Below are 57,246 nucleotides of genomic sequence, written 5' to 3' on the forward strand. Positions count from 1 at the left end.
TCGCGCCGTTAGCACCCGTAGCACCAGTGTCGCCTTTCGCGCCGTTAGCACCAGTAGCACCGGTATCGCCTTTCGCGCCGTTAGCACCCGTAGCACCAGTGTCGCCTTTCGCGCCGTTAGCACCGTAGCACCGGTATCGCCTTTCGCGCCGTTAGCACCCGTAGCGCCAGTGTCGCCTTTCGCGCCGTTAGCACCCGTAGCACCGGTATCGCCTTTCGCGCCGTTAGCACCCGTAGCGCCAGTGTCGCCTTTCGCGCCGTTCGCACCCGTAGCGCCAGTGTCGCCTTTCGCGCCGTTAGCACCCGTAGCGCCAGTGTCGCCTTTCGCGCCGTTAGCACCCGTAGCGCCAGTGTCGCCTTTCGCGCCGTTCGCGCCCGTTGCACCGGTATCGCCTTTCGCGCCGTTCGCGCCCGTTGCACCGGTATCGCCTTTCGCGCCGTTAGCACCAGTAGCGCCAGTGTCGCCTTTCGCGCCGTTCGCGCCCGTTGCACCGGTATCGCCTTTCGCGCCGTTCGCGCCCGTTGCACCGGTATCGCCTTTCGCGCCGTTAGCGCCCGTTGCACCGGTATCGCCTTTCGCGCCGTTAGCACCCGTAGCGCCAGTGTCGCCTTTCGCACCCGTTGCACCGGTATCGCCTTTCGCGCCGTTAGCACCCGTAGCGCCAGTGTCGCCTTTCGCGCCCGTTGCACCGGTATCGCCTTTCGCGCCGTTAGCACCCGTCGCACCGGTATCGCCTTTCGCGCCGTTAGCGCCCGTTGCACCGGTATCGCCTTTCGCGCCGTTAGCGCCCGTTGCACCGGTATCGCCTTTCGCGCCGTTAGCACCCGTAGCGCCAGTGTCGCCTTTCGCGCCGTTAGCACCCGTAGCGCCAGTGTCGCCTTTCGCGCCGTTAGCACCCGTAGCGCCAGTGTCGCCTTTCGCGCCGTTAGCACCCGTCGCACCGGTATCGCCTTTCGCGCCGTTAGCACCCGTAGCGCCAGTGTCGCCTTTCGCGCCCGTTGCACCGGTATCGCCTTTCGCGCCGTTAGCACCCGTAGCGCCAGTGTCGCCTTTCGCACCAGTAGCACCGGTATCGCCTTTCGCGCCCGTTGCACCGGTATCGCCTTTCGCGCCAGTTGCACCGGTATCGCCTTTCGCGCCAGTTGCACCGGTTGCACCAGCAGGTACACATACAGTCACAGTTGTGCTGCCTGGAGCGCAAGAACCAGTGTTGCCAGTGCCAGTGTTGCCAGTGCCAGTGTTGCCAGTGCCAGTGTTGCCAGTGCCAGTGTTGCCAGTGCCAGTGTTACCTTGTTGACCACCCTGTTGCATTTGTTGCAATAGTGCCATGATCATTTGCAGAAGGCTCATCAGCAGTTGCGTGCTGTCGCCACCCATGCCCGGCAAGCCGCTAGACATACTGCCCAAACTAGAGCTGGAAGAACCTAACGTTGAACTTGTGTTGCTGCTGCCATAGTTGCCGCTGATAACCGAGTTATTGCCGCTCAGAGGGGAGAGATTATTAAGCATTTCATGCTCCTTTAGCTTTTTGACTAGTCGTGGCTGAAGTCATTTCAGCCGCTCTTTATTATTCCTGAGTGAACAGCCTGTGTTCGTGGGACGTGCAGAACTACCGAAAAATCCATATCAGAAGTGTCTGCATCCTGTTGCACTAGGAATAAATTCGTTCACGCTTTTTTGGGGTTTGTCGTGCCTTGCGTGATGTTCCGAAGTATGTGTCAAGACTTTTAAAAGGGTCTGCTGGTAGAGGATGAAAGTTGCAAACTCACTTACAAGCGGTTAGGCGTGAGGCGATTGTTGGGCGTTTACAACGTGGAACGATTCGTCGATGATGTGGTCTTGCTCATTAATCAATAAGACTAGAAGGGTTTGTGCATGGCTGGTTTACGTTTGTTTGCGGTGCTATTTCTGGGGTTTGCATCGGGTTTGCCGTTGGCGTTATCGGGGCAGGCAATGCAGGCTTGGCTGACGGTTGATGGTTTGGATATTGCGACCATTGGTTTTTTGGGGTTGGTGGGAATTCCTTATTCCTTCAAGTTCTTATGGGCGCCGTTGATGGATCGGTTTGATCCGCCTTTTTTAGGTAGACGACGTGGCTGGTTGGTGATTACTCAATTGTCGCTGGCGGTGATGTTGTATTGGATGGCGCAGTTAAGTCCTAAGGATAATTTGGAATTATTCGCGGTGGTTGCTTTGTTGGTAGCGTTTATGTCGGCATCGCAAGATATTGTGGTGGATGCGTATCGAACCGATGTGTTGCTAGCCCATGAACGTGGGTTGGGTGGGTCTTTTGCGGTATTTGGTTATCGTGTTGGCATGATTGTGTCGGGTGGTATTGCGTTGATTTGGGCGCAGGAACAGGGGTGGGGGCAGGTATATCAAGTGATGGCTGGCATTATGGTGGTGGCAGCAGGCTTGTCATTGGTGTTATTGCCTAAGGTTTCCAGTGAATTGAAGCCGTTAGCCTCTGAGCCGAAGCAGGAATTGCTGGGTTTTACGGCGATGCTCTTGGGGTTTGCTGGTGGGTGGTTCGCCGCACAGTTTGTGTTGATTGGTTTGGGATTTGACCCCGCTACGCCCAATAAATGGTGGAAACTGGTGTTTTTGCTGACGCAGGTATTGGTTGCCTTGCCAGCAGGGTATTGGATGGCGCGTAAGGTGGGGTTTGAAACCTTGAACCGTTCCTTGGATAGTTATTTCTCGCAGACAGGCGCAGTCGCATTTATGTTATTGATTATATTGTATAAATTGGGAGATGCGTTTGCGGGTAGTTTGACGACACCTTTTCTTATTAAGGGGATGGGATTTCTGTCAGGAGAGGTGGGTATTGTTATCAAAATTTTTGGCATGTGGCCGACGATTTTAGGGGCATTACTGGCTGGCGTGTTGATGCTGCGCTGGTCATTGTTTAAGTCACTGCTGGTTTTTGGTGTGTTGCAGTTGTTCTCTAATCTGGGGTTTTGGGTCTTGGCGATGCAGGGACGCGGTGCGTGGGGGAGTTTTATGTTGCCTGCGTTTGATTGGGTTTTGGTGTCTTCGTCTACGGCGAGTGAGATTGATTTTTTGTTGATGACGGTTATCTCGGTGGAAAATATCACCAGCGGTATGGGTACGGCAGCGTTCACGGTATTGCTAATGAGTTTGTGCAACCAGCGTTTTACGGCAACCCATTATGCGTTGTTGTCGGCGTTTGCCTCGCTGGGGCGCATCTACGTTAGTCCACTGTCAGGGGTGTTATCGGAAAGTATTGGCTGGCCTAACTTTTTCTTGTTTTCGATGCTGATGGCCGTGCCGGGGTTGGTTGCGGTGTGGTGGATGCGCTCGGCGATTCATGGAGTGGCGGGACGCTGATGGGTAGATAAATTGATGCAGAGTATAGCCCCAAAGAGATAGACGGCATGATACAATAATGCGCCGATATTTTTACATCAAACCCGCCGCTAGCATGATAACGGGCGGGCTGATTACCATCAAACGCAGGGAAAAAGAATGACTGTTCAACATCCAACGATTATTTATACGCTGACCGATGAAGCCCCTTTGTTGGCAACGTATTCATTATTACCGATTGTGAAGACGTTTACAGCGGCAGCCGATATTCAAGTGACGCAAAGTGATATTTCAGTGGCAGCGCGTATTCTGGCGGAATTTCCCGATTACCTGACTGAGGCGCAACGTGTGCCGGATAATCTGGCGGAATTGGGTCGTCTGACACAGGTATCTGACACTAATATCATTAAGTTACCGAATATCAGTGCCTCGATGCCGCAATTGAAAGCCGCGATCACTGAGCTGCGAGCCAAGGGTTTTACTGTACCGGAATACCCCGAAAATCCGCAAACCGATGCCGAAAAACAGCTACTGAACCGTTACGCTAAAGTGTTGGGCAGTGCGGTGAATCCGGTATTGCGTGAGGGCAATTCCGACCGCCGTGCGCCGCCAGCGGTGAAACGTTACGCACAGAAAAACCCGCATTCGATGGGCAAGTGGAGTCCGGCATCGCGTACTCACGTATCGTTTATGCGCCGTGGTGATTTTTATTCCAGTGAAAAATCCATGACAGTTACGCGTGATTGTGATGTACGCATGGAACTGGTGATGGCGAATGGTCAAGTCATGCGCTTGAAAGAAAAAACCTCGCTGCTGAAAGATGAAATCATCGACAGCATGTTCATGAGCAAGAAAGCCTTGTGCGCTTTCTACGAAGAACAATTAGCCGATGCTAAAGAAACCGGCATTATGTTTTCCCTGCATGTGAAAGCAACCATGATGAAGGTGTCGCATCCCATCGTGTTTGGTCATGCGGTTAAGGTGTTTTTCAAGGATTTATTTGCCAAGCACGGCGAGCTGTTTGCGCAGTTGGGGGTTAATCCGAACAATGGCATGAGCAGTGTTTACGAGAAAATTCAGTCATTGCCAGCGGAACAACGTGCGGAAATTGAGGCGGATATTCAGGCGTGTTATGCCAGCCAGCCGGAAATTGCGATGGTCGATTCCGACAAGGGCATTACCAATTTGCACGCGCCGAATGATGTGATTGTGGATGCGTCGATGCCTGCGATGATCCGTAACGGCGGCAAAATGTGGGGTGTGGATGGCAAGCTCAAGGATACCAAAGCGGTGATTCCTGAAAGCACGTTTGCGCGTATTTATCAGGAAATGATCAATTTCTGCAAAACCAATGGTGCATTTGATCCGGCAACGATGGGTTCTGTGCCTAACGTGGGCTTGATGGCGCAACAGGCGGAAGAATACGGTTCGCACGATAAGACCTTTGAGGTGCCAACGGATGGTGTGGCGCGGATTGTGGATGATCAAGGCAAGGTGTTGATGGAGCAACACGTCGAAGCGGGTGATATTTGGCGTATGTGCCAAGTGAAAGATGCGCCCGTGCGTGATTGGGTGAAATTGGCGGTGAATCGGGCACGTCAGTCGAATACACCAGCCGTTTTCTGGCTTGACCCATACCGTCCGCATGAGGCGGAATTGATCAAAAAAGTGAATTTGTACCTGCAAGACCATGATCTGACGGGCGTGGAAATTCATATCATGTCGCAAATGCGGGCGATGCGTTTCACCTTGGAGCGGATTGTGCGCGGCATGGATACGATTTCCGTGACAGGCAATATTTTGCGCGATTACCTGACGGATTTGTTCCCGATCATGGAGTTGGGGACAAGTGCCAAAATGCTGTCGATTGTGCCATTGATGGCAGGTGGCAGCTTGTTTGAAACGGGTGCGGGCGGTTCTGCACCCAAGCATGTACAGCAGTTGGTGGGGGAAAATCACTTGCGTTGGGATTCGTTGGGTGAGTTTTTGGCGTTGGCAGTGTCGTTGGAAGAAGTCGCTATCCAGACGGGGAGTCCGCGTGCCAAGATTTTGGCAACGACCTTGGATTTAGCAACGGGTAAGTTACTGGATAACCGCAAGTCGCCGTCTGCAAGGACGGGGCAATTGGACACACGCGGTAGCCATTTCTATCTGGCAATGTACTGGGCGGAAGCGTTAGCAGCGCAAACGGATGACGCAGCATTAGCGGCACAGTTCGCACCGTTGGCAAAAGCCTTGGCAGAGAATGAGCAAGTGATTGTGGCGGAATTGAATGCCGTGCAAGGTCAAGCGGTGGATTTGGGCGGGTATTATTACGCTGATTCGGCGAAGACGGAGGCGGTAATGCGCCCTAGTGCGACGTTGAATGCGGTGTTGGCAGCGGTTTAAGAAAATCCTCCCCCAACCCCTCCTTTTGCAAAGGAGGGGAGCAAGGGAGGCAAAGTGACTCTGCCGTCGCAAGGCTTTCATAAAATGTCTGCAATAGCTGCACAAAGCGCCGATGCAGGCCGATGTCACCGCATGGCGTTTTGACCGTGGGAATATTCGCACCCTCGTAGGCAATAATGACAACTTTATCTTGTAAGGCTGAGGTTGGATGCGTGCCGTCAATAAGTTGATTAAATTCCAGTGATGCGAAGGTAGGCAGCGTTGGTGAGGTGAGCGTCACCCGATTTAAGGCATCCAGTGGGGCAGTATACTGACCGATGGCAAGGCTTTTGCTGGGGGTAATTATGGCTTTTTGCCCAATAGCCAATTCTGCCGCGCAGAGTAATAGGGATTTAACCGTTTTGCCTTGATAGGTTTCGACAACTGGAACAGGTGAGTCATCAAAATCAACGAAGCATACGTCATGGGCATGTTCTGCGAAGGCGGGGAGGGGAATCCAGCCGCTATCGCCCGATATAGCTGTTGAATAATCAGTTTCTGGGAGTGTAAACCGTTTGGGGAGTTCATTGGGATTATGTTCTGATGGGTCGATTCTCGCCTGAAGCAGCACGGGGGTGGTGGCTATACTTGTAGCAAGCTGTTGGTCGCTTGTAGCAGTACGTGCTTGATCCAGAAAAAATTTGATCATGATAGCTTTTGCCCCTGCCTTGCTGGCATTGTCCACAGCTTGTGCAAGCAGTGACCGCTCAAGAGGGATGCGCCCATAACGGGCTTCTGTTGCTTCATTGATAAACACTACAGCAAAATCTTGTGAAAAATCTTTTGCCATGACGGTGGCGGCAAGACAAAAGAGCAAGAGTGCAAGCAGGGGTTTCATCAGTGTTACTCCAACGTTTTAAACAATACCTGTGAATTACGCTGGTAGTTGTATAGCGATTTTTTGTTGGCAGGCAGTTCTTCCACGCTGCCTTTTTCAAAGCCACGTTCCCGAAACCAATCCGTGGTCTGCGTGGTCAGCACCAGCAGACGGTTTTTACCTTGCGTTTTGGCGAGTTGTGCAACGTGTTTGAGGAGTTTATCGCCGCGATTGCCACCGCGATCTTGCTGGCTAACGGCGAGGCAGGCGAGTTCGGCGACTTGCGGATCATCGGTATCATACAAAGCAACGCACGCAATCACTTCGCGGTCGCGGAGGATGATGTGGAAGTTGTCGATTTCCAGTTCGAGTTGTTCGTGGGAACGTTTGATCAAAATGCCGCGTTCTTCCAGCGGGCGGATCAGTTCCATAATCCCGCTAATGTCTTCAATCGTTGCCACTCGCAAGCGCTCAAATTGTTCGGCAGCAATCATGCTGCCCACGCCGTCGCGGGTATACAGTTCCAGCAGCAATGCGCCATCAATCTCGGCATCGAGTAGGTGGATGCGTTCCACTTGGTTTTCCGAGGCTTCAAGCACGGCGGGTAGCAGCGGGTTGTAGGGCAAGCTCGCTTTGGCTTCCTCAAGGGTGAGTTCGTGCGGCAAATTTAGTGGTTGGTGGCTGAGGAAAATCAGTTTGTCGGCTTTAATCGCTTTGGTGGCGGCAACCGCGACTTGTTCGTAACGCAAATTGTAGGCTTCGCCCGTTGGTGAATAGCCCATCGGCGAGAGCAGCACGATATTGCCGGAATCAAGTTGTTGCTGCATCAGCGTGTGGTTGATTTTGCGCACTTGCCCGCTGTAGCCGTAGTCGATGCCGTCGCAAATACCCAGTGGACGCGCCGTAATGTAATTGCCAGAGACAATCCCCAGCCCTTCGTTATTCAGGGACGGTTGATTGAGGGCATGAGTCAGCAAGTTTTCGATGCGGATGCGTAAAAAACCGATGGCTTCCTGCGCGGCTAGCAACGATACGCTATCGGTAATGCGGATGCCTTTGTGCAAGCGAATCGAGGTATTGGTACGGTGCAGCCGTGCGTCAATTTGTGGGCGTGTGCCGTGCACTAGCACCAGCCGTGCACCGAGGCTGGAAATAATGGCAAGGTCTTGCACAATTTGCCGAAAGCGTGGCGTGTCAATGACTTCACCCGCAAACGCGATCACGAAGGTTTTGCCGCGATGGTTGTGGATGTAGGGTGCGGCTTCGCGAAAAAAAGTGACGCTGTGCGGGCTAGGGGCTTGCCTCATGCGAGCTATCCTTCGGTTAGCAACATTTGGTCAACCAAGTCGCAGATGCAGTGGATTAATAGCAAATGCGTTTCCTGAATCCGTGCCGTGCTCTCGGCGGGAACGCGCAATTCCACGTCACCCGCTTGTAATAGGTCTTTCATGCTGCCGCCTGCTTTACCGCTGAGGGCAATCACTTGCATCCCGCATTCATGCGCGGCGTCGATGGCGCGATTCACATTGGTGGAATTGCCGCTGGTGGAAATTGCTAGCAGCACGTCACCCTTGCGCCCTAGGGCTTCGATCTGGCGGGAAAAGACCCGCTCGTAGCTGTAATCGTTGGCGATGGAAGTGAGTGTGGATGTATCGGTGGTCAGCGCAATCGCGGGTAAGCCGCGTCGTTCTTGCTCGAAACGGTTGAGCATTTCGGAGGAAAAATGCTGAGCATCCCCCGCCGAGCCGCCATTGCCGCAACTGAGGATTTTTCCACCTTGTTGTACGGTGTCGAATACCAGCGTAGCGGCGGCGAGAATGGGGTCTTGCAACAGCGTGAGCGCCTTTTGTTTGGTGGCGATACTGTCCGCGAAGTGTTGTTGGATGCGTGTGTGTAATGTCATGGTTAGCCCTTTAACCTGCCTCGAAAGCGTTTTTGATCCAGTTAATCTGGTTATCACCTTCCACCGCTACCACATCGAAACGCGCTTGGGCGTTGGGGGCGCGGTATTGCAGGTAGTGTTGTGCGGTGCGGATGATACGCGCTTGCTTACGTGGGTCAATACTGAGCAAAGCGCCGCCGTAACGGGCGGTTTTGCGGTAGCGTACTTCGACAAACACGATAATGTTGCCGTCGCGCATGATGAGGTCGATTTCGCCCATTTTTAGGCGGTAATTCTGGTGCAGCAGTTGCAAACCGCTGGCTTGTAAGTGTTCACAAGCCAGTTGTTCGGTGCTGATGCCGCGTATTAGGTGCGGCGCTTGCGGCTTATTGTCCAACAGCGTGCGGCACACCGTTGGCGAAGGTCGCAAACAGCAAGGTACGTTGGATTTGACGGTTGCCCGCCAAGCGGATATTGCCGGTTTTGCCGTTGACTTGTGTGTTCGGGTTCGTGCCGATACTGGGCAGGTTTTTGGCAATCAGCATGGCATCCATGCCTAACGCGAACATGCGTGGGAAGGTGGAATTGTTCAGGCTGCCGTTTTGCAAGCCCTCGATAACCCACGGGATTTCGGTGTACAGAATCCCATCCAGATCCGCGTCTTTGCCTGCATCGGTACGCCCAGAGAAGACGTGTGAGGTGGCGTATACCGGCACGTTAGGGGCTTGCGATGCCAATAAGGGCTGCATTAAACGTGCCTGACTGGGGGAGGCAGCAAGAAATACCATGCTGGCACGTCCTTGTGTGGCAGCAATAGCATTTTGCACATTTTGCAGGTATGCGTTGGAAGCGGCGTCGGGATATTGCTGAATATTAACGACTTGTCCACCCTTGGCTTGGTAGGCGCTGCGGAATGCCCCCGCAACGCGATCGCCCCAACTGGATGCAGGGGCGAGCACAATGGCAGTGCGTAAACCGCGTGCCGTGGTCGCTTCAGCCACTTGCCGCGCTTCGTCTTCCGGCAACAGGCCGAATTGGTAGAGTGCGCCCGGAATATTGCGGCTATTGGTGAGGTAATTCAGGCTGACCAATGGTTTGGAAAGCAGTTGCGGTTGTGCCAGCAATTGCGCGAGGGATTCTTTGTCGAGTGGGCCGACGATGACATCTGCGCCATCCGCAACGGCGCGTTGGTATTGCGCAACGGCACCGCCAGCGCTGACATCATACAGTTGCACGGTGGTATCGCTGGCAATGCTGGTGCGAGCCGTTTCCATGCCACGGTAGATTTCTTGCCCAACACTGCTGAGTGCGCCGGATTGAGGCAGCAAGGCAGCCACGCGGTTCACGCTGGTGGGCACTAAGGCTTGCTGGACATTTTGTCCTACTGCTGCACTTTTGCCACCGCCTGCGGCAGCGCGTTGCTGGATGTGTTTCACTTTTTCGCGCAACGCGGGGGACAAATTATCCAGATTGGTGGGTAAGGTGCGTAACGCGAGTGAGGGATTATTTTGTTGCAGCGCTAACAGGGCGCGGACATAGGCTTGCCGTGCACGATTTTCACCATCTAATGCGGCGGCGGGGACGCGGGCTAAATAAGTATTGGTGAGCTGTGCATCACCGATGGAGGCAGCGATTTCAGCCGCTTGCAAAATGACCCGTTCGCGTTGTGGTGTGGGATAGCGGGCGGCAGCGGCAAAGTATGTTTGCGCGGCTTCGCGTTTTTTTCCCTGGTTAAACAAAGCATTGGCTTGTTCGACGCTGGCGCTGCCTTGGGTGGCACTGCTGCCCTCTGTACCGGAAACGCCCGTGGTTGGTGAGCACCCTTGCAGGAAAAGGGGAACGACTAATAAGGAAAGGGAGCAATATTTCAGGAGGTTTTGGTGAAATCTTGGTTGCATGATGTGAATCCTAGTACCTGTTCGTGAGGGGCTGCTTGCCGAAATATAGCATTTTTTTTTCGGGATACTGAATGTTTGATGCGGTCAGCGGTATTTTATCGCAGCGCAGCGCAGAAATAATGCCTGATAAACATCAAAAAAGTGAATGAAACAGTGCAGTTAGATTGAGAAAACAGGGCTATGCTTGTTGGGGATGTCCTAATGATAACGAATAGCTGATGGAGGTGTTTTAATGTCCACAGGTTTAGCCGTAGCCATGTTGTGTGCGCTTGCTGCACTCGTTTATGGTGGTATTACTATCCGCTGGGTGCTTGCTCGCCCAGAGGGTGATGCGAACATGCGTCGCATTGCTCAAGCCATTCAGGAAGGGGCGCAAGCCTACTTGAACCGTCAATACACCACGATTGCGGTCGTGGGGATTCTGTTATTTGCTGCCATTTTTATCGCCTTGGGTTGGCAAACGGCTATTGGGTTTGCGTTGGGCGCGGTTTTATCGGGTGCGACAGGCTATATCGGCATGAATGTGTCGGTACGTTCTAATGTGCGCACGGCGGAAGCGGCGAAACAGGGCTTGAATGCGGCGCTGGATGTGGCGTTTAAAGGTGGGGCAATCACTGGCATGTTGGTGGTTGGCTTGGCGTTGCTGGGGGTGGCGGGTTATTACGCTGCGTTGACCCTGACGGGAACTTCATCCAGTGAGGCAACTCACGCGCTGGTGGGGTTGGCATTTGGTGGTTCATTAATCTCTATTTTTGCTCGCTTAGGCGGTGGCATTTTCACGAAAGGTGCGGATGTCGGCGCGGATTTGGTGGGTAAAGTCGAAGCGGGAATTCCCGAAGATGACCCCCGTAATCCGGCGGTAATTGCCGATAACGTTGGGGATAACGTCGGCGATTGCGCGGGGATGGCAGCGGATTTGTTTGAAACCTATGCCGTAACCATTATTGCCACCATGTTGCTGGGTGGCTTGCTGATGGATGGTTCGGAAAATGCGATTATTTACCCGCTGGTATTGGGTGGTTTTTCCATTTTAGCATCAATTCTGGGCGTGCTGTTTGTGAAAGCGCGCGCAGGCGGCAAAATCATGAATGCGTTGTACCGTGGCTTGGCGGTGGCGGGTGTTGCTTCGTTAATCCTGTTCTACCCCGCGACGTGGATCATGATGGGGGATAACGGGGTGTATTCGGTGGATGCGCTCTATGGCTCGGCGGTGATCGGCTTAGTATTGACGGCGGCAATGGTGTGGATTACCGAATATTACACCGCGACCGAATACGCGCCAGTGCGCCATATTGCTGAGGCATCGACCACAGGGCATGGCACGAATGTTATTGCGGGCTTGGGGGTGTCGATGAAATCCACCGCCGCGCCTGTTCTGGCGGTGTGTTTGGCGATTTGGGGCGCGTATGAATTGGCAGGGTTGTATGGAATTGCGATTGCCGCAACGTCAATGCTGTCGATGGCGGGGATTATTGTGGCATTGGATGCTTACGGCCCGATTACTGACAACGCGGGCGGGATTGCAGAAATGGCGGGTTTGCCAGAGTCGGTGCGTAATATTACTGACCCGTTGGATGCCGTGGGGAATACGACTAAAGCGGTGACGAAAGGTTATGCGATTGGTTCAGCGGGTTTGGCGGCGTTGGTGTTGTTTGCGGATTACACCCACGCGCTGTCCACGAGCCATCCCGGTTTGACCTTTGACCTTTCCAATCACATGGTGATTATTGGCTTGTTCATTGGTGGTATGGTGCCGTATTTGTTTGCTGCGATGGGCATGGAAGCAGTAGGGCGTGCCGCAGGTTCAGTGGTGGTGGAAGTACGCCGTCAATTCCGCGACATTCCGGGTATTATGGAGGGCACTGGTAAGCCAGAATACGGAACATGCGTGGATATGTTAACCAAAGCGGCGATTAAGGAAATGATCTTGCCGTCGTTGCTGCCTGTCGCCATTCCTGTCATTGTGGGCTTAACGCTGGGGGCTCAAGCCTTGGGTGGCGTGTTGGTGGGTACGATTATCACGGGTATTTTCGTGGCGATTTCCATGACCACGGGTGGCGGCGCGTGGGATAATGCCAAGAAATACATTGAGGAAGGTAATTGCGGTGGCAAAGGTTCTGAGGCGCACAAGGCGGCGGTGACGGGTGATACCGTTGGCGACCCGTACAAAGATACCGCAGGCCCTGCGATTAATCCGTTGATTAAAATCATCAACATTGTGGCGTTGTTGATTGTGCCATTGTTAGCCTAAACGCTGGCAAGGTCAGTTGAAACCAGAAGCCCACCCGTCAAGGTGGGCTTCGTCTTTTTAGGAATGAGCATGAAACAAGGCATTTTGTATTGCGTGGCAACACCCATTGGCAATCTGGCGGATATGACTGAGCGTGGTAAGCGGATTCTGGCGGAAGTGGATAAGATTTACGCGGAAGACACGCGGGTGACTCGCGGCTTGCTGACCCATTTCGGTATTCAAAATACGCTGGCGAGTTTGCACGATCATAATGAAGCAGATCGGGTTGCTAGCATTCAAGCAGAGCTAGAGCAGGGGATGCAATTGGCGCTGGTGAGCGATGCGGGTACGCCGCTGATCAGTGACCCCGGTTACAAGCTGGTTCATGCGCTGGGGGAGGCGGGGCATAAGGTTGTGCCGATTCCGGGGGCAAGCGCGTTGATTGCGGCCTTGTCGGTGGCGGGTTTGCCGACGGATCGGTTTGTGTTTGAAGGCTTTTTACCGGCAAAATCGGTATCACGTCGCAAATGCTTGGAAAGCGTGAAGGATGAGCCGCGCACCGTGGTGTATTACGAATCCAGCCACCGTATTGCGGATATGTTAGACGATGTGGTGGCAACCTTGGGTACAGACCGGCGTATGGTGATTTTGCGCGAGTTGACCAAGTTGTTTGAAAGTATTTATCGCGGTACGGCGGGGGAGTTGGTGGCGCAACTGGCGGCTGATACCAATATGTCGCGTGGTGAATTCGTGGTGGTGATCGCGGGCAAGGTGCTGACGGAAGACCAAGAGCAACTGAGTGCCTTGCGTGCCGATAGCATTCTGGCGGTGTTGTTGGAGGAATTACCCGTCAGACAGGCAGCAGCGCTTGCTGCCCGTTTGACGGGGTTGCCTAAGAATCAGTTGTACAAGCAGGCGCTGGCGCTGGAGTGAGCAGCTCATCGTCGGCTGTGTTAATAACAATGAGTTTGTCGGGGTCGAGCGCTAAAATTTGTTGGGCAATTTCGGCGGGAATCAGGCAACGCTTGCCGCCAAGAAAGGTAATTGCGAGTTTTCCATCCGCTAATGCCTGCTGTTGTGCCTCGGTAACGTACAGGTATTTGATGTTGTCACCGACGACAAAATTATAGCGAATGTCAGCATCGTCGACATTGTGTAAGTTGTCATTGATGAGTGTAGCCACTTGAGCGCGGGTTTGTTTGCGGCGTTCGGCGATTTCACGCTGGCGCTGTTCGGCTTGTTGACGTTCTTCGCGTTCGGTTTTGGCGCGTGCTTCATAGAATTGCGCAAGGTCACTTTTTTCTTTCTTTTCTTTTGCAATCGGGCGAGGCGCTTGATTTTGAGGGATTTCCCGCTGCGGTGGGGCAGCCGCTGGTCGGTTGTCACGGCGCGGTGGTTTGGGTTTTGCCTGCTGCGGTCGTGGGTTGGTCGGTTTGGGCTGGTTAGCTTTTTCAACCTGTGCTTCTGTGACTAACCCGGCTTTAAGGAGTTGGTCGCGTAATGAGTGTGCCATGCGATTCTCTTGAAATTGTCGACAAGTAGTGGTGGTTAGTTGCTGTGAGAATTCAGCAACTGGCGTTATAATACCGTGATTCTTACACAACGGTAGAGTAAACAATGAATATTGATAAAGTTCCTGTGGGGCGTGACGTTCCAAACAGCGTGAATGTCATCATCGAAATCCCGGCACTGTCCACCCCTGTCAAGTATGAACTGGATAAGGAAAGTGGGGCGCTGTACGTTGACCGTTTCCTGTCTACGCCGATGTTTTATCCGGCAAACTATGGGTTTATTCCGCATACTTTGGCTGACGATGGTGACCCAACGGACGTATTGGTGGTGACACCAACACCATTGATGCACGGTTGCGTTATTCCTGTGCGCCCGATTGGTATGCTGAAAATGTCAGATGAGTCTGGGATTGATGCGAAAATTGTTGCTGTGCCAGATTATAAACTGTCTTCTGGGTATCGCGATATTACCTCTTACACACAACTGCCCCAGTTGTTGTTGAGCCAAATCCAACATTTCTTTGAGCGTTACAAAGAACTGGATGCGGGTAAGTGGGTCAAGGTTGAAGGCTGGGCGGATGTTGATGAAGCCAAGGCAGAAATTCTGTCTAGTCTTGAGCGTTATAACACTGAGCAGCCGAAAGAGATTCCGTTCTCTTAATCTGTGTTATAGTCGCCCGATTTTAGGCAGGGCAACAGGATGCTCGTTAGTAAGTTATGAGCGATAGACCCATTAAATTGGAACGCGATGAGCAGCACATGTTCAATGTGCGCGTTGTTGTCGCGGGTATTATTATCCTGTTTGCCTTATTAGCGATCCTGGGGCGGGTTTACCAGCTCCAGGTGTCGCAACATGAGAAGTATGCTGAGCTTTCGCGCCAGCATTACCAAAAACGCATTCCCATTCCTCCCAACCGTGGTCAGATTTATGACCGTAACGGTGTCCTCTTGGCGGATAGCCACACGCAATACGTACTGGAAGTGGTACGTGACAATATTGGCGATGAAAACGGTGATGGTAAATCCAGCTTGGCGGATGTGGACGGTCTGTTAGATCGGCTGGGCAAAATTATCCCGTTAATCGATAAAGATGTACGCTTGTTCAAAACGCAAGTACGCCGTTTCAAGTATCAACCGATCCCGATCCGTGGTGATTTGACCGAAGAAGAAGTCGCTACGTTTGCGGTGAATCGTCCGCGCTTTCCCGGTGTTACGATGGAAGTGCGGATGGAGCGGTATTATCCGCTGATGGAAACGGCTAGCCATGTTATCGGCTACGTCGGGCGTATTGATGCCCGTGATTTAGAACGCGTTAATAAAGATGAATACATCGGCACAACCCACATCGGTAAGTCGGGCATTGAGGCTTTTCATGAAGCCCGTTTGCACGGCAAGGCGGGTTATCACGAGATTGAAGTTGATGCGCACGGTAAAAAGCAATCCGTGCTGAGTGAGCAAGAGCCTATTGGTGGTGAGGAATTGTTCTTAGGGTTGGATATTAATCTGCAAATTACTGCTGAGCAGTCACTCAAAGGTGAGCGTGGGGCGATTGTGGCGATGGATCCTACCAATGGCGAGGTGTTAGCACTGGCAAGTGTGCCGACCTTTGACCCGAATTTGTTTATCAATGGGATTACACAAAAAGATTACACCACGTTGCGGGAAGACCCCAGTCGCCCGTTATTCAACCGTGCTTTGCAGGGAACGTATCCCCCCGGCTCAACCATTAAACCAATGGTGGGGGTGGCTGGTTTGGCGGAAGGGGTGGTGACTCCGGGTTCGCGGGTGTATGACCCCGGCTTTTTCCGTTTGTCGGGGCAGAAACATGTGTTCCGGTGTTGGAATAAGCGGGGGCATGGTTCGGTGGATTTGAAATATTCCATCCAGCAATCGTGCGATACGTATTTCTATGATTTGGCTTATCGGATGGGCGTTGATCGCTTTTCGGGATTCATGCGGCGGTTTGGCTTTGGCGATAAAACCGGTATTGATTTACCGGGTGAAGCGTCAGGTTTAATGCCGAGCAAAGAATGGAAAGAAAAACGCCACAAACGTAGCTGGTTTCCGGGGGATACGGTCAATATTGGTATCGGGCAAGGTTACTGGTTAGCAACGCCGTTACAGTTGGCTCATGCGGTGTCGATTATGGCGAATCGTGGGGTACGGTTGAAGCCGCATGTTTTGCGCGGGGTGCGTACTGCGCGGAATGAGGAGGAAAGTGTCCTCAAACCTGAGCCATTCCCCTCCATTGATACGCAAGACCGTTTCTGGAATCTAACGATTCAAGGAATGGAAAATGTGATGCGTCCCGGTGGTACAGCAAAAGCGGCGGGAGCAGGGGCCGCTTATCGGATTGCGGGTAAAACGGGTACAGCGCAAGTCTTCGGTTTAGCGGGTGGTAAATACAATGCGGGGCGTATTGCTAAACGCTTGCGTGACCATGCGTTATTTGTGGGTTTTGCGCCTGCCGATGATCCCAAAATTGCGGTGGCGGTGATTGTGGAGAACTCTTCGGGGAGTGGTGGGCATACGGCTGCACCCATTGGGCGTAAGGTGATGGATGCGTATTTGTTAAAACAATACGGGGATCATGCGTTAAAGCCTGAAGGCGCTGTTGCTCAGCAAGAAGCTGAACAGGCAGCAGCGGCAGCCGTAGCCGCTGATAAGAAACCAGAAGCCGCTGCCGAAAAAACCAAGCAAACCAAGGGTAAGAAAGCGAGAAAGGGTCATGATTAATAGTCTATTGCCGCGTGGTTTGGTGTTGGCATTGCAGCGGGTGGATGCTGTGTTGTTAGCGGTGCTGTCCTTGTTGGTGTTTCTGGGCTTGGCAACGTTATACAGTGCTAGCGATGCGAATTTGGAGCAGGTGCAACGTCAAATTGTCCATTTTTCGATTGGCTTGGTGCTGATTATTATTTTTTCACAAATATCCAGTAAAACGCTGCGTCAATGGTCGGTGTGGTTGTATGGCATTGGAGTGGTGCTACTGATTTTGGTTTTGCTGGTGGGTGTTACCAAAAAAGGGGCAACGCGGTGGTTGTATATTGGAATGGATATTCAGCCTTCTGAAATCATGAAGTTAGCTGTGCCGATGATGGTGGCGTATTATTTTTCCGAGAAGCCCTTGCCGCCCCGTTTTATCGACATCGTGATTGCGTTGGTCTTGGTGTTAGTGCCGATGCTGCTGGTAATGAAGCAGCCTGACTTGGGAACATCGTTGCTGATTGCGACTTCGGGCTTTTTTGTGATTTATTTGGCGGGTATGTCGTGGTGGTTGATTGGCGGCGCAGTGCTGTTTGTCGGTGTGGCTTCCCCGTTGATGTACTTTTTTGGGATGCACGAGTATCAGCGTAAGCGGATCGAAACACTTTTAGACCCTGAATCCGATTTATTGGGAACTGGATACCATATTTATCAGTCAAAAATTGCGATTGGTTCGGGTGGGATTGATGGCAAAGGTTGGATGCGCGGTGATCAAGCGCATTTGGACTTCCTACCGGAGCGCCATACGGATTTTATCTTTGCCGTCTTTGGCGAAGAATTTGGTTTTGTGGGCAACATCGTGTTAATGGGCTTGTACTTGTTCATTATTTGGCGGGGGTTATACCTTGCCAGTAAGGGTGAGGATACGTATGCCCGTCATCTCGGTGGTAGTCTGAGTGTATCGTTCTTTTTTTACTTGTTTGTGAATACCGGCATGGTTAGCGGGCTGCTCCCTGTGGTCGGTGTGCCGCTGCCTTTGGTGAGTTACGGGGGGACATCCGTGGTCACGCTAATGATGACGTTTGGCATCATTATGGGCATGAGGAAACGCAAACGCATTTATCAACGGGATAGCTGAAGACGGATTTTCATGCTCTCCTCTAGGGTTTAGGAGATAGAGTCTATGAAAATTCAGTTAGCCGGATTGATGGTAGTGGGGAGTTTGTTAGCAGGTTGTACAACCGTGGGATCGCAATGGCCGTGGGTATTTGCGCCACCTGCCCCCGATGCGGATGTACAGCCGCAGCCGAATTATCCGGCAGGGCAATCGACCGTGGTTAGACCGCCTGTGGTGATGAATCCACCGCGTACCACGTTTCCCCAGCAACAACAGCCACCTGTGGCAACCACTACGCCGCGTCAACCCGTGAATTATCCCGCCGGTTTGGGCGGGGATTACGCCAGTTACCCCGCTATGCGTCAATTTATTGGCAAAATGAATAATAAGCACGGTTTCGAGATTGCGTTTCTGGAGCAAACCTTTTCTGGAGTACGCCGAGATAAGGAAGCACTAACCAAGGCTGGTGCACCAACGGAAGGGCAGGGCTGGCGTGCGTACCGTCCGATTTTCCTGACAGAAGAGCGGATCAATGGTGGGGTGGATTTCTGGAATCGCCATGCCACGCTGTTGGATAGTGCGACGCGTCAATACGGGGTGGATACCGAATATTTGGTGGCAATTATTGGGGTGGAAACGCAGTACGGTAAAAATACCGGCAAACACAATGTATTACAGGCATTGACCAGTTTGGGCTTTGATTTCCCGCGCCGCGCGGATTTTTATCAGAAAGAATTAGAGCAGTTTTTGCTGCTGTCACGTGAGGAAAAAATGCCGCCACAAGTATTTGGTGGTTCTTATGCGGGGGCGATGGGCTTGGGGCAATTCATTTCCAGCAGTTACCGCAGTTACGCGATTGATGGCAACCGCGACGGTAAGCGTGACCTGTGGAATCCGCAAGATGCGATTCCGAGTGTGGCGAATTACTTTGCGAAAAATGGCTGGAAGCGTGGGGGCGGGGTGGCTGTTCCGGCTTATATTTCCGGTGGTAGCTATGCTAGTATCGCTGAAACATCTGCAAAAAAACCGTCACGTTCCCTGAGTGAGCTGGCTGCTAATGGTGTCAGACCACAAGGCGCTATCAATTCAGCCAAGGTCAGTCTAATCAAGCTGGATGGGGCAACGGATGAATATTGGGTCGGTGGTGAGAATTTCTATGCGATTACCCGCTACAATCCCAGTGTGAAATACGCGATGGCGGTGCATCAGCTTGCGCAAGAAATTCGTAAGCGTAAGTTTGGTTTTTAGGGATTATAATAACCTAGCCCCTTGCTGCTTGAGGCGTGGGGCAATAATAATACGTTGGGCAATGCAAAGCTGGAAAATACGATGACAATAAACTGGCAGTTTTCGGGGGTCTTGTTGGCTTCCTTGACGATGGGGTTAGTGGCTTGTAGTGGGAATAGCGCCAAGGAAACGGCAGTGCCGGTGACGCTGCTCAATAAGGCATCCACTGCTGAACCGCAGGGTGGTTGCGGTAATGATGCTGCATATACGATTGAAGGTAAGCGCTACCAAGTATTGCCGTCTGCGGCAGGTTACGCCGAAACCGGTACGGCAGCGTGGTACGGTGCTGAATACCAAGGCACAGAAACGGCGGGTTGTGAAGTATTTGATATGTATGGTTATTCTGCGGCACACCGCACGTTACCGTTGCCCAGTTTTGCACGCGTCAAAAATCAGCAAAATGGCAAGCAAATTATTGTACGCATCAATGACCGAGGTCCATTTGATAGCGGTGATTTAATTCAATTGTCGTTTGCAGCCGCGAATGCACTGGGAATTAAAGCGCGAACAGGTGCGCCGGTTGAAGTGGCAGCGATTACACCCGACCAGCTTCCTGCCGAAGCGCGTAGTGCGATGCAACCTAGCAATAAAGCGGTGGCAAAAGCGGCTGAACCTGAGGATAAATCCAAGCCCTATTATGTTATTGCGGGGACGTGGCCAGACCGAAATACCTCGCTGGATATGTTTGTACGCTTGACCTCGGTGGGTCTTGCCAAAACTGAGATGGCAACCGCTCAACAAAATGGGCAGGAAATGTATCAGGTTAGGGTTGGCCCGCTGTATAGTCAGGATCAAATTGATAATGTGAAGGACATTCTCGAAAGTAACGGCTTAGCTAACTTCAAGGTAGTTGCGCGATAGCGCAGGCTTCGTTACCGTAGTGTTCATGAAAATAATCCGTAGAAAAGGACTGTTCATGCTGATAAGGATTCTTACCCCGTTGCTGCTAGCAGGCTTGTTAGTGGGCAATATGGCTGTGGCTGCGAAGCAAGCCGCCGCACCCGTCGCCGCTGTGACCGCTGAGGCGGGCGAACCTGCCCCTAGCGATATGTCGACTGCACCCTATAATGATCCGTCTATTCCGCCTGAAATTATTGCGCTAGCCCCCGGTGTCCCCGAACTAGAAGCCAAAAGTTACCTGCTGTTTGATTTTCAGAGTGGTGAAGAGCTGGCGGGCTTTAATCCGGGAATGCGCGTTGAACCGGCCAGCATCACCAAACTGATGACCGCTTACCTCATTTACCAAGATTTGGGTAACGCCAAAGTGAAATTGGAGGATGAAGTACTAATCAGCGAAAAAGCGTGGAAAATGGAAGGCTCACGTATGTTCGTGGAGCTGGGTAAAAAAATTCCGTTTGAAAAGCTGTTGAAGGGCATGATTATCCAGTCGGGCAACGATGCGGCGATGGCGTTAGTGGAACACGTTGGCGGTAGTGAAGAGGCATTCGTGCAACGCATGAATCAAACGGCTGCCGAGCTGGGCATGAGTGATACTCGCTACATGAATGCGACGGGTTGGCCTGCCAAAGACCATTACACCACGGCGCGGGATATTGTGAAGTTGGTTAAAGCCTTGATTAATGAATTTCCAGAGCGCTACAAACTCTATTCTGAGAAAGAATTCAGCTATAACAATATCAAGCAGCAAAACCGCAACCGCTTGTTATTCCGCGACCCGACCGTGGATGGCCTGAAAACAGGTCATACCGAGTCAGCTGGTTATTGTTTAGTGGCATCGGCGAAGCGTGACACGATGCGCTTGGTGTCGGTGGTGTTGGGTACGAAAAGTGAAGAAGCACGGGCAAATGTGAGCCAGCAATTGTTGGAATACGGTTTCCGCACCTTTGAAACGCACCAGTTGTACAAAGCAGGTGCAGTGCTTGCCAATGTGCGCGTCTGGAAAGGCGATAAAACGGACGTTCCTGCCGGTACGATTGATGATTTATTTGTGAGTATCGCAAAAGGGCGCTATGAGCAATTGAAAGGTGGAATGCAGCTTGATAAAGGCATTGACGCCCCCATTAAACGCGGTGACGTACTGGGCAAAGTGATTATTACCGATCAGGAACTGGGCAAAGTCGTCAAGGAAACCCCGTTATTGGCGTTAGAAGATGTCAACGAAGGCGGTTGGTGGCGGCGCATGATGGATGGTATCCAGAAGTTGTTCGCCGATTAATGGCGACCACAAGCGAGGACAGGACGTGGAACGTTTTGGCGAACAGGAAGAGTTAATATTGGAATTTCCGTGTGATTTTCCGATCAAAATTGTTGGGCGGGCGGACGTGGCGTTCCATGTACGCATTTGCGAAATCGTGTGCCGTCATGACGAGGGTTTCAACCCTGATGAGCATGTGCAACGGCGCGACAGTTCTGCCGGTAAATACCATAGCTTAACGGTGAATTTGCGTGCGACCAGTAAGGCACAAATTAATGCAGTGTACCAAGACCTGAAAGCCTGTGAACTGGTGCTGTGGGCGTTATAAGTACTGATACGCTGCAAGTGCGTGTACTGGGTGTGCAAGATTACTTGCCCGTCTGGCAGCAAATGCAGGCGTTTACCCAGCAACGCGATGCTGATACGCCCGACCAATTGTGGCTGGTGCAGCATCACCCCGTGTTTACCTTGGGGCGCAACGGCAAAATGGAGCACGTACTTGCCCCCGGTGATATTCCTGTGATTCTGATTGATCGGGGTGGGCAGGTGACGTATCACGGTCTTGGGCAATTGGTGGTGTATTTGCTGTTGGATATTCGTCGTAAAGCCTTGGGTATCCGTGACTTGGTGATGCAGATTGAAAATGCGGTCATTGAGGTATTGTCGCACTACGGTATTGCTGCGGCAGGGGATAGGGACGCACCGGGCGTGTACGTGCAGGGGCATAAAATCGCGGCATTAGGCTTACGCGTGGCGAAAGGCTGCACCTATCATGGTTTGAGTTTGAATGTGGCGATGGATTTAGAGCCGTTCCAGCGCATTAATCCGTGTGGCTACGCAGGGCTGCAAGTGACGCAATGCCAAGATTTAGGTATTGCGCAAGCCCCGTTTGAGCTTGCCGGAGAGCTGTGTGAGTGTTTAGCCGCACGTTTACAGTATGCCACCGTGGATTGGCGGCACGATTAGACGTAATACGTGCTTTTGGTCATGACCTTGGACATGAGCGGCATGAGCAGCTTACGCGCTAAGAATGGCAATTTTGCGCCGCCTGCCTGCATGGCTACATCGCCATGGTGCATTTCATCCGCTTTCATCTTTTGCAAGATAGCCATATCGGCTAAGGCGTGGGCAGGTAATTGGTTGATGTGTTCTTCAAGATGCTTGATGACTTGATCTTCGGTTTCTTTGACGAAACCTAGACTCCACTTGTCACCGATTTTGCCTGCGACTGCGCCAATGGTGAATGAACCCCAGTAAAACAGCGGATTGAGCAGGCTTTTTCTGCCACCTAATTCACGCAGGCGTTTGTCTGTCCAATTCAAATGGTCGTTCTCTTCCATCGCAGAACGTTCCATTTGCTCGCGAATGTCTTCACGTTGCGCGGTTAATGCCTGCCCACGGTATAAGCCTTGGGCAGACACTTCGCCAGTGTGGTTGATGCGCATCAGTCTGCTGATCAGCTCCCGCTCGGTATCGCTTAAGGGGGCAGTTGCCTGCACACCTTCAGACGGGTTCGGGCGTTCAGTCGTCGGTGCGGTAGCGTGTACTACCCGTAAGGACTGATCAATTTCCGTTAGGATTTTATCCAGCAGGCTGAGTTTGCGCATCGCACTCTCCACACATTATTTGCTTTCGCGTTTTACCAAGTAATCAACGACTTGCAATAGCTTTTCTTCGCTACCTACCATGCTAGGGCTGGTGCGGTATTTGCCATTGACAATAATGACCGGTACGGAATCGGCTTTGGATTTAACGCCAATGTCCGTTGCCCGTGCCATCATGGTTTTCATTTCCATCGAGTTCAAGGCATTTTTCACTTGGTCAGCGGTAAAGCCGAGTTCGGTGAAAAAGCGCGTCATGGCTTCGTCGTTATCGATTTTACGGCGTTGTTTTTGCAGGGCTTCAAAGATTTTGGTATGAACTTTTTTCGCCCCATCCGGGTCAAGCATTTGCCCAACATAGAACAATTTGGCGTGGTATTCCCAGCGTGGGCTTAAGGTGGCAGGCACGCGTTGGAACACAACATTCGCAGGCTTTTGGCTGAGAAATTTTTCAATCGTTGGTTCTAAAGCATAACAGTGTGGGCAGCCGTACCAGAACAAGTCAACGACTTCCACTTTGCCTGTTGGGGCTTGGGTGGTAATGGCGGGTGACAAAGTGACGTAATGTGTGCCATCTTTGAATTCTTCTGCTTGGCTGGATTCAGGAATACAGCCAGTCAGGGCAAACAGGGCAGCCATCATGAAGCCGAGGGTGTGGCTTAATGCGCGTTTCATTGATTCAGTATCTCCCTTTTATGTTTATTGAAGCGTAAGCGTGTTGGTTGGTTCGTATTGTCCAGTGCGTTTGTTTTAGACGCAAGCCTGTGTTTAAAGTTCACCGTAAGAATGCAGTCCTGAGAGGAACATATTGACCCCAAGGAATGCAAACAATGTCACAAATAAGCCCACAATAGCCCACCATGCCATTGGCGTACCACGCCAGCCTTTTGAGAAGCGCAAGTGTAACCACGCAGCATAATTCAACCACACAATTAATGCCCACGTTTCTTTGGGGTCCCACGACCAGTAGCCGCCCCACGCTTCGGCTGCCCACATCGCACCCAGAATGGTGGCGACAGTGAAGAACGCAAAACCGAGTGCGATAGCTTTATACGTCACGTCATCTAACATATCCAGCGAGGGGAGGCGTGTTGCCATCATGCCGTTCGGGTTTACACGTTGCCCTCTTTCTTTGAGCAAATAGGCGACGCTGACCATTGCGGCTAAGGCGAATGAACCGTAGCCGACAAAGTTAGCAGGAACGTGAATTTTCATCCAATAGCTTTTTAAGGCAGGTACTAACGGCAGAATTTTATCGGCATCGCGTGAAACGCTGTACCACAGCAAAAAACCAACCGCTGCACTAATCACCAATAACACGAAACCACCGAGTGAACGGTTTTTGTAACGCCCCTCATAAAACAGATACAGCAAACCCGTGATCAGACTGAACAAAATGAACACTTCATACAAATTGCTCACCGGAATGTGCCCAAATTCAGGGTCAACCAGGTAGGTTTCATACCAACGCACCATCAAACCGGTCATGCCCATGATCAGTGCTGCCCACGTCAAGGCACTACCTGTTTTCAAGGTGAATTCGTTGTTGGCGACCAGACCACCGAGGTATGTGACAGTTGCCATGACAAACAGGGCACTCATCCACATCACGGCTGACTGGCTAGAGACCAAGAATTTCAAACCGAATACCACTTCAGCATTCGCATAACTGCCGTCGTAGAGCCAAATACCCAGCAAGCTGAAGGCGGCAACCGCCAAGGCGTAAGGCTGAAAGGCTTTCCAATACCAACCTAAACCAATCAAGCTGGGTGCGCTCATGGCGAGGATGCCAATTTCATAGCCATCCATGCCGTTGCCGTATTGCGCAAACAAGAAAGCGGTTGCGGCAAGCACTACGGCTGCCCAGAGCCAATCACGCAGCCCTAATTGTTTGAACAGGCTAGGTTCTTCGATCAGCGATTCAAGGGTTTGTTGTGGAACTGACATCTTTTACCTCGTATGCCATAGCTTGCTGGAAAATACCCTGCAAGCGATTGAAATAGCGTTCAAATTCGGGCTGATTGCGGTTACTGCTACCGGCCACGACGATTTCCGATTGGTTTTCACCCAGCGGTTTGATCCAGACCCATATTCTACGATGCGCCACGTAAAAGAGCAGAAAGACCCCAATGACTAACATGGCACTGCCGAAATACACCACATCTTTGCCCGGTGAGCGCGTAATTTGCAGGCCAGACGCTTCAATCTGCTTGAAGGTGCTGAGTTGCACAAACCACGGCGAACCGTAGGCGGCAATTTTATCAATGGCTAAGATGCTGTCATCAAAGAATAACCAATCAGCTTCTTTCAGTTCACCACTGATTCCTTCCTGCTTCAGCGTTTCGGCATAGACGCTGCGTAATGACGCATTCAAGACTTTCATGAAGGCTTCAGAAGCACTGGCACGTTTGTCTTCTGGGAAGCGCCCTGCAATTTCTTGCATGATGCCCTCAGAACCTTTGCTCGCGAATTGCTCGGTCAAGCGTACCATCGATTCGATAACCTGATTCTCGACCTCAGTATTTTGCACATTGGTTTGCTGCATTGAGCTGCGGGTTGTCTCAATCGCCGATTTTTTCACAAGTTCTGTATTTTGCATATTGGACAAAAATCTCATAAAGCGCTCCATACCGCCTTTGGGATCAACCGGAATGTGCAAATAGCGGAATGGTTCAGCAGGCGAGGCACGCACTCCGCTGAGGTAATAGATTTGCCCCTTAATGCTGACGGGGTTCATGTAGTTCTGGTATTCCATCGCTTGCCCGGTGGCATCGCGCAGCTTGAAGGTGATACTAGGGCCGATGTTTTTCTTTTTCACCTTGCCCGTTTCGTCTTCCATATCGTTGATATTGAACAGACGGAAATCCTTCAATTCCAGTTTATATTGTTGATCGGAACTGGTGAGGTTGTAATCACCAAAGATCTTGCCATCTAAGTCTTGCGCCGCGTAACGGCTGCTGAAGGGGTGCAGGCGCAGTTTGACTTCCGAACCACCATCACCAAAGTTGGCTTGATAAATAGCTACCCCTTTATAAAATAGCGGGTGATTGACCGATATGGTGGTTTCCAGCGGTTTGGCTAAGTCTTTGTCATGAATCACTAAATCGCTTTCAAATGACTTGGGCATACCCGTGGAATAGTGTTCGACGCGGAATTCTTTGACTTCTACTTCAAACGGCAGATGCTGCACGAAATAACCCTCGCGCATGGGCTGGAACAGGATATTGGCGCGGCTACCTTCGGGAATGTCGACTGAGCCACGGTACGAGAAATTAGAGGTCGATAATTGGCTAATTGCAGGCACTTCACCCGCTGGAATATTGCGGGTTTCAGGTTTTAGCGTGCCTTGCCACTCTGCCACCATCAAGGGGAGGCGGCTATCGAGCAATCCACCAATGAAGATAACAATCATGCCGACATGAGTAAGCCAGTAACCCCAGTGATTCGCCCTACCTTTCATGCCTGCTACCACGGCGTGGTCATCGCTGGCTTTTTGGCGTGTTTTAAAACCTTGGTTGTGCAGAATGCGTATGGCTAAGGCTTGAGCTTGCGCGGCATTTTGTGCGGTGGGGATGACGGTTTGGTGCTTCATTGCCCGCAGTGATTTTTCTTGGACATTTTCGCGGTAATGGCGTAGTTCCCGCAAGATGCCGGGGGTGTTGCGCCCAACACAAGTGGCAATGGAAATAACCAAAAAAGCCAAAATACTCAAAAACCACACGGCGGAATAAACATCGTACAGGTCGAGCGCTTTAAAGAGGTCAAACCAGAAAGAGCCAAACTTAATCTGGTAATCGGTATAGGGCTGATTTTGCCGGAGGATAGTGCCAATGACCGAAGCAATGGCTACGACTACCAGCAAGCTGATGGCTAAATTCATTGAGCCAAGGAAGTTGATCAGGCGCGTGCTGGAGGTCGGGGAATTTCTCATGCCACAAAAATCACGGTTACAAAGTCAGTGAATTAAAACAACAAAGGGTGGCAAAAGCCACCCCCCGTTTTATAGTAAAGCGTTACCAAATGGTAATGCCATTACTTCAAGCCAGCAATGTACTCAGCAACTGCATCCATTTCTGCATCGCTCATGGCAGCAGCCACGTTACGCATCATTTTGCCCGCATCGTTAGCACGCGCCCCAGTGCGGAAAGCGAGGAGTTGGTTTTTAACGTAAGTAACGTGTTGACCATTCAGCGATGGGAAGTTAGCCGCTGGATTGCCTGCACCGGTTGGACCGTGGCACGCTGCACACGCCGCAACACCCGTTGCATTGTTGCCGCCTTTATAGACTTGTTCACCCAGTGCGACTTTGGTTTGATCCGCTTCGCCGAGCTTCTTCACTTGGGAAGAGAAGTAAGCAGCTAAGTCAGCCATGTCGGCATCACTCAATGGCTTTGCCATCGGTGACATGGATGCGTTCACACGTGCATCATTCTTGAAGTTCATCAACTGCTTCAAAATGTAGCTGGGGTGTTGACCCGCCAATTTTGGCCATTCAGGGTTAACGCTGTTGCCGTCTGCGCCGTGGCAGGCTGCACAAGTCGCGGATTTGGTTTTGCCCGCTTCAGCATTGCCACCTTCTGCCCAAGCAGAGGTAGCCACGCTAACAGCCAAGCCAGTCAGTACAAGCATGAGTACTTTTTTCATGTCGAAGTGCTCCTAATATCACAAAATCTGTCATGTTTTTGCGCCATCACGCGTGACTCCCCGTGTTCACATCGCTAGGCGTTCTGCCTAACCGTCTTATCGCGGTTGCGGCAATTACTTGCAATCATGTCGGGTGCACCTTAATCTGCACCCACCCTGACGCAGGCATACCATATCCACACGCTCTACAGCTTTTTCAGTGTCCCGATCCGCTGTTGCAGAAAGGTTATTCTGAAAAAAACGACTGGATTGTACAACATATTCTGCCGACGTTCCGCAAAAAATATTAGAGAATGCTAACATTATGAATCATTATTATCAGCAAGCCAGTTTTCTGCAAAGTGCGACAACCCGCAAGACCATGCCTGCGGAAAGCGGGCTAGAGATTGCGTTTGCCGGTCGTTCTAATGCTGGGAAGTCCAGTGTTATTAACCGTGTATGTTCGCAGAAATCGTTGGCGCGTACCAGTAAAACCCCCGGTCGAACCCAGTTGATTAACTTTTTTCAACTTCAAGATGCCAATTTCTTGGTGGATTTACCCGGTTACGGTTACGCCAAAGTGCCCGAAGCGGTCAAATTGGAGTGGCAAAAATTTATCGAGTCTTACCTAACGCAGCGCAATACCCTGCGCGGCATGGTGTTAGTGATGGATATTCGTCACCCGATGACTGATTACGACCAAGCGATGTTGCGCTGGGCAAACAATAGACAATTGCCGGTTCATGTCTTATTGAACAAGTCGGACAAATTGACACGCGGTGCAGGGATGAATGTGTTGTTGCAGGTACGCAAGATGTTGGCGGATGGCGGGATAGCGTCGGTACAGACATTTTCGGCATTAAAGAAGCAGGGGCTGGACGAGTGTTGGAGTGTTCTGGATAAGTGGTTGGGTAAAGATACCATAGTGCATGAATCGAGTGCAGAAGCCTAGTTTATTCAGGAAGAGTTCATTTCGTTGAGGGTATCCTTTCTCCTGTAGGAAAAAGGAACCCCGGCCAAACAGGGGGTCTAAAAAGCCGGGGTTTAATGAACAGGCTTGGATTGGGGACACCAAACCTGTGTCCGTAAACAGAAAACACCGATGCCGGGCTTAAGCATCATTCAGCGTATTTTCTGGTACTTCACGGAAACTTTTAAAATATTGAATTCGCTTGTTCCAATAAATCTGCCTGAATAGTAGCGTATTTCGTCGCACTATAAAAATAAAATACTTTAATGCGCCTTATTCATTTACGATGTGTTTATATTGTGATCATATTAAGTAACACACTAATTTATAAGTCAATTTAACGAATGCTTTTTTCCCAGTAAGGCTGATTGGTATTGTTTTGCTTATTACCCTTTGCTTGTACGGCTACGGGCTTGTTGCTATCGGGTGAGGAAATAGTCACAGTGACGTTCCGGCTACGTCCCGCTCGCAGGGTTGTCATGTGTACATCAGTGCCGGTACGCAAGTCACCGATCATGTTTTTGACATCCACCGCGTTGTTGACGTTCTTGCCGTTAAGCCGAACGATGACATCACCTACTTGAATATCAGCCTTCTCGGCAGGTGAATTAGCCATTATCTGGCTGATCACTGCACCTTCATTGGATTTCATGCCGAAGTCACGCGCCATCGCGGGGTCAAGATCCTGCACTTCTACGCCTAACTGCCCGCGCTCCACTTTGCCGTATTGGACAATTTGGGTGATGACACCTGATGCAGTATTGATCGGCACAGCAAAGCCTATGCCTAGATTGCCACCACCTTGATCGCCCAGAATGGCGGTATTGATACCAATCAGTTCGCCACTCAGGTTAACTAGTGGGCCACCAGAGTTGCCTAAGTTAATGGGCGCATCGGTTTGAATAAAGTTTTCGTACTCACTAATGCCGGGATTGCGATGCAGGGCGCTGATAATACCCGATGTCACGGTCTGCCCAATGCTGTAAGGGTTGCCGATAGCTACCACAAAATCCCCAACCCGCAAGCGATCCGAGTCGCCGAAGCGCATGGCGGTCAGTTGTTCCGCAGGAATTTGCAAGACTGCCAAGTCAGCACGCGGATCAATGCCCACCACTTTTGCCAAATATTTACGCCCATCTTTCAAGGTGACGTGGATGGCATCCGCATTCTCAATGACATGCGAGTTGGTGAGAATATGCCCGCGTTGTGCATGGATAACTACGCCTGAACCCGTCCCGGTAATTTGCCGTTCCCCCGGCGGGGTGTCGCCAAAGAAGCGTTTAAAAAACGGGTCAGTCATGAGGGAATCACTGACGGGTTGCCGTCCCTCGGTGGCAATATTAACCACTGCTGGAGTGACTTTCTCCAGCATGGTGGCAAGCGACGGCAATGCTTGCCCGTTAACTTCGACAGGTAGTGCCGCAGACACAGTGTGCGGCGTTGTCATGGGTAAAAGAATCGCCGCCAATAAAGCGAGTTTGCGCGTAAGGGGTAACATAACCATGTTGTAGTGTTCTCGGCATGTGGTATTCAAGTTACTGGTTAGGCCATGTGCTGGCGGGGATTCCACGCAAATAGCGTTTTCATCCGTGCATAATACTCTTTTTGTTCTGCTGTATCAGCAGGCGGTGTATGGACATGCAGCACAATGTATAAATCGCCGGGTTCTTGCGCCGTCGCTCCCGCTAGACCCCGACCTTTTAATCGCATTTTCTTGCCCGATTGTACACCGGGTGGAATTTTTAAACTAATTTTGCCTGCCAGTGTTTTTACGGTGACGGTTTCACCTAAGGCGGCTTCCCACGGGGTAATAGGCAAGTCTAAGTAAATGTCGTGACCTTCACGGCGGTAAAGCGGATGCTCTTTGATTTTTACTTTTAAGTAAACATCGGAACCATGCAGACCTTTACCGGGTATCCGAATTTTGGTGTCGTCCGAAATATCGGCGGGAATACGGATTTGCACGCTGCCACCCGCTGGCAACATAACTTTCTTTAGCCCACGGTAAATGTCTTCCACCGCCACGTCTAGGGTGGAGGATGTTGTTGCCGCGCTGCTGCCTGTGTTATTGGTGGTGCGGCGACCACCAAATAAGCCTTCAAAAAATTCACTGAAACCCGATGACGACTGATTTCCAAAGCCACGCCGTGCGATGCCCTCAAAAAAGGAGGCATCAAACTGTGGGGAATTGCTGTTATTCCAGTTCGGTGGTGGTTTGAAATTTTGCCCAGCACGCCATTCCGAACCCAGTTGATCATAACGGGCGCGTTTAGTGGGATCGCTCAGCACTTCATTGGCTTCATTGATTTCTTTGAAGCGTTCTTCAGCCCCTTTGTCCTGATTGCGGTCAGGGTGATATTTAGCCGCCATGCGCCGAAAAGCCTTTTTAATGCTTTCCTGATCCGCGTTACGCTCAACCCCCAATATTTTGTAGTAGTCCTTGTATTCCATCTCATAACCTCTGCCGCAGAGTTTACGATAAAAAAGATTATCAGTGCGGCAATTTTATTGATCTCAAGTGCATTATCCCGTGTGACTGGCAATATTACTCAATGTTTTGTACCTGTTCGCGTATTTGTTCAATCATCACTTTCAAGTCAACCGCCGCTTGCGTGGTGTCGGAATCATTGGATTTGGATGCCAGTGTATTTGCTTCACGATTGAGTTCCTGCATCAGAAAATCAAGGCGGCGCCCTACTGGTTCATCACGTTCCAAGACGGCGTTGATTTCGTCGAGGTGCGCCATGAGCCGATCCAGTTCTTCTTCCACATCAAGGCGTTGTGCCAGTATTACTAATTCTTGCTCAATGCGATTGTAATCCGGTGAGATTTTTAGTTCTTCAATGCGGTTCAAGATTTTTTCACGTTGTGCCGCAATGATGCCGGGGCGATGCTTACGGATACGCACGGTGATTTCGGCAATCTGATCAAGGCGTTGATAAATAAATTCGGCTAAACGCTTGCCTTCACGCTCACGCATTTCCAACAAATCATCCAGCGTATCTTGCAGTAAGGCTTTGGCGTGCGCGGCGAGAATGTCACGATCCGGTGCGGCATCTTGCGCGACACCCGGCCAGCGTAAGATGTCGACGGCTTTCAGAGGTTCTGGGTTATCCGTAATGGTTTCCAGTTGACGGCACGCAATGATCAACGCTCGTGCTAGCGGTTCGTTAATGCGAATCTCGTTATTATTGCCATTGGCAGGGGTGAACCGTAAGTTGGTTTCAACTTTGCCGCGTTTCAGGGTGGCTTGGATGGTTTCCCGAAAACTGTTTTCCTGACTGCGAAATTCTTCGGGCAGGCGCAGGCTGATGTCGAGGTAGCGGTGGTTAACCGAGCGAGCTTCCCATTGAAGTGTGCCATGCTCCGTGGTGAGTTCGCGGTGGGAAAAGGCGGTCATGCTACGAATCATGGGTATTTGCTTCCAGGTTTATGTCAAGAATGTTTAATGGTAGTCGATTTGAGGGTGCGAGCGCACGACCAAATTTCCACGGAATCTACGCCATTGGCAAGCAATAATCCTGACAATTCCCGCGTCGTTGCTCCGGTGGTGATGACATCATCGAAGATAGCAACGTGTTTATACGGCAGCGGCGCGTGGATGCGAAAAGCCTGTTGTAAGTTGTGTTGACGTTGCTCTGCATCCAACTCGGTTTGCGGCAAGGTGAATTTGTCGCGCTGCACAGGGTGTGTGAGCAGCGGAATGCCTAAGTGTTTTGCCAGTGGGCGAGCAAGCTCCAGTGCTTGATTAAAGCCGCGTTTGTGTAAGCGTGCGGTGTGCAGCGGTACGGGGAGGAGCGCATCCGGTACTTGGGTGAGTTGCGGCAAGATGCCTGTTGCGGTTAATGTGCCTAAGGTTGCTAATTCGCGTAGGTTTTTACCGAACTTTATCCCCAGCAGCAGATTGCTGATCGGTGCTTGATAGGCAAACGCGCTGATACTGGTGGGGCAATCCGGCAAGGCTGGCACTCCTCCAACATCTAGCCACGGCAAGTCAGTATGGCATGGCTCGCACAGCGGATACCCTTGCATACGCGGCAATCCACAAAAAGCGCAATCCGGGTTGAGGTGATGCTGGAACATGTGCCAGAGTGTCGCGAACTTGTTCATGTCCGCTGCCAATGGGCACGTAGTGCTGGAATACTCAGCAAAATACCCCCCATCATGCCGTACAGGTGCGCGGCGTAAATGACGGGTGCTTCGATGAATGCGGCGGATGGCGATGCGCCACCTTGTGCCCAATCCAACAGCGTTTTACCGCCAATGCCGACGAGAAACACCGTTGCGATCAGCCAATCGCCTTGCAGCAATAAACGGATGCCACTGAGAATAAATAAGCCGTACAAAATCCCTGAAAACCCCATGTACCAGATAACGCCCGTGCTCATGAACCACAGTCCAGTACCCACGCAGGTAGCCAGCCAGCCGATCTGCAATAATTGGATATGTTTACGCTCAGGTGAGGGGGCGATGAATACCAACAACCACAGCCCCGCCAAATTGAGTAACAAATGCCAATGATTGGTGTGGACGACGTTACCTGTCCACAGCCGCCAGACTTCACCTGCACCGATCAAGTAACGCTGATATAATAATTGATCATGAAAAAATTGTAATAATGGCAGCAACACCGTGAAAACGATGGCGATGACGCAGGTATTGGTACATTTGCCGTGTAGGGCGTTGGATTCTCTAGTGTGCAACATGCCGGACAGTATGCCAGAATCATTGGCATGAAATCTTGTTTAGAGGACAAAGTGCATGGATAGGTATAAGACGGCATTGCGCCAGTCGCGGCAGGCAGGTTTTTCCTTAACGGAATTGATGATCGTGATTGTGATCATCGGCATTCTGTTGGGGTTAGTGTTCAGCAATCTGAATGTGATGGGTGATGCCCAAAACCTCAAGGCTAAAAAAGAAGTCGGTGACTTGAAAATTAAGCTGGAAATGTACCGCGCCGATAATGGCACATTCCCTGCCTCTGGTGCATTGACGGCGTTGACCACGAATCCGGGGAATGCCCCGCGCTGGCGTCAATACATGAAAGCCTTGCCGAAAGATCCGTGGGGCAATGACTACCGTTACCTGAATCCGGGTGCGCACGGTGGCGAAATTGACATCTATAGCCTTGGCCCTGACAAGCGCGAAGGTACGCCGGATGATGTCGGTAGCTGGCAGTTGGAGCAATAAGGTGCGGGTGCAGCGGGGATTTTCCTTGCTGGAAATGATGATCGTCATTATGGTGATCGGCATCTTGTATTCGTTGGCAGGTTCGATGTTGAACCTGTCGCTTTCCGACCCACTCAACGATGAAGTGGAACGTCTGCGTGAGCGGGTACGCTTGGTGCAAGATGAAAGTTTGGTGCGTTCGCAAGCCTTGGCATTGGGATTTGGTGAGAGTGGTTACACGTTCTTCGTCCAAAATGATCAGCTTCAGTGGGAAGCTATTGAGAAAGACGCGCTGTTGAAGGCGTATGCGTGGGTGGGGCAGTTCAAACCCGTGCTGTATTTGCAGGGGCAGGGGGTGAGCTTGCCGAAGAATGCGGATGCGCGTCCGCAAGTGTTTATTTTGCCTACAGGTGAGATGATGCCGTTTGAATGGCATTTGCAGGATAAAGACGGGCGTGATGGCATGGTCAGATTCGACAACGTGGGGCGTGTTGTTGATGTTGCCTCGGAGGCGGAGTAATGCCGCGTCAGCACGGGTTTAACTTAATCGAAATCATGTTTGCATTGCTCTTGCTGGGCTTGGTGATCACGGTGAGCGTGGAAACCAGCAGCGGCGATTTTGCAAGTTACAACCGCATGAAAGACACCACGTTGGCACGATGGGTGGCGTTTAACCAGCTTGCCGTGGTGCAAACCAGCAAAGGGTTTCCTGCCACGGGCAAAGCGGATGGCAAGGCGGAGATGGGGGATTTGGCGTGGCAATGGCAGCAGGAAGTGCTGGCAACCCCCGACCCTGATTTACGCAAAGTGAAAGTCAGCGTGTTTCGCGAGGGGAGGCCGACCGAAGCCTTGGCAGTGGAAGTGGCGTATGTGGCAAACCCTCAAGCCAAGCAACGGAGTCTGGCGCAATGAAGCAAGCGCGTGGTTTTACGCTGGTGGAGTTGATGATTTCTTTGGCGATCTTTGCGCTGCTGCTCACGTTGTCGTACCAGTCAGTCAATTTGCTGTTGGATGCCGGGCGGCAAGTGGCTGAGCCGCAAGCTGAATTGCAGCAATTGCAACGTGCTGTGCTCTTGATAGAGCGTGATATGCGGCAACTGGCAGTATTGCGTCCGATGAATACGAGCGTGGGGCAACGCGAAAACAATAGCATTAGCCAGTCGGAAACCTTGGGGGTATTGCTGGAGTTTACGCGGGGCGGCAACCCTGATGTGGCATGGCAAAATCGTGAGTCTGGGCTGATGCGCAGTGGCTTACAGCGTGTTCGTTACGTGCTGGAAGACGGCAAGTTACTGCGGCAAACGTGGAATTTGGTGGATCATCTGGATACCGATGCACCCGTTTCGCTCGTATTATTGGACGGGGTGGAGGGCGAACCGCAGTTTCGTTTTCTGGCAGCACGCGGCGGTGAATTTAAAGATGACTTGCCGAAAGAGCGGGCAACGCTGATCGCAGTAGAATTTTCATTGAAGCACCGCCGCTTTGGTGAGGTTACGCGCATTTTTACGGTATATTTATAAGGGATTGCTAATATTCGCCAGTGATCGACTGGAATTTAAGGGATTTAAACGATATAGTTCTGCCACGCCTTTCAGGCTATGCCGCTTCGAGGAAAACTGTACACCGATGAGTATAAGAAAAAATACACTGAGGTCGACGCTACTGCTGTTAAGCATTGGCTGGCTGTCTGCTGCGCATTCTGCGGAGATTATACGCGTTGAAGCTGTCGACTCGTTGTCAAGTTCCGTATTGGGAAGTACCGTTATCCCCTATAAAGAAGTCACCTTATCAGCACAAATTTCGGGGGCGGTTAAGTTTGTGGCGGGGGAGGCGGGGGCGGCTTTTAAGCAAGGTGACGTGATTATTCAAGTTGATGAAGCGCAATTATTAGCAAAACGCAACGCGATTTTGGCACAGCTTTCGATGGCGCAAGCCTCCGTACAAAATTCCCAAGCGCAATACACCCGCGAGCTGGTGTCCCCCCGTAGCAAAGATATTGGTGCAATGCCCGGTTTTGGTTTGCCTGCCATGTTTGATATGACGATGGTGCGTCCGTTTGCCGATTCGATGATGGGCAACTATGACTCGGATATGGGGCGTTACAGTGATTTGATGAGCAGTGCTACCGGTGTGTCACAGGCGCAGAGCACCGTGCAGCAAGCCATGTCGCAGCTACAGGAAATTGATGCCGCCTTGCGCGATGCGAAGTCGGTTGCCCCTTTCGAGGGCATTGTGCTAGAAAAAATGGTAGAGGTGGGTGATACTGTTCAACCTGGTCAACCATTAATTAAGTATGGTTACGTCAAGTACAAACGCTTACAGGCGGACGTGCCGTCTGGCTTAGTGAATAATTTGAGTGAAGGCATGGTTGTACCGGCCAAAATTGACAGTAACACCACCACGATGGTGAAAATCTCGCAAATTTATCCCGTGGCTGATCCCAGTCGGCATACGGTGACAGTGAAATTTGATCTGCCGGTGGATGCTGTTGCCGCGCCGGGGATGTATGCTGAAGTGTATTTGCCGGAAACCAAAAAAGTTGGCGCGAAAACAGTCGTCATCCCGAAAACGGCATTGCTGCGTGGGCGTAGCTTACCCAGCGTCTTGGTTGTGAATAATAATAATACCTCTGAATTGCGCCTGATAAGACTGGGTGCTGATCAAGAGGAAAATAAAGTGGAAGTGGTCTCCGGTTTGACGGATGACGAGCGCATCATTGATGCGCCACCTGCCACTGCAACATCCGGTTGGATGCCCGATGCAAAATAAAATGATTGCCCGCTAGGAATGTAAGTAATGATAAATGACTCACCGCAACATGCTGCCCATCACTCTCAACATAATCTGGGGATGGCTGGTTCGATGGCGAAAGCCTTTATTACGTCACCGCTGTCGCTGCTGTTGCTGCTAGCGTTTTTCGCGGTGGGCGTATTAGGGATGTGGGTCACACCACGTCAGGAAGACCCGCAAATTTCCGTGCCGATGGTGGATATTTTTGTACGCTACCCCGGTGCATCCGCGCAAGAAGTGGAAAATCTGATCTCCCGCCCGCTCGAAAGCATTATGTCCGAGATGACGGGCGTGGATCATGTGTATTCCTATTCTGCCCGTGAACAGTCGATGGTGACGGTGCAATTCATCGTTGGGCAAGAGCTAGAACAATCCCTAGTCAAACTCTATGACAAATTAGCCTCCAATAAAGACAAAATGCCTATCGGCGTGCCCGAACCGCTGGTAAAGCCGAAAGGGGCGGATGATGTGCCATTGGTGGCATTTACCTTGTGGTCGAATGCTGTGGATGATGCCAACTTGCGTTTGGTCGGCTTGGATGTGTTGCAAAGCCTGCGCGAAGTCGAAAACACCAGCCAGAGCTTCATCGTGGATGGTCGCCACGAAGAGTTAAAAGTGGAAATCTTGCCAGAACGTTTGGCGACGTTCGGGGTGTCCTTGGAGCAAGTCGCGAATGCTGTTCGCATGGCGAATTCCCAACGCAATACCGGATCGGTTGAGCCAGATCAGCGCGTGTTTCGCGTGTACAGCGGTGCTTTCCTGAGTTCCGCCGAAGACGTAAAACGCTTGATGGTGGCGGTTATTGAGGGTCGCCCCGTCTACGTGCGTGACATTGCCACCGTGACCGAAGAGCCTAGCGATGCGGGGCGTTCCGTGGGTTTCTATACCGGTGTCGCAGGTAATAGCCCTGAGAAAGCGGATAATGCGGCGGCCGTTACCGTGGCGATTGCGAAAAAACACGGCACAAACGGTGTGGATGTCGCGAATGCCGTGTTGGCGAAGCTGGAAACACTAAAGGGACGTATTATTCCCGATAATGTCCATGTGAATATTGCCCGTGACTACGGTGCAACCGCGAAAGCGAAAGTGAACGAGCTGATCTTCAAATTGTTCGTGGCAACGGGCATTGTGACGGTCTTGGTGTGGTTTTTCCTCGGCTTACGCGCAGCGGGCGTGGTATTGATCGTCATCCCAGCGGTTATTACCACCACGGTATTTGCGGCGTGGCTGATGGGTATGACCATTGACCGCGTGAGTTTGTTTGCCTTGATTTTCTCCATCGGGATTCTGGTGGATGATGCCATTGTGGTGGTGGAAAACATTTATCGGCGTTGGTTGTTGATTGAAAGTACTGACGTGGAAACGGCTGTTGATGCGGTGCGCGAAGTGGGCAATCCGACCATTTTGGCGACAGGAACGGTTATCGCGGCGTTACTGCCGATGGGCTTTGTGAGTGGCATGATGGGCCCTTACATGCTGCCGATTCCAGTACTGGGTTCGGTGGCTATGGTGATTTCCTTGTTTGCGGCGTTTGCGTTTACGCCGTGGTTAACTAACCGTTTTAAGCCTTCGATGAAAAGTTTGCGCGAGGCGGCTGACAAAGAACACAAACAAGCTGCCCGTATGGAAAAGCTGTTCCGTGGCTTGATTGTGCCGTTGGTGAGCAATAAGAAAAAAGGCTATACCTTTTTGTTTGGGATCATTGTGGTCTTCTTTGCGTTCATGTTGTTGTTCTACCCGATGAAAGCGGTGCGGGTCAAAATGTTGCCGCTGGATAATAAGCCAGAATTCAATGTGGTACTGAATATGCCGGAAGGCACAGCGCTGCCCGTTACTGCGAATTTGCTGCATAGCATGGCAAGTAAGCTGAAAGACATTCCTGAAGTCACGGCGTTGCAAACCTACACAGGTACAGCGTCACCGTTTAACTTTAACGGTTTGGTGCGTCATTACTACTTGCGTCAGCAACCGTGGCAGGCAGATATTCAGGTGCAACTGACGGATAAGCATGACCGTAAACGCACCAGTCACCAGATTGCGGTGGAAGCCCGTGCCTTGCTACAACCGTTACTGAAAGAGACGGGCGGCAAGTTGCAAGTGGTGGAAATGCCACCCGGCCCGCCGGTATTGCAATCGGTCGTGGCGGAAATTTATGGCCCCGATGCGAACACGCGCCGTCAAGTGGCAGCGGATATGACCAAGCTGTTCGAGCAAGCCGAAAACTTGGATGACGTGGATAATTTGATGGAGCAAGACCATGACATCCTGCGTTTCATCGTGGATTCCGACAAAGCCCAGCGCAATGGCATTACTGCTGAAGACGTGAATCGCACTTTGGAAATGGCGATGGGCGGTTTTATCTTGGGTGACATCAAGAAAAATGCTTTGATTGACCCCACACGCATTGTGATGCAAGTGCCGTTAAGTGCGCGTTCGCAAATTTACCGTTTATCGCAGTTGCCCGTGACCAATCATGTGGGGCAGTTCGTGCCTTTGCATGAATTAGGGACATTTGTATTCGATAAACAAGACAAACCTATCTACCGAAAAGATTTGCGTGCTGTAGAATACGTCACGGCGGAAACGGTTGGGCGTTTGGCTGCCCCGGTATACGGGCAAGGTCAAGTGGAAAGCTTGCTGGCGGCGGCGAATAATGGTCAAGGTTACGTTACACCTGACGGCACGCGTTTGCTGGATGATGCGTATTGGCTGAAATCACCACAAGGTGTCGAAGGTAAATCCGCGTTTGAATGGGGCGGTGAATGGACGGTGACGTGGGAAACGTTCCGCGATATGGGGATTGCGTTTGCGGCGGCACTGGTATTGATCTACATGCTGATTGTGGCGCAATTTGGTAACTTTACCTTGCCTGCGATTATTATGGCGCCGATTCCGCTGACCTTGATTGGGATTGTGCCGGGGCATTGGTTAATGGATGCCGAATTTACCGCAACATCCATGATCGGTTTCATTGCATTGGCGGGGATTATCGTGCGAAATTCCATCTTGTTGGTGGATTTTGCCCGTGAAGCTGTATTAAGCGGCGAAACGGTGCTGGAAGCGGTGATTCGTTCATGTGAAGCACGGACACGCCCCATTATTATCACCGCTCTGGCATTGTTTGGTGGTTCGATGGTGATTTTGTCTGACCCCATTTTCCAAGGGATGGCGGTATCGCTGATCTTTGGTGGTGCGGTTGCAACCTTACTGACCTTGTTGATTATTCCCTTGGGTTGTATCAGCGCGGGTCAATCACTAGGTGGCATACCGGGTGGCGGCAACAGTGGTGGTTCAGCCGGTGCTGGGGCATCTGTCGCGGGTGCAACGGGCACGACTACTTCAAGTAATGGTCTGGGGACGGTTGCTAAGTATGTAGGTTTATACAGTGTATCCTTGCTGACCAGTATCCTTGCTGGGGTAATGGGTTTGTTTGCGGCGCTGCGTAACGTATTGCGCAAGCGTAAAGTACGTGATGCAGAAAAGCAGCAAGCACAACGTCAGCAAGCGAAGTTACAGGCAGCAGCATCCGTTGCTAAAGTGGTTGCCGCTGCTACGGACGATACGCCGTTGCAAGCTGAGCCAGCGCAACCTGAGCCGTCACAACACGATAACGCTATGTCCCCCGGTTCTGGGGATACCCAAGAGCGGAAAAAACCCTCTGCCGGTAGACGGGGCATAAAACTTAAAACGGATATTTAATCTGGAAGGAAGACTAGCATGAGTTTATTTAATAAAAAGCAACTGGCGACTGCCGTAGCAACCTCTGCTGCTGTGGTACTGTTGAGTGCTAATGTTTGGGCTGAAGAAGCGAATTTACCGCCACCGCCGCCGGGTCCTTTCGTGATTCAAGGTGCGGATCAGGCTGCAACACCAATGGCTGAACCAGAAGCCCCCGCTACACCAGTGGCTGCACCAGAAGCTCCGGCCACACCCGTCGCTGCTGCTGCGCCCACCGCACCTACACAGCCCGTTGCGCCGGAAGTGCCTACTGCGCCTGCTGCTCCAACCGCTGCTGAAGCGAAAGCACCAGAAGTAGTGACGATGCCCGCCGCTGCTGAAGCGAAAGCGCCAGAAGCACCTGCCGCACCTGCTGCCCCAGTTGCTGCTGCTGAAGTGAAAGCGCCAGAAGCACCGGCTGCACCCGCAGCTCCGGCTGGTATGACAGCAAGCACGGAAGCTGCACCTGCTGGTGTACCGGTCGTACCTGTTGCGCCAGAACAACCCGCAGCACCGGCTGTTCCTGCTAAGCCAGAAGTACCAGCTGCACCTGCACAACCCAGCGTATCTGAAGCTCAAGCAGCTCTCGCTGCTGCGCCGCCAGTTATGCCACAGCCACCGGCTGGTTACTACTACCTCTACGCTATTCCGATGCCACAAGGTCAAGCGGGTGGGGCAGTCATGCCGCCAGCTCAAGCAGTGGTGCCGTCAGTGCAAGGTCAAGCCATGCCGATGCCGCAAGGTGATGCCGCCATGCCAGCTCCGCCTCAGCCACCTGTGCAGCAATAGTGAGTCGTTGATGATTACGCTGATTGGCAACCTCAAAGGTGGAACTGGCAAAAGCACCATAACGTTTAATCTGGCGTTATGGGTGGCAACGCGTCACAACAAGCATGTGGTGGTGTATGACCTTGACCCACAGGCGACCACGGCGGATGCTTTTGGTATTCGTCAGGAAGAAGGTTTTTTGCCTGCGATTGTACCGATAACCTCGGTGGCGGATTTAGGTGCTGAAAACGGTCAATCGGAAGTGTTGGTCGACATGGGGCTGGCAGACTTAGCAGCGATGGAAGCGTCTATCCGCAAAGCGGATCGGATTGTTGTACCGGTTGCACCGAGTCAGGCGGATATTTGGTCGACACAACGTTTCCTGAAAATGGTTGAGGAAATACGCGGTGGTCGAGCGGTTGAAATCCTTGGGATTATCAATCGTGCCGATACCCATCATGCTGTGCGCGAAACAGCAGAAGCAGCCGAAGCGATGCAGATATTGCCCGGCATTAAATTGCTAGCGCCGCGCTTGTATATGCGCACTACTTATCGCCGTTCTTTCAGTGAAGGTCTGGCGGTGTTTGAGATGGAGCCGCGTTCCAAAGCAGCGTTGGAAATGGATGCATTGGGACGTGCCTTGTATCCGGTCTAAACATTATTTTTAATAAATCTGGGGTTTTAAGGAGATTCAGATGCATATTTTACGTTGGTTAATGAAACATCCCATTATGCTGGCTTGGTTGCTGGCTATCGTTGCTATCTTGCTGAACTTTGGTATTGGCGGTAAGCCAGCGGAGCACGGTGGCAAAGAAATGGCTGCGAAGCCAGAACAGACGCACGTTGCACCTAAGGTAGATGCTGGTCATGCGGCTGCCCAACAACACGTTGCGCCCGCTGAAGTCGCTGCTGTTGCCCCACCGGCTGAACAATCAGTGGCTGCCCAACAGCAGGTTCAAGCCGCTGTTGCTGCACAAGCTACCGCGCCTACGGAAGCCGCTGCTGCACAACCTGCACCAGCGGCGACAATGGTTAAAGCTGTTGAAGTTCCTGCTGCTGCCCCTGTTCAAGCTGCCGAAGCACCATCCGCTGCTGCGCCTGCAACACCTGTTCAAGCTGCGCCTGTTCAGCAAGCATCCGCGAATGCACCGGCTGATTTGTTGCGTGCGGCACGCGAAGCCTATTGGGCGAACGAGTTAGATCGTGCTGTAGGTCTTTACACCGATTTGCTCAAGCAAACGCCAGACTCCCTTGATTACAAAGGTGAGTTGGCGAACGTGTATTGGAAGCAAGGGAATGCAGAACAAGCTTCAACGTTGTTTGCAGACGTTGCCCCTAAGCTAGCCGCGCAAGGTCGCACGACTGAAGCATTAAACATGAAGTTGTATGTGGATATGGTCAACCCTGAGTTGGCAAAGCAAATTGATGCTGCTCTGAAAAAATAAATCTGGCAGTATGGAAAAGTAGTGAGGCAGGTCAGGGTTTTCGGTAATGCTGACCTGCCACTACCCCTTATAAAAACGAAAATACGATAGACCAAAGGATGTTCGGGAGATAAATGATGAAAAACGCATTTGGATAGCGCGTGCTACGCATTCACAGTAGCCGTTGGGTCGTTTAGGGAGAGACGCGACATGACGGACAATCAGGAGCCACAGTATGATAACGACCGAAAAACCCGTAGGGGTCAATGACATTGAACATGAGTTGCACGATGTCGAGCATGAGTTACAAGACTTTGAGGAGCGTCAAGTCACGATAACTCGCACGTTACAGATGATTGTTTACCCCGCAATGGTAGCGTTCATTATTCTTTCGGCTTATGGTTTTTATCTGGTTCAATCCTTAACCACCGATGTGCATACCTTGACACAAACCATCGCCGACATGAATAAAACGGTGGATACTAACATGGGGCGGATGGCCAATAATTTTGATGTCATGACGGGGCAAATGACGACAATGACCAGCTCTGTCGGCGTGATGACGCATAATATCGTCGATATGAATGGCAGTACCCAAGACATGGCTGGCAATATGAAGCAAATGGATGCTTCGACACAGAATATGGCGGTTTCCACGTATAATATGCAGCGTGATATGTGGAGCATGAATAAAAACATCTCTGGTCCAATGAAAATGTTTAATAAATTCAATCCATTCGGTAGTGATACCACGTCGCCTTACGTTGTTCCCCCACCTGCTGCTACAACACCTTACTATAATTACTACACGATGCCACAAAGTGGTGCTGCCGTTGCACAGACACCTCAGCAAGGACAACCTATTATACCTACGCCTGCTGTGCCGTCGCCTGAGGTTGCTGTGCCACCCCTTCAGCAGCCAACGGGTGCGGAAACGGCCAAAGACGGGCACAGTTCTGTGATAAAGGAAGGCGACAAGTTTGTTGCCATGACGATTAAAGGATAGATATGACACCAGCCAAGCGAATGGAGCAACGCCTTAAGCGGTTGCAGGAGCATCTCAAACGCGAAAATCCGGTATTGGTTGATGCCGTGAATCAGTACCGTGATCTGGATGCTATAGCCCAAAAACTGGGTTTGCTTGGGGCTGGTGAATCTTACGCGACGCAGATTTCGTGGTGGCCGATGATTTCGGTGCTGGGAACGTTTTCGGCAGGTAAGTCGAGTTTTATCAATACATTCTTGGGTTTGGATTTACAGCGTACTGGTAATCAAGCTGTCGATGACCGTTTTACCGTTATCACTTATAGCCCAGATGGACAGGTACGCACTTTGCCCGGTTTGGCTTTGGATGGCGACCCACGCTTTCCGTTTTACCAAATCAGTGAAGACATTGAACATGTTTCCAAAGGGGAAGGGGCGAAAATTGATAACTACCTGCAAATGAAGGTAGCACCGAGTGAGCAAGTACGCGGCAAGATTCTGATCGACTCACCGGGGTTCGATGCGGATGAACAGCGTAAAGCGACCCTGAAAATTACCGATCACATTATCGAATTGTCGGACTTGGTATTGGTGTTTTTTGATGCACGGCATCCTGAACCGGGGGCGATGCAAGATACCTTGGAGCATTTGGTGAAAGGCTCGTTGCGTCGTAATGATGGCAGTAAATTCCTGTTTATTCTGAATCAAATTGATACTTCCGCCCGCGAAGATAATCTCGAAGACATTGTGTCCTCTTGGCAAAAAGCGTTGGTGCAACAGGGTTTGTCGGCGGGCAGTTTCCATATTCTGTTCAACGATAAACTGGCTGTGCCAGTGCCGAATGAAAGCGTGTGGGCGCGTTATGTTGCCAAACGTGATGCTGATTATCAGCGCATTATGGCGCGAATCAATGGTGTCAATACTGAACGTGTGTACCGCATTGTCGGTGCGATGGAATCACAAGCAAACCAGATTGAGCAGCAAGCCATTCCCCGTTTGCGTGAAGCCCTGCAACGTTGGAAAAAGCAGGTGTTAATCGCCGATGTATTGGCGTTTGGTTTGTTAGGCATTGTGTTGCTTGCCATGAGCATTGAGTTTGGCTACTGGGAAGGTTTATTGTTCAACCCGCCGTGGTTAGCCTCGTTGGCGGGAAATATCTGGGCAACGGGTGCAGTCATGGCGATGTTAGCCGTATTGATTATTAGTTTGCACTTTTTAATCCGCAACCGTTTAGCCAAGCGTGTGGCAGCAAGCTTGAGTAGAGCAGAATCGTTTGGCAATTTGTCCGCCGCTTTTTTGAAGAGTACACCGTTCTGGCGGAGTATTTTCCAAGCAACACCGGCAGGTTGGGGTAGGAAAACACGGCGTCGTTTAGACATGATTCGTCATGCTACCGACCGCTTTGTACAATATTTGAATGACCGCTTTACCAGTCCCTCCGGTGAAAAACCTAAGTCTGCTTCATAGCCTGTACCGTACCGCACTCGCTTTCGGGATGCTGTTGTGCGTGTGCTGCGTTGGGTTGACTGCCTGTAGCCAGCCTGACCCTGTGTGGCGTTTGGAGGGAATGCAGGGCACTGCATTGTGGCATGTCACGGTGAATAGACCACCTGCTACTTTGAGTGAAGCGCAACTTCAGGCAGGGCTAAACAATGCCTTTGCCGAGACGAATCAATTGATTGGCTCGTGGGAGCCAACCTCCACGATTTCCCAATTTAACCGTTACAGCGGTATGGATTGGTTTAGTGTTTCCCCGAAACTTGCCAAACTGGTTGAGCTAACTTTGCACATCAGCCAGCAAAGCGCGGGCAGTTATGACGTGACGCTCGCACCCCTGCTGCAATTGTGGGGGTTTGGCTCACACGACTCGGCAAAAGAACGTATTCCCACTCAAGCCGAGATTGCGCTTACCCGTGCAAAGGTGGGCTATCAGAAACTTCAGGTACGTCTTGATCCGCCTGCTTTGCGCAAATCCCAGCCAGATCTTCACCTTGAGTTAGCTTCGGTTGCCGATGGCTTTGCAGCAGATCAAGCAGGCTTATACTTGGAGTCGCTCGGTATTCACGATTACATGGTGGAAATTGCTGGTGAAGTACGTACCCGTGGGATCAGTCCACGCGGTGATGCGTGGCGAATTGCCATTGAAAAACCGCAGGAAGAAGCGGGGCGCATGGTGCAACAAGGGGTATCGTTACGGAAGGCGGGTTTGGCGACATCGGGTGATTACCGCAATTTTTTTGTGAAAGGAGGGCAGCGCTATTCACATACCTTTGACCCCACCACAGGTTCGCCCGTTACCCATAATCTTGCATCCGCTTCTGTGCTTGCCGAGGAGACGACCGTAGCAGATGCTTATGCTACGTTATTCATGGTGTTAGGTGAGGAAAAAGCAAAAGCGTTTGCTGAAACGCATGGCATTCATGCCTATTTTATCTGGCGAACCGATGATGGTTTCAAAACCTTCGCGACCACAGGCTTTAGTGAAGCATTTATAAACAATTAGACGCAGTATTTAGAATATTAATAATTTTTAATATATTAATATTCTAAATAAGAAATAGTTAGATTAATTTTTGTCCTGTGATTAATGGCCTGTTTTAACTGTGAAAAATCACCGCTTGTCGTGGTTGTCGTGAAAATATGCCGTCGATTTTTCTGGTCTGTGCTATAACCTTTTTTAGCCTGAGTCATTATGGCTAAAATTTCTTTGTTTAGGATATATTAGGATAATAGCTATGTCAGACATTTTCGCTCCCAAAGAAATCCCCGTCATTAAAACAAGCGGCCTCGTTCTGGCCATGGTGTTGTGTGCTTCCCTGTTAAGTGCTTGCGATTGCGATGGTGATTGCAACACTAGCACGGCTACCAGTGCAGTCAGTACAACAACGACCCCTGCCGTCGTAGCACCTACCCCGACACCGACGACACCAGTAGTCACACCCACGCCAACAACACCCGTTGCGGCAAGATGCGCCGATGCGCGTTTCTGCAAATATGACAGCACAGGTACGATGCTAGACGATTCAGCAACAGCATGGTCATGCGTTCAAGACAAACTGCTGGGTAACTTCTGGGAAGTGAAAACCGATGATGCAGGGGTGCGTGACAAAGATTGGACTTATACCAAAGCGGCGGCTGGTGTGGGTGCTTGTGGTGGGACAGTTGCCGCTTGTAGTGCTGCGGCTTATGCAACTGCGGTGAATGCAGGCACACGCCCGTGTGGTCCAACCAGAACGTGTGCACTTCCTAGCCATGCTGAGTTAATTTACTTGGCATTGCCATCGGAAGCTTTCCCGCAGCCAGATGGTAATGCGAAAAGAACCACGGTTACACGGAGTTACGCACCTAATCCTACGTTCTTCCCAGAAGCTGTTCCCGATGCATTCTATTTCAACTCCACTGATGCAAGGCAGGTAAATTATACCGCAGTCATTCCTACTGGTGCTGCGTTTAATAATCTGTCCGATGAGGGTATGGCGCCAGCGGCTACCGACGATATGGCAGGGCATATTCGCTTAATTTGTAAGTAAGCGGATGGTCTAGATGGGGGAGAGTGGAGAAATCCCTCTTTCCTGTCCTTGGTCTGTTAGCCAGTTATCATAAAAATTATTGCGTCTGGATTAAAAAAACTGTCTTTTCTCTATCTTGTGCTATAAATATTATTGTTTCATGTAAAATGCAACTCATCAACTAATCAATTCTATAGGGCAGGATTATGACTATGCTAACAACAACTCAATCCCCAGTTGGGCAAAATCAAAGCAATTTGACCGTATTCGGTAAAAGTGGTCTGTATTTGGCAGTCGCACTCTCCGCTGCATTGTTGACAGCGTGTGGTGGCGGTGGTAGTTCCACGACGACTGTTGACACAACGACACCAACGACGACGACTCCGACTACAACAACGCCAACCACAACCACACCGACGACGACTACACCAACCACAACGACTCCGACCGCCAGAACATTCACGTCGATGGATGCGAATGGTGGTGATATTACCGCAGGTATCGAAGAGGTTGCTTGCGTGAAAGACTCTTCCACTGGTAAAACGTGGGAAGTCAAAACCAACGCGGCTGATGTAACAAAATCGGACTTTCGTGACCGTGACTACGGTTATTTCTGGCAAGATGGCGCTACGACAGGTGTGCAAGGTTACGCAGCCGGTGCGGCGGATACTTCAAATGCCACAGCAGCAACGCCTTGCTCAGGTGTGGGTACAGCGTTGACACGTTGTGATACAGGTTCTTACATTAAAGCAGTCAATACGGCAAAGTTGTGTGGATTCACGACTGGCTGGCGTTTGCCGACATCCGATGAGCTGATTGGTTTGGTGGATAAAACCCGTACGGCAGCACCGTACATTTACCCAGCATTTATCAATACGTCGTCGGATGCTGACAATGGTGGTCCATTCGTGCGTTCTTATTGGTCATCTACACAGCCAGCGGGTGAAACCAATAATCGCCTCGCGGTTAGTTTTTCTAATAAAGATGATACTGGGCGTGCAAAGAGCCACACGATGGGCAATATGATCAATGACTATCTTATGTTAGTGCATGATTAAGGCTTGAGTGGAAACCAGTGAAGTGGCATCTCGCGCTTCACCCATGCATAGTGTGTGGCGGTCTTTGTGCCGCCACAACTATTTCCGCCACAGCCACTTGCACCGCAATTTGCCGCTTGTTCGCGCACCTTGCCTTTGCGTAGCCAATAGTTGAGCGCAAACCGTGCCGTATCCGGCGTAATATCGAAATGTGTTGCCACATCCGTCAAGCTGGCACTACCGCGCTGTTGCAGGTAGTCGCGAATTTCTCCCAACATCATGCTGCTGCCCTCCCGCTAGCGCAAAAGCATAAATGGCTGCCGTGAAACTTCCCAATACAATGACCGCCCACAAAACCGATGGCAACGGGTGTTGGTGGATGGTGGCGAGTTGATAGAATAAGATTGCAGCGCCATAGCCTAAGCCGGTACTCCACGCCACGCCCAGACTTGCCCAGCGTGCGCCGACTTCGCGGTACATCGCGCCTGTCGCGGCTACGCAAGGGAAATACATTAAGATAAACAGCAAGTAAGCAAATGCGCCGATTTTGCCATCAAAATACTGGTTCATGGCGCTGAACGTGGCATTGCTGACATCCTGTTGTTCATCAATCGCCCCGAAACCCAGCGGGTCGCTGATATGACTCAGGGCATCACCAAGATTAGCCGGGATAGTGGCTAGCGCCTCCTGTAAGCCTGTGCTAACACTGAATGGTGTGTTGCTTGTTGCTGCAACGGTTGGTGGGGTTGTACCCATCTGGCTGTATAATGCATCCAATGTGCCGACCACGACTTCTTTCGCCAACAAGCCACTGACAATACCCACTGTGGCAGGCCAGTTGTCTTGCTCAATGCCCATTGGTGCAAACACCGGCGTGACCACTTTGGCAGCGGCACTTAACACCGATTTTTCGGTATTTTGATTGCCGAAACTGCCATCCGTCCCCAAGCTGTTAACAACGTTAATCACCATCACCACGGCGACAATGAGCTTGCCAGCCCCAACGATGAAGCCGCGCAATTTGTTCCACGTATTGATGAGGATATTGCGCACACCGGGCAGTTGGTAGGTCGGCATTTCCATCACGAAATGATCCGCGCCGCCTTGCAACAAAGTTTTGCGCATGATTAAGCCGGTGAGAATCGCAAAGCCAATCCCAATCAAATACAGCAGGAAGACAATGTTCTGACCGCCCGATTGGAAAAAGGCAGCGGCAAACAGCGCATACACCGCCAGTCGTGCGCCGCATGACATGAACGGTGCCATCAGCACGGTAATAATGCGTTCCCGCTGGCTATCCAAGGTACGCGTTGCCATGATGGCGGGAACATTGCAGCCGAAACCGACAATCAGCGGCACAAAGGCTTTGCCCGATACGCCGAGTTTGCGCATGAACTGATCCATCACGAAGGCAGCGCGTGACATATAGCCGGATTCTTCCAGCAACGTCAGGAATAAATACAGCGCGGCAATGATGGGGATAAAGGTTGCCACGACTTGCAAACCGCCACCTAAACCATCTGCCAACAGCGTGATTAACCATTCGGGCGCACTGAAACCGCTGAGCAAATGCCGCGTGCCATCGACGGCGACGGTTTGCACGGCAATGTCGAAGAAGTCAATGAATGCCCCGCCAAGGTTGATACTGAACAGAAACAGTAAGTACATCATCACCAAAAAGATAGGTATACCTGTCCAACTGCCCAATACCCAGCGGTCGAGCTTGTCGGAAAGGGTACGGCTGATTTTGCCGCGTTCGTGCGTGACACCACGGGCAATGCGGGTCGCCAGATCAAAACGCGCATCTGCCAACAGGAAATCGAATTCTTCGTGCGTGTCGGCTTCAATTTGCTGGTGCAAGGCGGCAAGCGTGGGTTCGCTTTGGCAGGTTTGCAGGGCAAACAGCGCATCGGTACGGTTAATGTCGTCGGTTTGCACGTTGCGCAGCGCTTGTTCGACGCTGGCGTGATAGGGAATCTCAAAGTGCTTTGCCGCTTCTGCGGGGATGTAGTGGCAAATCGCATGATGAACCGTTTGCAAATCCTTGTCTTTACGCAGCGAGATGGGTAACACGGGGCAGCCGAGGCGTTCTTGTAAAGCGGCAATATCCACTTTCATGCCGTGTTGTTCCGCCACATCCATCATATTCAGCAAGACGATAATGGGGACATTGAGTTCACGCAATTGCAGTGTCAGATACAAACCGCGTTCTAGCGTGCTGGCATCCACAATATTGAGGTACAGGTAATCGGGGTTTTGCTGCACAAAGTCACGGGCAACGCGTTCATCTGCCGAGGTATCGCTAAAATCAAGGGAATACGTGCCGGGTAAATCCACCACATGCAGGTCTTCATTAAGTAAGCGGCATTGACCTTCCTTGCGTTCCACCGTGACACCCGGCCAGTTGCCGGTGCGTTGGCGTGCGCCTGTCAGCAGGTTGAACAGGGTGGTTTTGCCTGCGTTGGGGTTGCCTAACAGGGCAATTTTACGGTGCAACAATACGGTGGGGCAGCGTTTAGTGTTAGTGTTACAACATTCTTTTGCCACGGGTTACTCCTGCACCTGAACCATGATATGGGCGGTGATGGTGCGTCCTAGGCTAATACGGTTATTACCGTTACCCAGCACGATGTCGCCATTGCGGTTACGTAAGATTTCAATACGTGAACCTGTGCCGATACCCATGCCTAATAGGCGGATACGGGTAGCATTGTCAGTTTGCACCGCATGGATATGACCGAAAAGGTGTTCCGCTAAGCTAGAAAGGGGTTGGGCATTGGCTAAACTCATGAGCTGGCTACCTGCATATGAAAATGATTCTCAAATTTATATGACCTGCTGTTAATATTCAAGTTCCACTGAACATTTTATTGAATAGGCGGTCATAACCGTTGATACCGGCGTCGACAACCGTGTATCAAGTCGTGGACTCCTCCGACAATCTTCCTCCCCGTGAGCGGGGAGGTATTTTTCCACCACAGTTTATGAGGGCTACTGTGAAATTAACCCATTACTGTTTTTCAGCGTTGCTCCTATTCGCCGTGGCGGGTTGTGATCGGCTGGAACAAGATATGCTATCCGCACCGGATGACACCACGCTTGACCGTTACGGGCTGGATACGCTCAAACTCGGCGATAAACGCGCCGTCGCTGGTAAAGCATTAGATGCCTTGCTGATAAAGCCGTTGCAATGCACAACGGGCAAAACGGGCTTAGGCGACAAACGCAAAGCCTACGTGCTGGAAGAATGCAATGCCGTACCCGTCGCGGGTGAAGTGGGTGAGCTGTGGGGCGAAAAGCTGAGCTTCCTAAAAGCGGTGTACGTGGAAGATCAGTTATGCAGCGTCGAGTTGCAACTCAAAACCAGCGGCAATTACGAGGCGTTGTATGACACCCACGGCAAAAAAATCCTGAATTTGTTTGGCAAGCCGGATGAGGCTACCGCGAAAGGCGTGACGTGGCAGCGTGAAGACGATGAAGCTATCGTGAAGGATTTAGGGAATGGTAAGATTAGCGTTGAAATCCGCAACAAAAAAGTGATGCAGGCGTTACATCACAAAGGCTAATACCGTGCCCCGTATTCTGTTATTCAACAAACCGTTCGATGTGCTCTGCCAGTTTACCGATCAGGAAGGCAGGGCAACGCTTGCCGACTATATTGACGTCCCCGGTGTGTATACCGCTGGGCGTTTGGATCGCGACAGCGAGGGCTTGCTGTTACTGACCGACGATGGCGTCTTGCAACACCGCATTTCCGACCCCAAGCACAAAATGAGCAAAACCTATTGGGTGCAAGTGGAAGGCACGCCCACGGAAGCGGATGTCGAACCATTACGCCAAGGGGTCATGTTGAAAGATGGCATGACGCGTCCTGCTGGCGTGCGTTTAATCAGTGAGCCACCGCATTTGTGGGCGCGTAACCCGCCGATACGCGTGCGCCAAGCGATTCCTGATAGTTGGTTGGAAATCACCATTAGTGAAGGGCGGAATCGGCAAGTGCGCCGCATGACCGCCGCGATTGGTTTTCCGACCCTGCGACTGATTCGTTATCGGATTGGATCATGGACGTTGGATGGTTTAACCAGCGGGGGATGGCGGCGCGTTTAAGGCGTGCTGGCGTAGGTAGCTTTCGATACAACGTAACATCTCCTGTTCCAGCGTTGCTCTATCCGTTACCCGTAAATAAGCACTGATAAACGAGACTACCCGTTGCGCGAGGTGGTGCGGGTTGTCACGGGGGGCGATGACGGCAGCGAAAAGATCTTGATCATTTTCCAGAAAACGGCACACCAACATGTGAAATGAGGCGTGGCTTTCATTGCCAACGTGCATGGCGAGGCTACGGGTGTGTTTACTGATGACCACAAACTTTGCCTGCGCCATGCTAATGATTGGATTTTCCATTGTGTGCTCCTATATCCGAGTGGATTCTTATATTTTTCATCGTGGAGCTGAGCATAGTCGTGTTTGATACGAATGTACAAATCGCTTTAAGACGCTTTTTCGTTCGTAGAATCGCACTTCACTTCTTTTTGCGTGCCATCTTCAAAATGCAGGCGGCACATGGTTGTGTCGAGCTGCTCGTTTTTGATAATGATCGGAATCGCTTTAGCAGCGCTGGCGGTGACTGCGGTTGTGTTGGTATCAGCGCTGGCAACGGAAGAAGCCATTAATAATGCCGCAGAAAGAATAAATTTAAACATGACGCAAACCCCTTTAACTATTAATGATGCCCCGCAGTCATGATTAATTATTAATGCTGGCTGCTTGAAAGTTATTATGGATTTTTTAATGTGTAAAATCCGTGATAGAAAACACATTTTACAAGAATTTTTTAAAAGGGGTTAAGTGGGTTTTGCAGAGGGCTAAAAAAGCGTTACCCGCCTCACCATGGTGACTCATGGTGGGCGGGTAAAAGTCAGAGTGAACGATTGAACAAAAATGATTTACTTAGTGGCAGGTGACATCTTTAGTGCTGGCGTCTTCAAAATGCAGGCGGCACAAACCGGGTGCAACGGCTTCATTTTGAACGATGACTTGCAGACCTTTGCTTGCAGCAGGTGCAGATGTCAGTTGATCAGAGCTTGCCACAGCCGCGAAAACAGTCAGGGACAAAGTGAGTGTTACGATAAATTTTAACATGGCGGTAGCTCCTGCTTAGGGGTCAATCTGGCAATCTGATTCGGTTGTTGGGTTGCACTGAGTGCATGGGAGGCATTATGCGTGGTTGACACGGCTTTATCTGTGATTGCTAACACATTTTTGCAAATTTTAATGCGCAGAAATAGTTGAAAATTACAGCAGGATTTCAGTAGATAACACTATCCGGCAAATGTCGGGTGGGAGATTTGTCTAAGCCTGCACGGCGCTATTCCGGCATTTCTCCGATGGTGCGTTGGTGGTTGGGTGAGGCATGATGCACTCCAGTTGGGTAATGAACCTGATCTTTTTTAATTCGATGGAGTATTGAATCATGTTGAAACAAGTAAGCCTTGCAACCGTTATGTTGCTGACCGCGCTGACGGCACAAACCGCGTTTGCTGCTGCGGATTGCCCTGCTAACCCTAAAGACAAGTGGTTGTCTGAATTGGACATGCAGAAGAAAATTGTTAATGACTACGGTTGGGTTATCTACAAATTCAAGACCGATGGCGAATGCTACGAAGTCTATGGCATGGCACCGAAAGAAGACGCGAAACCAGCGGCTGAAGCTGATAAAGCCGCTACTGCTCCGGCTGTCGCTGCTGCTCCGGCTGCTGCCCCAGAAATGGGTAAAGTAGAAGCCTACTTCAATACCGCAACTGGCGAAGTCGTCAAAAAAGAAATGGATTAACTCCCCATGAAAAACAGCACGCATGAAATCGTTGTTTGGGATGTATTTGTTCGGCTGTTCCACTGGTCTGTCGCCACGTTGTTCCTGCTGGATTTCTGGGTGCTGGAAGCCGGTGATCCGCCGCATAACTGGTCGGGTTACGCCATCGGCTTCTTACTGCTGGGACGGGTAGTGTGGGGCTTTACTGGCAACCACAATGCCCGTTTCAGCAGCTTCTTTCCAACGCCTGCCCGTATTCGCCAACACCTTGCCGAGATGCGTAGCGGAACGGTTGATCCCGCAGAAGGGCACAACCCGTTAGGCGGCGCAATGGTGCTGTTTTTAATGTCGATGCTCGCTGCTGTGGTGATAACCGGTTGGCTATTGACGTGGGATCAGTTCTGGGGCGAAGGCTGGCTGGAAGATCTGCATGAGCTGTTTGCGACCATTACGATGTGGGCAGTGGTTGTGCATGTGAGTGCGGTTGTCGTGATGGGTAATGTGCTGGGTATTCAGCTCATTCGCGCCATGATTACTGGCAAACGCAGTCGCCAGAATGGTGGTAAGCAGGGGAATAACCTTGGCACTGATGCCTCACTGAAACAAGGAAAATGAACATGTACGACACAACATCCCGTTATAAACCTTTCCCGATTGCGCTGCATTGGTTGACTCTTTTGTTACTGATTGCGGTGTATGCCTGTATTGAACTGCGTGAGCTATACCCTAAAGGCAGTGACCCACGCAATGCCCTGAAAAGCTGGCACTTCATGCTGGGGTTGACGGTGTTTGGCGTGACATCGCTGCGTCTGGCGATACGTTGGATGAACCCACCACCTGCTAAAGAAGCCTCTATTCAACCTTGGCAACGGTTGTTCTCCAGTTTGACCCATGCTGCGTTGTATGCTTTGTTGTTGGCAATGCCGATACTGGGGTGGGCAATACTCAGTGGCGAAGGTAAAGCCGTTATTTGGTTTGGTTTAGAATTACCGGCATTGATTGCGCCCAATGAAGGATTAGTCGAACTGTTGGAAGAAATTCACGTAACGGCGGGGACAATGGGTTATTTCCTGATTGGGTTACACGCACTAGCGGGTCTGTATCATCACTACATTCAGCGCGATAACACCTTATTGCGGATGTTACCTGCTCGCGGTTAAACTCAGGTTTAGCCTAGAAAATCTTCAAAGAACCAGGCGGCAAATTCGTGTCGCCCGTTCAAACCAGACTTGCGGTAGATGGCAGTCGCCTGCTGCCGCACCGTTTTTTCCTTGGTATCACGCACCGTGGCGATTTCTTCAAAGCTCAAGCCTTTCAACAGTAACAAAGCCACGTCTTTTTCGCTTTGGGTTAGATCCCACGCGCTCAATTGTTCCTGAATAACTTCGCCGTATTGGCGGCTGGCTTTCTCCATTTTTTCAGCTATTTGGGTGTTCAAGGCGCTCAAGTCTTGGCGTGTGCTGAGAAGATCAGCACGGGTGCGATTCAGTTGGGAATGCAATTGTTCGGCTTCAGACTGACGTTGGTGAATTTCCTTGATCAAGAAACCAATCCCCGACAGTGCGAGCAGCATGGCACAGCCTTCAATGATGAGATCGGTTACATTGTGATTGTCTTCTTGTATTTCATGAAAAAAATCATACGTATAGGGCAGGGCGACGAGCAGTAATACCAATATTAGAAAGGTTTCTTTGGTGCGTGGCATGGCTTATTTCCTTATCAGGCAAATGTCTTATCGCTGAAGTTTAGCACTAATGCGGCTTTGACAGTCGCCAAATTTGGGACTAAATTCCCAAATTATGAACACTCATCTGAAACTCGCTTTTCTCCGCATAGTTAAACCCTTGGTGCGTATTCTGCACCGTAAGGGCGTTGCGGTTGGAGAATTGAATCAGATGTTCAAACAGATTTACGTGGAAGTGTCCGAAGAGGCGTTGCTTGCCACGGGGGAACGCCCTACCACCTCAAGGATTGCGATTGCGACGGGGTTGACACGTAAAGAGGTGGCACAGTTACGCCTAATCGGGGCTGACGGTGGGCATGTCCCAACCCCTAGCTATAACCGGGGAGCGCGAGTGATGACGGGCTGGTTACATGATACTGAATTCCTGAATGCAGTAGGGCAGCCTGCTAACTTACCGCTGCAAGGGGAAAAAGGGAGTTTTGCCGCGTTGGTGAGTCGTTACAGTGGGGATATGCCGTACCGTGCCATGTTTCAGGAAATGGAACGGGTCGGGGCGGTACAACTGGATGCGTGCGGGCAAGCGCAACTCATGGGGGCGGGTTACATTCCCCATGCGGATGAGGCGGAAAAACTGTCTATTTTAGGCACGGATGTGGCGGCGTTAATTCAGACAATCGACCATAACGTGCTCACCCAAGAACGTAGCCAGTTGTATTTTCAGCGCAAGGTTTGTTACGACAATCTGCCGGAAGCCGCGTTGCCTGCGTTTAAGCAGATGGTCGGTCAAGAGGGCATGGACTTATTGATTAAGTTTAATGCGTGGCTTGCCACTCAAGATGGGGGCAGCCATCCACCGGCAGATGGTGTGGGACGAATGCGTGCAGGGGTGGGTATTTATTATTTCGAGGAAGCGGTTGCCGAGCAGCCAGAAGAGAGAATTGAGGATAGCCCATGAACATGAAAACGCTGTTGGCGCCGTTGTTGTCGGTTGTGTTGTTGGTTGCTTGTGTGGGGAGTGGTTCAACCCAGCTCGCTAACGGCGGTATTGGTGGCACGGGCATTGCCGCAGGCCCGATCACTGGCTTCGGTAGTATTTTTGTTAACGGCATTGAGTATGACATTGATAGTGCCAAGCTCACCCGTAATGGACACCCCGCTACAGGGCAAAATGAATACCGCATTGGCGAATACGTTGTGGTTAAGGGTACGATCAATGCGGATGGTTTGACCGGTACAGCAAACGAAGTGGCGTTCACGAATGAGCTGGAAGGTACGGTGACAGCGGTAACGCAGGATGGCATCCACATCGATATTATGGGACAGGTGATTCGGGTGAATGCGCTCACTGTCTTTCACGGCTTTAGCCAGCTTGCTGAACTCGGTGTGGATAATGTCGTGGAAGTGTCAGGGGTTCGGGATGGGCAAGATGTACTACTTGCCGCGAGTATTACCTTGAAAGCCCTGCGTTATGAGCCGGGAACAGCAACAGAGGTTAAAGGCTTCGTGCGGCAATTGGATACGCTCAATAAAACTTTTCAGATCGGTAATTTGACCGTTGATTACGCACAAGCACTCCAGAAAGATTTTGGAACGACAGCGCTTGCCAATGGTGAATACGTTGAAGCAAAAACACGGCAGGTTTTGCAAGGCAATCGCTTGCTGGCTTACGAAATTGAGCTGGAAAATGAATACGATCACTTCGAAACTGGTGCGGAGGTGGAGCTGGAAGGGGTGGTCACACGCTTTGTTTCCATCGCTGATTTCAGTGTGAATCGGCAAGCCGTGGTAACGACGGCGAGTA

The 57,246-nt window shown here is 51.2% G+C and carries 58 protein-coding genes (1 of these 58 only partly in view); 34 read left to right on the plus strand and 24 right to left on the minus strand.

Going from position 1 to position 57,246, the window contains the following annotated elements:
• The coding region (locus J1836_RS14280) for a YadA family autotransporter adhesin (RefSeq protein ID WP_278189501.1) at positions 1-1,509 on the minus strand (1,509 nt) is incomplete at its 3' end.
• Between the two features lie 366 nt (positions 1,510-1,875).
• Here J1836_RS14280 and J1836_RS14285 point away from each other — a divergent pair.
• Both J1836_RS14285 and J1836_RS14290 read left to right on the plus strand, forming a co-directional pair.
• Positions 1,876-3,351 (plus strand): AmpG family muropeptide MFS transporter, encoded by a 1,476-nt coding sequence (locus tag J1836_RS14285; protein ID WP_207251825.1) that lies wholly within the window; start codon positions 1,876-1,878, stop codon positions 3,349-3,351.
• 138 nt (positions 3,352-3,489) lie between these two features.
• Positions 3,490-5,718 carry an NADP-dependent isocitrate dehydrogenase gene (locus J1836_RS14290; RefSeq protein ID WP_207251826.1) on the plus strand — a complete coding sequence of 743 codons (2,229 nt, stop codon included), beginning with the start codon at positions 3,490-3,492 and terminating at the stop codon, positions 5,716-5,718.
• Here J1836_RS14290 and J1836_RS14295 read toward each other — a convergent pair.
• Genes J1836_RS14295 through J1836_RS14315 form a run of 5 tightly spaced genes read right to left on the minus strand, consistent with a single transcriptional unit; the run spans position 5,681 to position 10,354 of the window.
• Complete coding sequence (locus J1836_RS14295; protein WP_207251827.1) at positions 5,681-6,547, minus strand: CHASE2 domain-containing protein; 867 nt, start codon at positions 6,545-6,547, stop codon at positions 5,681-5,683. The genes J1836_RS14290 and J1836_RS14295 overlap by 38 nt on opposite strands.
• 53 nt (positions 6,548-6,600) lie before the next feature.
• On the minus strand, positions 6,601-7,881 hold the full coding sequence (gene argA / locus J1836_RS14300; protein WP_207251828.1) for an amino-acid N-acetyltransferase: 1,281 nt from the start codon (positions 7,879-7,881) through the stop codon (positions 6,601-6,603).
• 5 nt (positions 7,882-7,886) lie between these two features.
• Positions 7,887-8,477: a phosphoheptose isomerase gene (locus tag J1836_RS14305; protein ID WP_207251829.1), complete on the minus strand. Its 591-nt coding sequence runs from the start codon at positions 8,475-8,477 to the stop codon at positions 7,887-7,889.
• Between the two features lie 10 nt (positions 8,478-8,487).
• Positions 8,488-8,853, minus strand: coding sequence for a YraN family protein (locus tag J1836_RS14310; RefSeq protein ID WP_207251830.1), 366 nt, complete (start codon positions 8,851-8,853; stop codon positions 8,488-8,490).
• Entirely contained in the window at positions 8,843-10,354 is a 1,512-nt protein-coding gene (locus J1836_RS14315) for a penicillin-binding protein activator (RefSeq protein ID WP_207251831.1), read from the minus strand. The genes J1836_RS14310 and J1836_RS14315 overlap by 11 nt, the downstream gene beginning before the upstream one ends.
• 232 nt (positions 10,355-10,586) lie before the next feature.
• Between J1836_RS14315 and J1836_RS14320 the strand changes: the two genes are divergently transcribed.
• Positions 10,587-12,605, plus strand: coding sequence for a sodium-translocating pyrophosphatase (locus tag J1836_RS14320; RefSeq protein WP_207251832.1), 2,019 nt, complete (start codon positions 10,587-10,589; stop codon positions 12,603-12,605).
• Positions 12,606-12,674: 69 nt separating this feature from the next.
• Positions 12,675-13,517: a 16S rRNA (cytidine(1402)-2'-O)-methyltransferase gene (rsmI, locus tag J1836_RS14325; RefSeq protein ID WP_207251833.1), complete on the plus strand. Its 843-nt coding sequence runs from the start codon at positions 12,675-12,677 to the stop codon at positions 13,515-13,517.
• Here rsmI and J1836_RS14330 read toward each other — a convergent pair.
• Positions 13,477-14,097 (minus strand): DUF2058 family protein, encoded by a 621-nt coding sequence (locus tag J1836_RS14330; RefSeq protein WP_207251834.1) that lies wholly within the window; start codon positions 14,095-14,097, stop codon positions 13,477-13,479. The genes rsmI and J1836_RS14330 overlap by 41 nt on opposite strands.
• A 104-nt stretch (positions 14,098-14,201) precedes the next feature.
• Between J1836_RS14330 and ppa the strand changes: the two genes are divergently transcribed.
• The 8 genes from ppa to lipB all read left to right on the plus strand — a co-directional run bounded on the left by ppa (position 14,202) and on the right by lipB (position 22,323).
• Positions 14,202-14,756, plus strand: a complete 555-nt coding sequence (gene ppa, locus J1836_RS14335) for an inorganic diphosphatase (RefSeq protein ID WP_207251835.1) — start codon at positions 14,202-14,204, stop codon at positions 14,754-14,756.
• A 56-nt stretch (positions 14,757-14,812) separates the two neighbouring features.
• Positions 14,813-16,831, plus strand: coding sequence for a penicillin-binding protein 2 (gene mrdA, locus J1836_RS14340; protein WP_207251836.1), 2,019 nt, complete (start codon positions 14,813-14,815; stop codon positions 16,829-16,831).
• Positions 16,824-17,936: a rod shape-determining protein RodA gene (rodA, locus tag J1836_RS14345; RefSeq protein WP_207251837.1), complete on the plus strand. Its 1,113-nt coding sequence runs from the start codon at positions 16,824-16,826 to the stop codon at positions 17,934-17,936. The genes mrdA and rodA overlap by 8 nt, the downstream gene beginning before the upstream one ends.
• Positions 17,937-17,981: 45 nt before the next feature.
• Entirely contained in the window at positions 17,982-19,163 is a 1,182-nt protein-coding gene (gene mltB, locus J1836_RS14350; RefSeq protein WP_207251838.1) for a lytic murein transglycosylase B, read from the plus strand.
• 81 nt (positions 19,164-19,244) lie between these two features.
• Complete coding sequence (locus tag J1836_RS14355; RefSeq protein ID WP_207251839.1) at positions 19,245-20,063, plus strand: septal ring lytic transglycosylase RlpA family protein; 819 nt, start codon at positions 19,245-19,247, stop codon at positions 20,061-20,063.
• 55 nt (positions 20,064-20,118) lie between these two features.
• Entirely contained in the window at positions 20,119-21,378 is a 1,260-nt protein-coding gene (locus J1836_RS14360; RefSeq protein WP_207251840.1) for a D-alanyl-D-alanine carboxypeptidase family protein, read from the plus strand.
• Positions 21,379-21,403: 25 nt separating this feature from the next.
• Complete coding sequence (locus J1836_RS14365; RefSeq protein ID WP_207251841.1) at positions 21,404-21,685, plus strand: YbeD family protein; 282 nt, start codon at positions 21,404-21,406, stop codon at positions 21,683-21,685.
• Positions 21,682-22,323, plus strand: coding sequence for a lipoyl(octanoyl) transferase LipB (gene lipB / locus J1836_RS14370; RefSeq protein ID WP_278189511.1), 642 nt, complete (start codon positions 21,682-21,684; stop codon positions 22,321-22,323). Before J1836_RS14365 ends, lipB begins: the two co-directional genes overlap by 4 nt.
• On the opposite strand, the gene coq7 is transcribed toward lipB, so the two are convergent.
• The 5 genes from coq7 to J1836_RS14395 all read right to left on the minus strand — a co-directional run bounded on the left by coq7 (position 22,320) and on the right by J1836_RS14395 (position 27,602).
• On the minus strand, positions 22,320-22,964 hold the full coding sequence (gene coq7, locus J1836_RS14375) for a 2-polyprenyl-3-methyl-6-methoxy-1,4-benzoquinone monooxygenase (protein WP_207251842.1): 645 nt from the start codon (positions 22,962-22,964) through the stop codon (positions 22,320-22,322). The genes lipB and coq7 overlap by 4 nt on opposite strands.
• Positions 22,965-22,979: 15 nt before the next feature.
• Entirely contained in the window at positions 22,980-23,633 is a 654-nt protein-coding gene (locus tag J1836_RS14380) for a thiol:disulfide interchange protein DsbA/DsbL (RefSeq protein WP_207251843.1), read from the minus strand.
• 93 nt (positions 23,634-23,726) lie between these two features.
• The gene (gene ccsB, locus J1836_RS14385; protein WP_207251844.1) at positions 23,727-24,905 is read right to left on the minus strand and encodes a c-type cytochrome biogenesis protein CcsB; all 1,179 of its coding nucleotides are present in this window, start codon (positions 24,903-24,905) and stop codon (positions 23,727-23,729) included.
• Complete coding sequence (locus tag J1836_RS14390) at positions 24,880-26,889, minus strand: cytochrome c biogenesis protein ResB (RefSeq protein ID WP_207251845.1); 2,010 nt, start codon at positions 26,887-26,889, stop codon at positions 24,880-24,882. Before J1836_RS14390 ends, ccsB begins: the two co-directional genes overlap by 26 nt.
• A gap of 101 nt (positions 26,890-26,990) precedes the next feature.
• Positions 26,991-27,602: a c-type cytochrome gene (locus tag J1836_RS14395; RefSeq protein ID WP_207251846.1), complete on the minus strand. Its 612-nt coding sequence runs from the start codon at positions 27,600-27,602 to the stop codon at positions 26,991-26,993.
• A 304-nt stretch (positions 27,603-27,906) separates the two neighbouring features.
• Between J1836_RS14395 and yihA the strand changes: the two genes are divergently transcribed.
• Complete coding sequence (gene yihA, locus J1836_RS14400; RefSeq protein ID WP_207251847.1) at positions 27,907-28,533, plus strand: ribosome biogenesis GTP-binding protein YihA/YsxC; 627 nt, start codon at positions 27,907-27,909, stop codon at positions 28,531-28,533.
• A 355-nt stretch (positions 28,534-28,888) separates the two neighbouring features.
• On the opposite strand, the gene J1836_RS14405 is transcribed toward yihA, so the two are convergent.
• The 5 genes from J1836_RS14405 to rrtA form a co-directional block, all read right to left on the minus strand.
• Positions 28,889-30,049, minus strand: a complete 1,161-nt coding sequence (locus tag J1836_RS14405; protein ID WP_242632860.1) for a Do family serine endopeptidase — start codon at positions 30,047-30,049, stop codon at positions 28,889-28,891.
• Between the two features lie 44 nt (positions 30,050-30,093).
• On the minus strand, positions 30,094-31,002 hold the full coding sequence (locus J1836_RS14410; protein WP_207251849.1) for a DnaJ C-terminal domain-containing protein: 909 nt from the start codon (positions 31,000-31,002) through the stop codon (positions 30,094-30,096).
• A 94-nt stretch (positions 31,003-31,096) separates the two neighbouring features.
• Positions 31,097-31,963, minus strand: coding sequence for a YicC/YloC family endoribonuclease (locus tag J1836_RS14415; protein WP_207251850.1), 867 nt, complete (start codon positions 31,961-31,963; stop codon positions 31,097-31,099).
• A gap of 23 nt (positions 31,964-31,986) precedes the next feature.
• Positions 31,987-32,661 (minus strand): ComF family protein, encoded by a 675-nt coding sequence (locus J1836_RS14420; RefSeq protein WP_207251851.1) that lies wholly within the window; start codon positions 32,659-32,661, stop codon positions 31,987-31,989.
• A complete protein-coding gene (gene rrtA, locus J1836_RS14425) occupies positions 32,658-33,257 on the minus strand; it encodes a rhombosortase (RefSeq protein WP_207251852.1) in 600 nt (199 codons plus the stop codon). The genes J1836_RS14420 and rrtA overlap by 4 nt, the downstream gene beginning before the upstream one ends.
• Positions 33,258-33,312: 55 nt before the next feature.
• Here rrtA and gspG point away from each other — a divergent pair, with 55 nt between their 5' ends.
• From gspG to J1836_RS14495, 14 genes are all read left to right on the plus strand, one after another.
• The gene (gene gspG, locus J1836_RS14430) at positions 33,313-33,741 is read left to right on the plus strand and encodes a type II secretion system major pseudopilin GspG (RefSeq protein WP_207251853.1); all 429 of its coding nucleotides are present in this window, start codon (positions 33,313-33,315) and stop codon (positions 33,739-33,741) included.
• Positions 33,710-34,240 carry a prepilin-type N-terminal cleavage/methylation domain-containing protein gene (locus J1836_RS14435; RefSeq protein ID WP_207251854.1) on the plus strand — a complete coding sequence of 177 codons (531 nt, stop codon included), beginning with the start codon at positions 33,710-33,712 and terminating at the stop codon, positions 34,238-34,240. The genes gspG and J1836_RS14435 overlap by 32 nt, the downstream gene beginning before the upstream one ends.
• Positions 34,240-34,632 carry a type II secretion system minor pseudopilin GspI gene (gene gspI, locus J1836_RS14440; RefSeq protein WP_207251855.1) on the plus strand — a complete coding sequence of 131 codons (393 nt, stop codon included), beginning with the start codon at positions 34,240-34,242 and terminating at the stop codon, positions 34,630-34,632. Before J1836_RS14435 ends, gspI begins: the two co-directional genes overlap by 1 nt.
• Positions 34,629-35,240 (plus strand): type II secretion system minor pseudopilin GspJ, encoded by a 612-nt coding sequence (gspJ, locus tag J1836_RS14445; protein WP_207251856.1) that lies wholly within the window; start codon positions 34,629-34,631, stop codon positions 35,238-35,240. Before gspI ends, gspJ begins: the two co-directional genes overlap by 4 nt.
• A gap of 106 nt (positions 35,241-35,346) precedes the next feature.
• Positions 35,347-36,489 carry an efflux RND transporter periplasmic adaptor subunit gene (locus tag J1836_RS14450; RefSeq protein ID WP_207251857.1) on the plus strand — a complete coding sequence of 381 codons (1,143 nt, stop codon included), beginning with the start codon at positions 35,347-35,349 and terminating at the stop codon, positions 36,487-36,489.
• Positions 36,490-36,516: 27 nt separating this feature from the next.
• Positions 36,517-40,209 carry an efflux RND transporter permease subunit gene (locus J1836_RS14455; protein ID WP_242632861.1) on the plus strand — a complete coding sequence of 1,231 codons (3,693 nt, stop codon included), beginning with the start codon at positions 36,517-36,519 and terminating at the stop codon, positions 40,207-40,209.
• A gap of 18 nt (positions 40,210-40,227) precedes the next feature.
• Complete coding sequence (locus tag J1836_RS14460) at positions 40,228-41,016, plus strand: hypothetical protein (protein WP_207251858.1); 789 nt, start codon at positions 40,228-40,230, stop codon at positions 41,014-41,016.
• A 10-nt stretch (positions 41,017-41,026) separates the two neighbouring features.
• Positions 41,027-41,650: a nucleotide-binding protein gene (locus tag J1836_RS14465; protein WP_207251859.1), complete on the plus strand. Its 624-nt coding sequence runs from the start codon at positions 41,027-41,029 to the stop codon at positions 41,648-41,650.
• Between the two features lie 40 nt (positions 41,651-41,690).
• Positions 41,691-42,440: a tetratricopeptide repeat protein gene (locus J1836_RS14470; RefSeq protein WP_207251860.1), complete on the plus strand. Its 750-nt coding sequence runs from the start codon at positions 41,691-41,693 to the stop codon at positions 42,438-42,440.
• A 214-nt stretch (positions 42,441-42,654) separates the two neighbouring features.
• On the plus strand, positions 42,655-43,425 hold the full coding sequence (locus J1836_RS14475) for a methyl-accepting chemotaxis protein (RefSeq protein WP_207251861.1): 771 nt from the start codon (positions 42,655-42,657) through the stop codon (positions 43,423-43,425).
• Between the two features lie 2 nt (positions 43,426-43,427).
• The gene (locus J1836_RS14480; protein ID WP_207251862.1) at positions 43,428-44,870 is read left to right on the plus strand and encodes a dynamin family protein; all 1,443 of its coding nucleotides are present in this window, start codon (positions 43,428-43,430) and stop codon (positions 44,868-44,870) included.
• Complete coding sequence (locus J1836_RS14485; protein ID WP_242632862.1) at positions 44,845-45,906, plus strand: FAD:protein FMN transferase; 1,062 nt, start codon at positions 44,845-44,847, stop codon at positions 45,904-45,906. Before J1836_RS14480 ends, J1836_RS14485 begins: the two co-directional genes overlap by 26 nt.
• 232 nt (positions 45,907-46,138) lie before the next feature.
• On the plus strand, positions 46,139-46,933 hold the full coding sequence (locus J1836_RS14490; RefSeq protein WP_207251863.1) for a hypothetical protein: 795 nt from the start codon (positions 46,139-46,141) through the stop codon (positions 46,931-46,933).
• A 191-nt stretch (positions 46,934-47,124) separates the two neighbouring features.
• Positions 47,125-47,970, plus strand: coding sequence for an Lcl C-terminal domain-containing protein (locus tag J1836_RS14495; protein WP_207251864.1), 846 nt, complete (start codon positions 47,125-47,127; stop codon positions 47,968-47,970).
• On the opposite strand, the gene J1836_RS14500 is transcribed toward J1836_RS14495, so the two are convergent.
• The 3 genes from J1836_RS14500 to J1836_RS14510 are packed head-to-tail and all read right to left on the minus strand — an operon-like array spanning position 47,967 to position 50,739.
• Positions 47,967-48,230, minus strand: a complete 264-nt coding sequence (locus J1836_RS14500) for a FeoC-like transcriptional regulator (protein ID WP_207251865.1) — start codon at positions 48,228-48,230, stop codon at positions 47,967-47,969. The genes J1836_RS14495 and J1836_RS14500 overlap by 4 nt on opposite strands.
• Positions 48,187-50,496 (minus strand): Fe(2+) transporter permease subunit FeoB, encoded by a 2,310-nt coding sequence (gene feoB / locus J1836_RS14505; RefSeq protein ID WP_207251866.1) that lies wholly within the window; start codon positions 50,494-50,496, stop codon positions 48,187-48,189. The genes J1836_RS14500 and feoB overlap by 44 nt, the downstream gene beginning before the upstream one ends.
• 3 nt (positions 50,497-50,499) lie before the next feature.
• A complete protein-coding gene (locus tag J1836_RS14510; RefSeq protein ID WP_207251867.1) occupies positions 50,500-50,739 on the minus strand; it encodes a FeoA family protein in 240 nt (79 codons plus the stop codon).
• 206 nt (positions 50,740-50,945) lie between these two features.
• Here J1836_RS14510 and J1836_RS14515 point away from each other — a divergent pair, with 206 nt between their 5' ends.
• Positions 50,946-51,515: a hypothetical protein gene (locus J1836_RS14515; RefSeq protein WP_207251868.1), complete on the plus strand. Its 570-nt coding sequence runs from the start codon at positions 50,946-50,948 to the stop codon at positions 51,513-51,515.
• A 4-nt stretch (positions 51,516-51,519) separates the two neighbouring features.
• Positions 51,520-52,056, plus strand: coding sequence for an rRNA large subunit pseudouridine synthase E (locus tag J1836_RS14520; RefSeq protein ID WP_207251869.1), 537 nt, complete (start codon positions 51,520-51,522; stop codon positions 52,054-52,056).
• On the opposite strand, the gene J1836_RS14525 is transcribed toward J1836_RS14520, so the two are convergent.
• The 3 genes from J1836_RS14525 to J1836_RS14535 all read right to left on the minus strand — a co-directional run bounded on the left by J1836_RS14525 (position 52,027) and on the right by J1836_RS14535 (position 53,091).
• Entirely contained in the window at positions 52,027-52,353 is a 327-nt protein-coding gene (locus J1836_RS14525; protein ID WP_207251870.1) for a hypothetical protein, read from the minus strand. The two genes, J1836_RS14520 and J1836_RS14525, sit on opposite strands and share 30 nt — an antisense overlap.
• Positions 52,354-52,439: 86 nt before the next feature.
• A complete protein-coding gene (locus J1836_RS14530; RefSeq protein ID WP_207251871.1) occupies positions 52,440-52,652 on the minus strand; it encodes a hypothetical protein in 213 nt (70 codons plus the stop codon).
• A 247-nt stretch (positions 52,653-52,899) separates the two neighbouring features.
• Positions 52,900-53,091, minus strand: a complete 192-nt coding sequence (locus J1836_RS14535) for a hypothetical protein (protein WP_207251872.1) — start codon at positions 53,089-53,091, stop codon at positions 52,900-52,902.
• Between the two features lie 331 nt (positions 53,092-53,422).
• On the opposite strand from J1836_RS14535, the gene J1836_RS14540 reads away from it, so the two are divergent.
• From J1836_RS14540 to J1836_RS14550, 3 genes are read left to right on the plus strand one after another with little or no spacing between them, the layout of a single operon-like run.
• Positions 53,423-53,782 (plus strand): PepSY domain-containing protein, encoded by a 360-nt coding sequence (locus J1836_RS14540; RefSeq protein ID WP_207251873.1) that lies wholly within the window; start codon positions 53,423-53,425, stop codon positions 53,780-53,782.
• Positions 53,783-53,788: 6 nt separating this feature from the next.
• Positions 53,789-54,376: a cytochrome b/b6 domain-containing protein gene (locus tag J1836_RS14545; protein ID WP_207251874.1), complete on the plus strand. Its 588-nt coding sequence runs from the start codon at positions 53,789-53,791 to the stop codon at positions 54,374-54,376.
• A gap of 2 nt (positions 54,377-54,378) precedes the next feature.
• Complete coding sequence (locus J1836_RS14550) at positions 54,379-54,921, plus strand: cytochrome b (protein WP_207251875.1); 543 nt, start codon at positions 54,379-54,381, stop codon at positions 54,919-54,921.
• 8 nt (positions 54,922-54,929) lie between these two features.
• On the opposite strand, the gene J1836_RS14555 is transcribed toward J1836_RS14550, so the two are convergent.
• Positions 54,930-55,466, minus strand: a complete 537-nt coding sequence (locus tag J1836_RS14555; RefSeq protein ID WP_207251876.1) for a helix-turn-helix transcriptional regulator — start codon at positions 55,464-55,466, stop codon at positions 54,930-54,932.
• A gap of 94 nt (positions 55,467-55,560) precedes the next feature.
• On the opposite strand from J1836_RS14555, the gene J1836_RS14560 reads away from it, so the two are divergent.
• Entirely contained in the window at positions 55,561-56,400 is an 840-nt protein-coding gene (locus J1836_RS14560; RefSeq protein WP_207251877.1) for a DUF6502 family protein, read from the plus strand.
• Between the two features lie 2 nt (positions 56,401-56,402).
• Positions 56,403-57,246 carry the 5' portion of a DUF5666 domain-containing protein gene (locus J1836_RS14565; RefSeq protein ID WP_207251878.1) on the plus strand. Its footprint extends 125 nt past the window's final position, so 844 of the gene's 969 nt are visible here — the first part of the coding sequence; it begins with the start codon at positions 56,403-56,405; its stop codon lies beyond the right edge, outside the window.

It is taken from the genome of Thiothrix fructosivorans, assembly GCF_017349355.1.
Lineage (GTDB): Bacteria > Pseudomonadota > Gammaproteobacteria > Thiotrichales > Thiotrichaceae > Thiothrix > Thiothrix fructosivorans.

Coding starts and splice junctions, on each gene's coding strand:
- J1836_RS14555 (WP_207251876.1), bottom strand. CDS start 55,466: ATGCCACGCACCAAAGAAACCTTTCTAATATTGGTATTACTGCTCGTC.
- J1836_RS14470 (WP_207251860.1), top strand. CDS start 41,691: ATGCATATTTTACGTTGGTTAATGAAACATCCCATTATGCTGGCTTGG.
- J1836_RS14450 (WP_207251857.1), top strand. CDS start 35,347: ATGAGTATAAGAAAAAATACACTGAGGTCGACGCTACTGCTGTTAAGC.
- J1836_RS14490 (WP_207251863.1), top strand. CDS start 46,139: ATGTCAGACATTTTCGCTCCCAAAGAAATCCCCGTCATTAAAACAAGC.
- J1836_RS14480 (WP_207251862.1), top strand. CDS start 43,428: ATGACACCAGCCAAGCGAATGGAGCAACGCCTTAAGCGGTTGCAGGAG.
- J1836_RS14460 (WP_207251858.1), top strand. CDS start 40,228: ATGAGTTTATTTAATAAAAAGCAACTGGCGACTGCCGTAGCAACCTCT.
- J1836_RS14500 (WP_207251865.1), bottom strand. CDS start 48,230: ATGATGTTGGGAGAAATTCGCGACTACCTGCAACAGCGCGGTAGTGCC.
- rrtA (WP_207251852.1), bottom strand. CDS start 33,257: ATGTTGCACACTAGAGAATCCAACGCCCTACACGGCAAATGTACCAAT.
- J1836_RS14315 (WP_207251831.1), bottom strand. CDS start 10,354: ATGCAACCAAGATTTCACCAAAACCTCCTGAAATATTGCTCCCTTTCC.
- J1836_RS14550 (WP_207251875.1), top strand. CDS start 54,379: ATGTACGACACAACATCCCGTTATAAACCTTTCCCGATTGCGCTGCAT.
- gspI (WP_207251855.1), top strand. CDS start 34,240: ATGCCGCGTCAGCACGGGTTTAACTTAATCGAAATCATGTTTGCATTG.
- argA (WP_207251828.1), bottom strand. CDS start 7,881: ATGAGGCAAGCCCCTAGCCCGCACAGCGTCACTTTTTTTCGCGAAGCC.
- J1836_RS14285 (WP_207251825.1), top strand. CDS start 1,876: ATGGCTGGTTTACGTTTGTTTGCGGTGCTATTTCTGGGGTTTGCATCG.
- J1836_RS14525 (WP_207251870.1), bottom strand. CDS start 52,353: ATGGAAAATCCAATCATTAGCATGGCGCAGGCAAAGTTTGTGGTCATC.
- J1836_RS14305 (WP_207251829.1), bottom strand. CDS start 8,477: ATGACATTACACACACGCATCCAACAACACTTCGCGGACAGTATCGCC.
- J1836_RS14355 (WP_207251839.1), top strand. CDS start 19,245: ATGACAATAAACTGGCAGTTTTCGGGGGTCTTGTTGGCTTCCTTGACG.
- J1836_RS14455 (WP_242632861.1), top strand. CDS start 36,517: ATGATAAATGACTCACCGCAACATGCTGCCCATCACTCTCAACATAAT.
- J1836_RS14535 (WP_207251872.1), bottom strand. CDS start 53,091: ATGTTAAAATTTATCGTAACACTCACTTTGTCCCTGACTGTTTTCGCG.
- J1836_RS14475 (WP_207251861.1), top strand. CDS start 42,655: ATGATAACGACCGAAAAACCCGTAGGGGTCAATGACATTGAACATGAG.
- J1836_RS14560 (WP_207251877.1), top strand. CDS start 55,561: ATGAACACTCATCTGAAACTCGCTTTTCTCCGCATAGTTAAACCCTTG.
- J1836_RS14405 (WP_242632860.1), bottom strand. CDS start 30,049: ATGTTACCCCTTACGCGCAAACTCGCTTTATTGGCGGCGATTCTTTTA.
- J1836_RS14435 (WP_207251854.1), top strand. CDS start 33,710: ATGATGTCGGTAGCTGGCAGTTGGAGCAATAAGGTGCGGGTGCAGCGG.
- gspG (WP_207251853.1), top strand. CDS start 33,313: ATGGATAGGTATAAGACGGCATTGCGCCAGTCGCGGCAGGCAGGTTTT.
- J1836_RS14495 (WP_207251864.1), top strand. CDS start 47,125: ATGCTAACAACAACTCAATCCCCAGTTGGGCAAAATCAAAGCAATTTG.
- coq7 (WP_207251842.1), bottom strand. CDS start 22,964: ATGCGCAAACTCAGCCTGCTGGATAAAATCCTAACGGAAATTGATCAG.
- J1836_RS14395 (WP_207251846.1), bottom strand. CDS start 27,602: ATGAAAAAAGTACTCATGCTTGTACTGACTGGCTTGGCTGTTAGCGTG.
- yihA (WP_207251847.1), top strand. CDS start 27,907: ATGAATCATTATTATCAGCAAGCCAGTTTTCTGCAAAGTGCGACAACC.
- J1836_RS14410 (WP_207251849.1), bottom strand. CDS start 31,002: ATGGAATACAAGGACTACTACAAAATATTGGGGGTTGAGCGTAACGCG.
- ccsB (WP_207251844.1), bottom strand. CDS start 24,905: ATGTCAGTTCCACAACAAACCCTTGAATCGCTGATCGAAGAACCTAGC.
- J1836_RS14290 (WP_207251826.1), top strand. CDS start 3,490: ATGACTGTTCAACATCCAACGATTATTTATACGCTGACCGATGAAGCC.
- J1836_RS14540 (WP_207251873.1), top strand. CDS start 53,423: ATGTTGAAACAAGTAAGCCTTGCAACCGTTATGTTGCTGACCGCGCTG.
- J1836_RS14320 (WP_207251832.1), top strand. CDS start 10,587: ATGTCCACAGGTTTAGCCGTAGCCATGTTGTGTGCGCTTGCTGCACTC.
- J1836_RS14465 (WP_207251859.1), top strand. CDS start 41,027: ATGATTACGCTGATTGGCAACCTCAAAGGTGGAACTGGCAAAAGCACC.
- J1836_RS14530 (WP_207251871.1), bottom strand. CDS start 52,652: ATGTTTAAATTTATTCTTTCTGCGGCATTATTAATGGCTTCTTCCGTT.
- J1836_RS14545 (WP_207251874.1), top strand. CDS start 53,789: ATGAAAAACAGCACGCATGAAATCGTTGTTTGGGATGTATTTGTTCGG.
- gspJ (WP_207251856.1), top strand. CDS start 34,629: ATGAAGCAAGCGCGTGGTTTTACGCTGGTGGAGTTGATGATTTCTTTG.
- J1836_RS14390 (WP_207251845.1), bottom strand. CDS start 26,889: ATGAGAAATTCCCCGACCTCCAGCACGCGCCTGATCAACTTCCTTGGC.
- mrdA (WP_207251836.1), top strand. CDS start 14,813: ATGAGCGATAGACCCATTAAATTGGAACGCGATGAGCAGCACATGTTC.
- J1836_RS14415 (WP_207251850.1), bottom strand. CDS start 31,963: ATGATTCGTAGCATGACCGCCTTTTCCCACCGCGAACTCACCACGGAG.
- J1836_RS14295 (WP_207251827.1), bottom strand. CDS start 6,547: ATGGCAAAAGATTTTTCACAAGATTTTGCTGTAGTGTTTATCAATGAA.
- J1836_RS14380 (WP_207251843.1), bottom strand. CDS start 23,633: ATGAAACGCGCATTAAGCCACACCCTCGGCTTCATGATGGCTGCCCTG.
- J1836_RS14330 (WP_207251834.1), bottom strand. CDS start 14,097: ATGGCACACTCATTACGCGACCAACTCCTTAAAGCCGGGTTAGTCACA.
- J1836_RS14510 (WP_207251867.1), bottom strand. CDS start 50,739: ATGAGTTTAGCCAATGCCCAACCCCTTTCTAGCTTAGCGGAACACCTT.
- rsmI (WP_207251833.1), top strand. CDS start 12,675: ATGAAACAAGGCATTTTGTATTGCGTGGCAACACCCATTGGCAATCTG.
- J1836_RS14360 (WP_207251840.1), top strand. CDS start 20,119: ATGCTGATAAGGATTCTTACCCCGTTGCTGCTAGCAGGCTTGTTAGTG.
- mltB (WP_207251838.1), top strand. CDS start 17,982: ATGAAAATTCAGTTAGCCGGATTGATGGTAGTGGGGAGTTTGTTAGCA.
- ppa (WP_207251835.1), top strand. CDS start 14,202: ATGAATATTGATAAAGTTCCTGTGGGGCGTGACGTTCCAAACAGCGTG.
- J1836_RS14420 (WP_207251851.1), bottom strand. CDS start 32,661: ATGAACAAGTTCGCGACACTCTGGCACATGTTCCAGCATCACCTCAAC.
- rodA (WP_207251837.1), top strand. CDS start 16,824: ATGATTAATAGTCTATTGCCGCGTGGTTTGGTGTTGGCATTGCAGCGG.